Below are 54547 nucleotides of genomic sequence, written 5' to 3'. Positions count from 1 at the left end.
CGGCAGCGGCGGTGCGGTCCCCGGCCCCGCCCCGGTCCACGGGTGGGGGCGGTCCGGCCCGGGCCCCGGGCCGGACCGCGGGCCCCTCAGCTGCCCCGGTCGATCCACTCCTGGAGGTGCGGGGCCTCGGCGCCGATCGTCGTGGACTCCCCGTGCCCGGTGTTGACCACCGTGTCCTCCGGCAGGCTGAACAGCCGGTCGCGGATGGACTCCACGATCGTGGGGAAGTCCGAGTAGGACCGTCCCGTCGCCCCCGGGCCGCCCTGGAACAGGGTGTCTCCGCTGAACAGCACGCCCAGCTCGGGCGCGTACAGGCACACCGCGCCCGGGGCGTGCCCCGGGGTGTGCAGGACGGTCAGCGTGGTCCCGGCGATCCTGATGTCCTGTCCCTGGGACAGTTCGGCGTCGGGCGCACGGTCCGGATGGGTCATGTCCCACAGCACCCGGTCGGCCGGGTGCAGCAGGATGGGCGCACCCGTGGCCCCGGCCAGCGCCGGGGCCGCGTTGACGTGGTCGTTGTGCGCGTGTGTGCACACCACCGCCACCAGCTCGCGGTCGCCCACCGCGCCCAGGATCGCGTCCGCGTCGTGCGCGGCGTCGATGACCAGAGCCTGGTCGCGGTCGCCCACGATCCAGACGTTGTTCTCGACCTCCCACTCCCCGCCGTCCAGGGCGAAGACCCCCGAGGTGGTCAGGTGTTCCACGCGCGCGCCGCTCACAGGACCACCACCGAGCGCAGGACGTCGCCGCGTTCCATCCGGGCGAAGGCCTCCTCGACCTCGCCGAGTCCGATCTCCTCGGTGACGAAGCCGTCCAGGTCCAGGCGTCCCTGGAGGTAGAGGCTGATGAGCACGGGGAAGTCGCGCGAGGGCAGGCAGTCGCCGTACCAGGAGGACTTCAGCGCACCGCCGCGGCCGAACACGTCCAGCAGCGGCAGCTCCAGGCGCATCTCCGGCGTGGGCACGCCCACCAGCACGACCGTGCCCGCCAGATCGCGCGCGTAGAAGGCCTGCTCGTAGGTCCTGGGGGTGCCCACGGCGTCGATCACCACGTCGGCGCCGAAACCGCCGGTCAGGTCGCGGATGGTCTCGACCGGGTCGGCGAAGGAGGCGTTGACGGTGTGGGTGGCGCCGAAGCCGCGCGCCCATTCGAGCTTGCGGTCCTCCAGGTCCACGGCGATGATCCGCCCGGCTCCGGCCAGCCGCGCGCCCGCGACGGCCGCGCTTCCCACGCCGCCGCAGCCGATGACGGCGACCGAGTCCCCGAGGCCCACGCCGCCGGTGTTGATGGCGGCGCCGATCCCGGCCATGATCCCGCAGCCCAGCAGACCGGCCGCGGCGGGCGAGGCCTGCGGGTCCACCTTCGTGCACTGCCCCGCGGCGACCAGGGTCTTCTCCGCGAACGCGCCGATGCCCAGGGCGGGGGAGAGCTCGGTGCCGTCCTCCAGGGTCATCCGCTGCTCGGCGTTGTGCGTGTCGAAGCAGTACTGGTGCCGCCCCCGGCGGCAGGCGCGGCAGTCCCCGCACACCGCACGCCAGTTCAGGATCACGTGGTCACCCGGTGCGACGGTGGTCACGCCCTCGCCCACGGACTCCACCATGCCCGCGGCCTCGTGCCCGAGCAGGAAGGGGAACTCGTCGTTGACGCCGCCCTCGCGGTAGTGCAGGTCGGTGTGGCACACCCCGCACGTCTGCACCCTGACCACGGCCTCGCCGGGGCCCGGATCGGGCACGACGACCGTGGTGATCTCCACCGGGGCCCCCTTGGACCGGGAGACCACCCCTTGTACCCGCTGAGACATCTTTGTTAACCCCCACACGTGGCCGGAGGCGGCGCGGGTACGCGCCGCTTCCGGCACCATTCCCCACCCGCGTCACACCTATCCCGAGCCAGGGGCACCGTCCTGGGCCGGATGGTCTCCGCCGGTTCCCGACGGGCCAGGCCCGGGGGCCGCGCCGGTCAGGTCCCCGAGCCCGGGCGGACGATCATGAGCACGACGACGGACGCCCACACCAGGTTGTAGATCCCGGTGATCATCGACAGCGTGCGCAGCGCGCGGGGGTCGCCGGGCTCGCGGAGCGCCTCGCGCTGGCGGGGGTGGATCAGCGCCGCCAGCATGAGGCCCGCGACGGCGGTGAGCAGCATCGAGACGATGATCCAGATCTCGCCCATCCGGCCCTGGAGCAGGGCCAGGGCGATCCCGACCGCGGGGACGACGACTCCGGCGACGGCGTAGCCGCCGGTGGTGCGGTGCAGCAGGGCGGCCACGGCGGCGTTGCGCTCGCCCGTCTCGCGTCCGCCGGGGGAGCGGTCGCCCGTGGGCGTGCCCGCGGTCCCCGCGTCGGCGGCGCCGACGGTGGCGGGCACGGCGACGGGGGCGAACCGCGGGAAGAGGCTGGCCGCGGCGGTCGATCCGCCGACGAACACGATGGCGGCGAGCACGTGGACCGAGAGCAGCAGGTGTTCCATGGGATCTCCTTCTTCCTTCAGGGTGGCTGAAGCATATCCCTGGCTTCAGGCAGGCTGAAGGAGGGGTCGCTTCGCGCCCCCGGAGACCCCTTGGGAGGCGGGACCGGCGGCGGACCGCCGGTCAGGAGGCGCCCGGGGCGCCGAACGCCGCGCGCACGGCCTCGCCCACCCGCCGCTGCACGGGGTCGGCGTCCGGCCCGAACATCGCGGTGTCCACCGCGGCCACCGCCTGCTTGGCCGCGTCGAGCAGACGGGCGCCCTCGTCGGTGATCTCGATCGCCGAGGCGGCCCCGGCCCGCGACGTGTGGTCGCGCACCAGTCCGGCGGCGACCAGCGCCTTCACCGAGCCGTGCACGCTCTGGACCGTGATCCCCGACATCCGCGCCAGGTCGCTGAACGAGACGCCCGGAACCCCGGAGATGTGGCCGAGCAGCCCGAGCCGGGCGACCGTGAGGTCCAGGGGGGCGAGGGCGGTGTTCAGCTCGGTCTCGATACCGCGCGCCAGGGTCAGCAGGATGATCGAGGGGCTGGTCACGGGCGGGCCGGGGCGGTTGTTCTCGGTGCTCACCCTCACCAGTCTCCCCCACCGCGCGGGGCGGGCCCGACCCGCGCACGGCGGGGAGCGGCACCGGCGGGTCCCGCTCCCGGCACCGACCCGCGCGGGGGACCGGCCGGCACCGCCGTGGCCCCTCCGCCGCGACCGGCCCCGAAGCGACTACAGGGTGGTGCTCAGACCGAGCCCCAGACCACCGTCCACGGGGATCTCCGCCCCCGAGGTGAAGGTGGCCTCGAACCCGAGGAAGAGCACGGCGCGGGCCACCTCCTCGACGGTGCCGTGGCGGCCCATCGGCGTGGCCGCGTCGCCCACGCGCATGAACTCCTCGCGCTTGGCGCCCTCGACGCCCACGATCCCCATCGACGGAGTGTCGGTGAAGCCCGGCGCGACCGAGTTCACCCGGATGCCGCGCGGCAGCAGTTCCGAGGCGAGCACCCGGCTGAAGCCCAGCACCGCCGCCTTGGCGCCCGTGTACACGCTCATCCCCGGCGTACCGGTCATGTTCGTCACCGCGGTGGTGAACACGATCGCCCCGCCGTCGGCGACCAGCGGCGCCAGTCGCTGGACCGTGAAGAAGGCCCCCTTGGTGTTGACCGCGAACATGCGGTCGTAGGACTCCTCCGTCACCTCCTCGAACGGGCCGAGCTCCGCGGTGCCCGCGTTCACGTGCAGGAGGTCGATCCCGCCCAGCACGGCGCGCACGGCCTCCGCCAGCGCGTCGGTGTCGGCCGGGTCCGCCACGTCGGCGCGCACCACGTGCGCCCCCGGCCCCAGACGGCCGCGCGCCTCCTCCAGGTTCCTCCCGCCGCGCCCGGTCAGCAGCACCCGGGCCCCTCCGGCGAGCAGTGCCTCGGCCACCCCCATCCCCATACCGTGCGTCCCGCCGATCACCACGGCCCGCTTGCCCGCGTAGTTCCCCATCGTCCCTCACCCCGTCCTGTCCGGAGGGCGGCGCCTCACCGCCCCTCACAGGACCACGGTGGCGGCGGCCGCCACGGGTGTCCTACGGGATCGCTACGGTTGCGTCATGCGTTTCGGGGTGCTGGGTCCGCTGACGGTGCGGACCGACGACGGTGAGCCCGTCCGGATCCGCGACACCAAGGTGCGCGCCCTGCTGGCCTCCCTCCTGCTGGCCCGGGGGCGCCTGGTACCCGCCGACCGCCTCGTGCGGGACCTGTGGGGCCGCACCCCTCCGGCGCGCCCGGCCGCCGTCCTCCAGGCCCGGGTCTCCCAGCTGCGCGGCGACCTGGAACGCGCCGAACCCGGCTCCCGCGCCCTGGTCCGCCACCGCGCGCCCGGTTACCTGCTGGCGGCTGACGACGTCGACGCCGCCCGGTTCGAGGACCTCCTGCGCCGGGCCGCGCGGGTCGCGGACCCGCGCGGGCGCGCGGACCTGCTCACCCGCGCCCTGGACCTGTGGCGCGGGCCCGTGCTGGCGGAGTTCGCCGACACCGAGCCTGTGCTGTCCGCCGCAGCCCACTGGGAGGAGCTGCGGGCGACCGCCCTGGAGGACCGGGCCGAGACGCGCCTGGACCTCGGAGAGCACGCGGCGCTGGCCGCCGAGCTGGCCGACGCCACGGCCCGCCACCCCTACCGCGAGCGCCTGCACGCCGCTCACGTCCGCGCGCTCTACGGGGCGGGCCGCCAACGGGAGGCCCTGGCCGCCTACGAACGGCTGCGCGCACGGCTGGCCGACGAGATGGGGATCGACCCCGGGCCCGAGCTGACGGCCCTGCACCGGGCGGTCCTGACCCAGGACCCGTCCCTGAACCCCACCCCGCGCCCCGCGCCGCCGCCGGGCGCCGCCGCGGCCCCCGCCGCGCACAGGACGGCCGTCCCCGCCGCCGGGCTGCCCGCACCGGTCGGGGACCTCATCGGCCGGGACGAGCACCTGCGGGCGCTGCGCTCCCTGGTGGGCGCCCAGCGGATGGTCACCCTCACCGGACCCGGCGGGGTCGGCAAGACCCGAGTGGCCCTGGCGGCGGCCCGCGCACTGGCCCCCGGCACGGCCCTGTTCGTGGAACTCTCCGTACTCGCGCCCGGAGGCGACCCCGTCCCCCTCCTGGCCGCGGCCCTGGGAGTCCGCGACGACACCTTCGCGCCCGAGGCCGCCCCGCACGAGCGGATCGCCGAACTCCTGCGCGGCCGCGACGCCCTGCTCGTCCTCGACAACTGCGAACACGTCGTCGGCCCCGCGGCGGACACGGTCGCCCGCCTGCTGGGGGCCGTGCCCGACCTGCGGGTCCTGGCCACCAGCCAGGTCCCCCTGGACGTGACCGGGGAGCACCTGTACGCACTGCCCCCGCTGGACCTGCCCGACCCCGGCACCGACGACCCCGACGCGCTCGCCGCCTCAGGCGCGGTACGGCTCTTCACCGCTCGGGCCCGGGCCGCCGTGGCCTCGTTCGTCCTCGATACCGGCACCGCTCCCGCCGTCGCGGCGGTCTGCCGACGCCTGGACGGCATCCCCCTGGCCCTGGAGCTGGCCGCGACCCGGCTGCGGCACATGGGCGTGGCCGACCTCGCCGCCCGCCTGGACGACCGCTTCGCCCTGCTCGGGGTCGGCCGCCGCGACGCGCCCGCGCGCCAGCGCACCCTGAGGGCCGTGATCGACTGGAGCTGGGAACCCCTCTCCCCGGCCGAACGCGCCGTGCTCGGCCGCCTGGCCGTGCACGCCGACGGCTGCGACCTGGCCGCCGCCGAGGCGGTGTGCTCCGACCCCGGCGCCGTTCCCGCGCACGAGGTCCTGGGTCTGGTGGGGGCGCTCGTGGACCGGTCGCTGGTCGTGGTCGCCGACCACCCCGACGGGACCCGCTACCACCTCAGGGAGTCGGTCTCCGCCTACGCCCTCGAACGGCTGGAGGGGGCCGGGGACGCGCGCCGCACCCGTGTCCGGCACGCCGCCCACTTCGCCGACCTGGCCGAGCGCGCGGACGAAGGGCTGCGCGGCGCGGCCCAGGAGCACTGGCTCCGGCGCCTGGACCGCGAGTCGGCGAACCTGGACGCGGCCCTGGCCTTCGCGGTGGCCGAAGCGGACGCCCGTCTGGCGCTGCGTCTGGCCGAGGCCGCGTGCTGGTACCGGTACCTGCGCGGGCGCGCCGGTGCGGCGCGCGCCGCCCTGGACGACGCCCTGTCCGTGCCCGGCGCACCTTCCGGGGCCCGCGCCCGGGCACGGGTGTGGCGGACCGCCCTGGCGGTGCCCGCCTCGGAGGACGACCTGAGGTGGAGAGCCACCGTCGAGGAGGACCTGGCCCGGGTGGACGACCCGGTCGCGCACGCCCGCCTGTCCTGGTTCACGGAGTTCACGCGCCGGGGGTTGGGCGATCCGGCCCAGGCGGCGGCCCGGCTGGAACGTGCCCGCGACGCCGCACGGCGGGCGGGGGACACGTGGACGGCGGCGGTCGCGCGGACCGTCCTCGCCCAGGCGGCCTTCACCCGGGGGGACCTCGTCGGGGCCCGGCGAGGAGCACGGGAGGCCGAGCACGCCCTGCGCGATCTCGGCGACCGGTGGGGGATCCTTCGGGCCTGCGACGTCCTGGCCCAGGTCGCGGAGGCGCACGGCGACCTGGCGGAGACGGCCCGGCTCCACGAGGAGGGCCTGCGGATCGCGGAGGACCTGAGACTGTGGCACACGGTCTCCCTCAAGCTCTCCGGTCTGGGCAGGGTCGCCCTGCTCGGCGCGGACCTGGACCGTGCCGACGAGCTGCACACCCGGGCGCTGCGGGTGGCCGAGGAGCACGCGGACCCGTTGGGCGAGCAGTTCGCGGACGCCGGGATCGCCCTGACCGCCCGCCGCCGTGGCGACCTCGACCTGGCTGAGCGGTCACTGCTGCGCCGCCTGGACTGGAACCGGCGCGTGGACGGCCGCATCGGGACCGCCTTCATCCTCACCCAGCTGGGGTTCGTCGCCGAACAGCGCGGCCGGGCGGACCGGGCGCTGGAGCTGCACACGCAGGCCCACAGGGAGGCCGAGCGCAGCGGCGACCCGCGGGCGGTCGCCCTGGCACTGGAGGGGCTGGCCGGGGCGCACGCGCTGGCGGGCGGGCACGGCCGGGCGGCGCGGCTGCTGGAGCGGGCCGAGGCCCTGCGCGGGGAGGCGGGTGCGCCGCTGGCGGCGGTCGAGCGCTGGGACGTGGACCGGATCACCGGGCGGATCCGTGCGGGCGGTGCCCGCCGCGAGGCGGCGGGCACCGCGATCGGCGACGCGCCCTGAGCGGTGCCGGGCCCAACGCGCAGCGAGCGGCGCGGAACCCGGAGCGCCCCGGCGGGCGGGTCAGCGGGTGAAGTCGTCGGGGCCCCGGGCGGGACCGTGGTGGAACAGGCGGTCCGGCTCGTCCTCGGGCACGGTCGGGTAGGTCGGGCCGTTCCCGGCGGGCGCACGGCGGGCGGCCAGTTCCAGGACCGGCGCCAGCATGGCGTCGGCGACCGCGTCGCGCAGCTCCGGGAGCAGCGCGTACAGCACGTCGCCGGGGCAGGCGGTGGCGTTGAAGTCGCGGTGGCCCAGGATCGCGCTGTGCGGATCGAGCCGGTAGGCCCCGCACAGCCACGCCAGGGTGGCCACCAGCGCGTCGGTCAGGGCCCCGGTCGGGCTCACGCTCGTGTAGAGGCCCTCGTTCTCGATGCCGATGCAGGTGCTGTTGTTGTTGGCCACGTGCGCGCCCACGACGTGGCTGCCCTCGCGGATGGCGGCGAAGCTGCGGTCGCGGCCCTCCATGACGTGACCGCCGCGGCTGATGGTGAGCTGCTGGCCGGTGTCCAGCCAGCCGTTGGAGTCCATGTGGTAGTTCTGGATCGCCCTGGACAGGGCGTAGGCGTGGCTGAGCGAGTAGTCGGTGCTGTTGGCCGTGGCGGTGTGGTGGACCACGATGTAGCTGGGCGCGGTGGACAGGATCTGGACCCGGCCCGCGGGCGAGCGCGCTCCCCAGTCGGCCCGGGTGTGCAGGGACGGTTCGGCCACCCTCGCGGAGGCGCTCGCGCCGCCCGTGGTGAACGCCCCGCCGAGAACGGCGGCGCCGGAGGCCAACGCGGCCCCGCGCAGGACGGTGCGTCTGTCCGGACCTGACCGGTGGGTTCTGGTCATGGGTGATCCTTCGGCTCGTGTCATGACTTGCCAGTCCATAAGGGAACACGGACCACCCACGGTGCACAAAGGGTGACGCGGTGAATTTTCACTGCCGTGACCGGCCAGAACGCCACCCTTTGACCCCATGGGTAGAAGTAGGTCGTTGGTGTACAAGACGGCGGAGAAACGATAGAGCGGGAATGTGCGTTTTTCCCTGTTCCATCCCCGCCTCTTTGCGCGTCTTTTCCGTTGTCCTCGACAGGTCTTTTCCGAACCGCGGTGCCCGGGCCCGGCGCCGGTCCCCGTCGGGTGCCGGGCGGTGTCCCCAGGAGCGCCGCCGGCGCCCCTGCCTGCGCCGCTGTCCGGCCTCCGGGCGTTTGCTGTACAGTTCCTGACTACTCAGGCGACCCGTGCCCCCGGGATCCTTCTCCCCCCACCCCGAGAACCAGCGGAAGAAAAGAAGAAGAGGACCCATGACGAGTACGACCGCCGAGAGGACCGGGCGCCCTGGGACGGTGGAGGCGGCCTTCCTGCTCCTGCTAGCCCTGATCGCCGTCGACCTCGTGCTGTGGGTGCTGAACGTGTTCGTTGTCGCCCCCACCGGGCTGGACAGTATGCGCGCGGCCGCGGGTGAGGAGGGAGGCCTGCGCCAGGCCGCCGTGTCCGGCGCCGCCACGCTGCTGTTCGCGGCGGTGGGTGTCCTCCTCGCCGTCCTGGTGCGCCGGGGCCGCAACTGGGCGCGCCTCCTGCTCGCCGCCGCCGGTGTCCTCGTCGCGCTCATGGATCTGGCCACCGTCAACATGGACGCCGTGTGGCCGCCGGACGGGATGTCGGCCTACGACGTCCTCGGCGCCGTCGTTCCGGCACTGCTGGGGCTGTCCGCCCTCGTGCTGCTGTTCCTGCCCGCGTCCAACGCCTACTTCTCGCGCGGGGCGCGAGCCGAGTAGGCGCCGCGGCGGACGGCCACGGCGTCAGCCGTTGCCCGGGCCGTGCGGGACGACCATGGACAGCACCCCGGGCAGGCCCGCCCAGTCGCTGGTCACCGTGGTGGCCCCGGCCTGAGCGAGTTCGCGCACGCGGGCGGCGGCCTCCTCCGGGGAGGGGGTGCGCGCGTCGATCGCGGGGGACACCGCGTGGGCGTCGGTCATCACCAGGAGGTAGTCGTTCTCGCCGTACCAGGAGGTGTCGATGCCCCCGGTGTAGGTCGGGGCGCTGCCGTCGAAGACCACGAACCACGGCCGCAGGTCCTCGGCGTAGCGCTCGCGCGGGTCGCCGCCGCGGGCGCCGAGCACCGCCGGGAAGGTGGCCGCCTCGTCCAGGCGGCCCTCGGCGGCCAGGTCGCGCAGGCGCGTCGCCTGCTCTTCGTCGGTCCACAGGTCGTCGAAGGGGTTGCCCTGTTCGAAGGTGCCCGGGGTCAGGTAGACGACGACCCTCCCGGCCAGGGCGCCGCGCGAGGGCCAGCCGTCGGCGCGCACCGCCTCGTCCAGGGTGGCGTGGGCGCCCGCCAGCAGGTCGTCCGGGCGGAACAGGGCGTCGCCGAGGACCTGGTCGGCGAGCGCGTCGAACTCGGCGGGGCCCAGGCCGGCCTCGGCGTGGTAGCCCTTCTTCATCTCCACCTTGAGCAGCAGCGGCGGGTGGCCGGGGTTGGCCTCGTGCCAGGTGCGCACGTCGCGCAGGCAGTCGGCGAGGTCTCCGTCGCCGCCCTGGCGCAGTCCGTCGGGGCTGGCGGCCCCGGCGCAGTTGTTGCGCTGGCCGACCAGTTCGTGGTTGACCCGCCAGGTGCCGAACCACTCGTCGGTCCACACGTCCAGTTCCAGGAGTCCGGCGCCGGAGTCGAGGGCGTCGGCGAAGTGGGGGAAGGTGGCCGTCTCGTAGGCGTTGTGCACGCCCACTGAGGTGCTCCGGGAGAGGGTCTGCCCGGCAGCGGAGGCGGGGGAGGGGGCGCTGGTCAGGGCGAGGGCGAGCGCGGCGCAGGTCAGCGCGGCGGTGCGGGCGGAGGGCATGGGGGTCCTTCGGCGCTGGGGGTCACTGACTGGTGGTCAACCAACCACAGGTCACCGCTCGTGCGCAAAGGGTCATGCTCCGGAAGGTGGCGCGGGGCCCAACGGAGGGTGAAGTTCCGTCGGGCCCCGCGGAGTCCGGGGGTTCAGGCCACGGGCTCGGGCGCGCGGTCCCGCTCCTCGGCGCGGGGGGCCAGGCGCCCGGTGCGGTGCAGCCACCAGTCCGCGACCAGGGTGCCCAGGGGAGGCACGGAGGCGGCCAGGGCCACCAGCGTCGCCCACAGGTTCCAGCGCAGGTGCAGGGCGGCGGCCAGGGTGACCACCACGTAGAGCACGAAGGCGCCCCCGTGCAGGGGGCCGAAGAGGTGCACGCCCGCCTCGCTGCCGCTGCCCAGGTACTTGACGTACATGCCGCCCAGGAGGCCGATCCAGGTCAGGGCCTCGATGACCGCCACCACGCGGAAGACGGTCGCTGTGACACGGGGACTGATGCTCACGCTGTTCCTCGGACTCGCTCGGTTCTGGACAGGAGGGGAGGTTCCCGGTGCCCGCCGGGCCCGGACCGCTCCCAGGCTAGGACACGTTTTCGAGTGGCCGAATCCGGGGCGGGCGGTGCGAAAGCGCACGTTCAAACCCCCCGCGCGCACCGGTGACGGGCCGGCCCCTTCGGCGGGGCCCCTCCAACCGAGCTCTGCCGGCTGAGCCGCTCCGGCCGGGTCGGCCTCCAGCCCGGCGCCGTCAGCCCAGGGCCTGCACCACGACCTCGGCGGCCCCGGCGATCAGCGCGTTGTCGTACTCGGCGTCCTCCTCGTCACGGCTGGACATGACCGCCACCACGATGGGGTCGCCCTCCGGCGGCCAGAGCACGGCGATGTCGTTGCGCGTGCCGTAGCTCCCGTTCCCCGTCTTGTCGCCGACCTCCCAGCCCTCGGGCACCCCGGCGCGGATCAGCTCGTCACCGGTCAGGTTGTCGACGAGCATCCGCGTGAGCACCTCGCGCCGGTCCTCGGACAGGGCGTCGCCGAGGACGAACTCGCGCAGGCTCCCGGCCATGGCGCGCGGCGTGCTCGTGTCCCGGATGTCCCCGGGCGCCCACCGGCTCAGGCCGGGCTCGACGCGGTCGGCCTCGATCACGTCGTCGCCCATCTCCTCCATCGCCTCCTCGAACCCGTCGGGTCCGCCCAGCTCCTCGAACAGCAGGTTGGCGGCGGTGTTGTCGCTGTAGCGGACGGCGGCGTCGGCCACCTCCACCAGGGGCAGCCCGGTGTCGACGTGCTGACCGGTGACCGGTGAGTGGCCGAACACGTCGTCGGCGTCGTAGGTGACGACCTCCTCCATCTCCTCGGGTGTGTTCTGCTGGAGCACCAGCGCCGCGGTGAAGGCCTTGTGGGTGGAGCAGTAGGCGAACCGCTCGTCGGGGCGGTGCGCGACCTCCTCGCCGCTGCCGGTGTCCACCGCGTAGACGCCCAGCCGCGCGTCGAACTCCTCCTCCAGGTCCGCGAACTCGTCGGCGAACCCGGCGGAGAGGTCGGCCGGGGCCGACCGTCCGGCCGAGCCCTCGGCGGAGGGCCCGGCCGAGGGCTCCGTCCCCGGGGCCGGGCCGGAACCGTCCGCCCCGCAGGCGGCGGCGGGAACGAGGGCGACCGCGGCCAGGGCCGCGAGTCCGGTGCGCCGTAGGGGTGAAAGCCACATCTTCCCTGCTCCTTCTGTCCTGGAGACGTGCGGTTCCGCGCCCGGTCGGCACGGAGCGGCGTCAGGCCAGCTCCTCCGCGACGACCTCGGCGGCCCGGGCGATCAGCGCGTCGTCGTACTCGGCGTCCTCCGCCTCGCGGCTGGACATGACGGCGAGGACGATGGGGTCGCCCTCCGTCGGCCAGAGGACGGCGATGTCGTTGCGCGTGCCGTGGCTCCCGGCGCCCGTCTTGTCGCCGACCCTCCAGTCCTCGGGGACCCCGGCGCGGATCAGCTCGTCACCGGTGGTGTTGTTGACGAGCATGTCGTTGAGCACCTCGCGCCGGTCCTCGGGCAGGGCGTCGCCGAGGGTGAACTCGCGCAGGCTCCCGGCCATGGCGCGCGGCGTGCTCGTGTCGCTGGTGTCCCCGGGCGTCCAGGCGTTCAGCTCGGTCTCGATCCGCTCCGGGTCGGTGACGTCGTCGCCGATCTCCCTCAGCGCGTCCTCGAACGCGTCCGGCCCGCCCAGCTCCTCGAACAGCAGGTTGGCGGCGGTGTTGTCGCTGTGGCGGACGGCGGCGTCGGCCACCTCCGTCAGCGTCATGCCCGTGTCCACGTGCTGCTCGGTGATCGGCGAGTAGTCGACCAGGTCGTCCTCGGTGAAGGTGACGACCTCCTCCATCTCCTCGGGCGTGTTCTGCTGGAGCACCAGCGCCGCGGTGAGGGCCTTGTGCGTCGAGGCGTAGGCGAACCGCTCGTCGGGGCGGTGCGCGACCTCCTCGCCGCTGCCGGTGTCCACCGCGTAGACGCCCAGCCGCGCGTCGAACTCCTCCTCCAGCCGCTCGAACTCCCGGGTGAGCTCGGCGGAGGCCGCGGGGGAGGCCGACTGCTCCGCCTCGGGCGCCGAGGCGCCGTTGGCCGCCGCGCAGCCGGTGGCGGGGACGAGGACGATCGCGGCCAGGGCCGCGAGTCCGGTGCGCCGGTGGGATGAGAACACCATGTGTGCCTGCTCTTCCTGTCCTGGGTGTGCACGGGGTCCCCGCCGGGCTCACAAGGCGGCCCGGACCCGGGAGACCCCCGGTCAGCCGTGCGGGAACCCGCACGCGCCGCCCTGCCGGGCGGCCTCGTCCAGTAGTCTGACCGCTGGCAATGATGCTGTCCAAGACAGAAACGACCAGTTCCATGCCAAAACGGCATAGTATGAGGGTCATGGACCTCGTCGGCGCCTGCAAGGCGTTCGTGAACGTGAGCGAGAGGGGCAGCTTCACCCTCGGAGCCGCCGCCGCGCGCATCCCCCAGCCGGTCGCCAGCAGACGCATCGCCGCCCTGGAGAGGCACCTGGGCGCCCGCCTGTTCGACCGTTCCACCCGCCGGGCGACCCTCACCCAGTTCGGCCGCGACATGCTGCCCTCGGCCAGGCGCCTGGTCCGGCTGGCCGAGGAGATGGAGCACGACGCCGAGAGGGCGGCGCTGCGGCCACTGCGCCTGGCCGTGCCCGACACCTGCGCCACGCGCGACCTCGCCCTCCTGGGGGCCGAGGCCCGCGAGGAGGGCATCCACCTGGACTTCCGCTCCGCCGCACCCGCGGCGCGGACCGAGTTGCTGAGCGCACGCGAGGTCCGCGCCGCCCTGGCGGGAGTGCCGCCCGGCGAGGCCGCGTGGACGGTCCCGCTGGGCCTGGCGGGCACCGGGGAGCCGCGCTCCGGTGCCGTCTACCTGGAGACCCTGCGCCTGTCCCGCGACCGCTCGTCCTCGCGCGGGCGCCGCGTCTGGCTCCAGCCCGAGGACGACGTCCCCCACGTGCGCGACCCCCTCAACCGCCTGCGCGACGCCGTGGGCCTGCGGCCCGGCCAGGTCGTCCTCGCCGCCTCCCTGGCCTCCGCCGCCGCCGAGGTCCTGGGTTCGGAGGACCTCCTGCTCTGTTCGCCCCGCCAGGCCGAGGACCTGGGGCTGCACTGGCGCCCCACGGGCGAGGTCCGCCTCGCCCGAGGCTACGAGGTGGCCGCCGAGACCGGGGACGAGGCCGAGCGGCTGCGCGACCTCCTGGGAGGGGCGATCGCCCGCTGCCTGGGCGCCCCGGCGGGGGAGGTCCGGTCCGGCCGGGGAGGGCCGCCCGGGCGCGGGTCGCTCGGCCGTCCCGGCGCGGGGGAGGAGTCCGCGTGAGCGCCACCGCACTGGTCCGCGACCTGCGCCGCGAACTCGACGAGGGGGGACTGCGGGGCTCGTTCCTCGTGCGTGACCTGGGTACGGGCGAGGAACTGGGCATCGAACCCGACCTGGAGTTCTCGACGGCCTCGCTCGTCAAGGTCCCGCTCGCCGTCGCCACGCTCGAACGGATCCGGGCGGGGGAGATCGACGGCGCCGAGCAGATCCTCGTGCAGCCGGGCCGGATCACCACTCCGGGACCCACCGGGATGAGCCGGTTCCGCCACCCGGCCCGTGTCAGCGTCGAGGACCTGCTCTACCTGAGCATGTGCCTGAGCGACAACACCGCCACCGACGCCCTGTTCGAGCTCACCCCTCCCGAGCGGGTCGCCGCGTCGCTGCGCGCGGCCGGGCTGCGCGGCATCACCGTCCGGCACACGATGCGCGGCCTCAGCGACACCCCCGCCGACCGGCTCGGCCCCGAGGGCGCGCACCTGGCGCACTCGCTGGCCATCGGCGAGGGCACCGCCGGACGGGGGCACCGGATCGAGCAGCTCGACGTCACCCGGGCGAGCTCCGGGGCGGCGCGGGCCTTCGCCGACCTGTTGGAGGCGCTGTGGCGGCCCCGGGCGATCGACCCGGACGTGGCCGCCCGGGTGCGGGAGCTGATGGGCGACAACCTGCTGCGCCACCGGCTGGCGCCCGATTTCACCTCCGACCTCTCCCGGTGGTCGTCCAAGACCGGAACCCTGCTCAACCTGCGCCACGAGATCGGTGTGGTCGAGCACGCCGACGGCCAGGCCTTCGCCGTCGCGGTGCTGACCGAGTCGCGCGTGCCCGCCTACCACCAGCCGGGGGCCGAGGCGCTCATGGCGCGCGTGGCGCGGTCCCTGCGCGACCACCTGCGCGCGGGTGCCCGCTGACCGGAAAAGGCACACCACCTTCGCCGTGATCTTGTACTTATAGCGAGATTGGAGCACCGAGACTCGCTATAAGTACAAGATCATCCCAGGTCAGGGGCGCTCAGGTCACGCCAGCAACATTTCCGGTCATGACACAGGGAGCTGACTGGGTCCGCGGTCGCGGAACGGTCGTCTGGACGGCGGTCTCAGCCCCGGGCGGTGAGTCCGAGCGCCGGGGCGAGCCGGGCCAGCACCGGAAGGATGTCGTCGTCCTCGGCCAGCGGCTGCACCGCGACGTGGTCCGCGCCCGCCTCCAGGTGCGCGCGCAGCTCCGCCGCCGCCGACTCCGGTCCGCCCTGCGCGACCGTGGCGTCCACCAGCGCGTCGCTGCCGCCGTCGGCGAAGTCCTCGTCGGAGAAGCCCAGGCGCCGGAAGTTGGCGAGGTAGTTGGTCAGCCGGTTGTCGACGTAGACGCTGAGCCCCCTCCTGGCGGTGCGCCGGGTCCGCTCGCGGTCCTCGCCCAGGGCCACCTTGTGCTCGGGCGCCAGCAGCGGGCGCTCGCCCAGCGCCTCGCGCGCGCCGCGGGTGAACTCCGGGTTGACCAGGTACGGGTGGGTCCCGGCGGCGCGCTCGGCGGACAGGCCGAGCATCCGAGGCCCCAGGGCGGCGACCACGCGCCGGTCGGCGGGGACGCCCCCCTCGTCGAGGACGTCCAGGTAGTCCACCACCGCGCCGAAGGGCCTGACCGCCTCGGGGCCGTTGGCCTCGCGGTGCCCCGCGCCGATGCCGAGCAGGAACCGGCCGGGGTGCTCGGACTCGATCCGGCGGAAGGAGTCGGCCACCGCCTCCGCGCCCGCGCTCCAGATGTTGACGATGCCCGTCGCGACCGCGAGCCGCGACGTCGCGGCCAGCGCCGTGGACACCTCCTCCAGGTCGGCGCCGGGAGAGCCGCCGACCCAGACGGTGCCGTAGCCCAGCCGCTCGATCTCGGCCGCCGCGTCGGCGGTCAGGTCGGTCCTCTTCACCCACACTCCGTAGGTCCCCAGGTCGACGGCGGTGGCGTTCAGGCTCATGTCAGGCCCTCCTTGACGGCGGTGTCGGCGGGCCGCCCCGGCGGCCCGCCGAGCGGACACGGGGGGACCTACCCACCTTCCGTCCCGACCGAGCGCCTTGCGTCACGGGCGGTGGGGGCGTCCTCCGGGCCGGGTCACAGCGGGTGCAGGCGGGCCGCCGCTCCCGCGCGCACGGCCTCCGAGACCCGGTCCAGGGCCGGGGAGCGCAGGTTCCAGCGCTGCCAGTACAGGCGCACGTCCACGGGGCGGTCCGGGGCCAGGGCCACGAGCCGCCCCGAGGCGATGTGCTCCGAGCACTGCGGTTCGGGGACCACGCCCCACCCGAACCCGAGCAGGACGGCCCGGGCGAAGTCCTCCGAGGCCGGGATGTGGTGGCGGGGCCCGGAGGGCTCACCGCCGGACTCGCGCAGAAACCGGTCCTGGAGGTCGTCGTGGCGGTCGAAGTTGACCACCGGTGCCCGGGGGAGCAGTTCCGGGTCCGCCCGGCCGCCGAGGTGCTCCCGGTCGAAACCCGGACTGCACACCGCGTGGTAGCGCATCGCGCCGAGCCCCGCCACGGTGCACCCCTGGACCGCCTCGGGGGTGGAGGTCACGGCGGCCATCACCGTCCCCGAGCGCAGCAGGGAGGTGGTGTGCTCCTCGTCCTCGCGGTGGATCTCGAACACCGCGCCCAGGTCGGCGGGCGGGTCCGCCAGCGCCTCCAGGAACCAGGTGGCCAGGCTGTCGGCGTTGACGGCCAGCGGCACCGCAACCCGGCCCCGCTCGCGCTCGCCCAGCCGCAGCTCCGCGTCGGCGTCCTCGTCCAGCAGCAGCACCTGGCGGGCGTAGCGCAGCACCACGTCCCCGGCCGCGGTGGTCCGCACGGGGTTCGTGCGCTGGACCAGCACCCGGCCCGCGGTCTGCTCCATCGCCCGGACCCGCTGGGACACCGCCGAGGCCGTCACGTGCAGCCGCCGCGCGGCGGCCTCGAAGGTGCCCTCGTCCACCAGGGTCGTCAGGGTGCGCAGATGGTCGAACTGGAACGGCATCCTAAGCCTCTCTCAGGGATCCTAAGAAAGTTTAGCTTTACTGCACACGCGTGTCGGACCTAGCGTTTCGGGGTGAACGAGACACTTCTCCCCGCCCTGCTCGGCCTCGGTACCGGGCTGGCGCTCATCGTGGCCATCGGCGCCCAGAACGCCCACGTCCTGCGGATCGGCATCGAGGGCCGCACCGGCACCGTTCTGCCGGTGGTACTGGTCTGCGCCCTATCCGACGCCCTGCTCATCACGGCCGGGGTCCTCGGCGTCGGCGTCGTCGTCGAGGCCGCGCCCCTCGCCGTCACCGTGGTCCGCCTGCTGGGCGCGGGCTTCCTGGTCGTCTACGGCCTGTCCGCGGCGCGCCGCGTCCTGCGCCCCGGCTCCCTCGTGGTCGGCGGAGGACCCTCCGCCGGCCGCGGGGCCGCGGTGACCACGGCGCTGGTGCTGACCTGGCTCAATCCGCACGTGTACCTGGACACGGTGGTCTTCCTGGGCTCCCTGGCCAACCAGCAGGGCGGCGACGCGCGCTGGTGGTGGACGGCGGGCGCGGTCGCGGGCAGCTTCGTGTGGTTCTTCGGACTCGGCTTCGGCGCCCGCCTGCTGCGCCCGGTCTTCGCCCGCCCGGGCGCCTGGCGGGTCCTGGACGCGCTCATCGCCGCCGTCATGCTCACCCTGGGCGTGCGCATGGCCCTCGGAGCCTGAGCGGTCGTCCCCCGCCGGGGCCGGGCGGGCGGTGCGCCGCCCGGCCCCGGAGGACGTGGGGCCGGGGGCCGGTGGCCCCCGTCCGCGGCGTTTCGGCGCCAGCGGCGGCTTCCTCCGGGCGACCGCCACGGGCGACCGCCACGGGCGCCGCCACGGGCGGCTCGCGGTGTGGCCCGGGTCTCCGTGTGGACGGCCGTACACGCCCTGGTCATAAAACGTTTCAAGAACGGGGGGTCCGCATGGCTAGGGCAAGGGGGCGGAAAACCTTGACACGTGAGAAGAGCTGGAGGTAGTTTCGGCGCAACCTGAGTGAAACGATTCAATGGGTCTTCTCGCCGGTCAGACCGGCAGGTACACCCTCCCCGAACGGAGCCCCACCGTGGCAGCACTCCCCGAACGCGGCGCGGACGCCCTGGCCGTCCTGCGGCGCCAGCACATCGAACTCCCCTCCTGGGCCTTCGGGAACTCCGGTACCCGGTTCAAGGTGTTCGCGCAGCCCGGCGTCCCCCGCGACCCCTGGGAGAAGATCGCCGACTCCGCCGAGGTCCACCGCCTCACCGGGGTCGCCCCCACGGTCGCCCTGCACATCCCCTGGGACCGGGTCGACGACTACGCCGCGCTCGCCGCCCACGCGCGCGACCTGGGCATCGGCGTCGGCACCATCAACGCCAACGTCTTCCAGGACGACGACTACAGGCTCGGCAGCGTCACCAACCCCGATCCGGGCGTGCGACGCAAGGCGATCGACCACCTGCTGGAGTGCGTGGACGTCATGGACGCCACCGGCTCGCGCGACCTCAAGCTGTGGTTCGCCGACGGCACCAACTACCCCGGCCAGGACGACCTGCGCGCCCGCCAGGACCGCCTGGCCGAGGCCCTGTCCGAGGTCTACGACCGGCTCGGCCCCGACCAGCGCCTGCTGCTGGAGTACAAGCTCTTCGAGCCCGCCTTCTACGCCACCGACGTCCCCGACTGGGGCACCGCCTACGCCCACTGCCTGGAGCTGGGGGAGAAGGCCGTGGTCTGCGTGGACACCGGCCACCACGCCGCGCACACCAACATCGAGTTCATCGTCGCGTTCCTGCTGCGCGCCGGGAAGCTCGGCGCCTTCGACTTCAACTCGCGCTTCTACGCCGACGACGACCTCATGGTCGGCGCCGCCGACCCCTTCCAGCTCTTCCGCATCATGTACGAGGTCGTGCGCGGCGGCGGCCTGGCCGCCGACACCGGGGTCGCGTTCATGCTCGACCAGTGCCACAACATCGAGCCCAAGATCGCCGGTCAGATCCGCTCGGTCATGAACGTGCAGGAGGCCACCGCCAAGGCCCTGCTCGTGGACGCCGACGCGCTCGCCGCCGCCCAGCGCGCGGGCGACGTCCTGGCCGCCAACGCCGCCCTGATGGACGCCTACAACACCGACGTGCGGCCCATGCTCGCCGACCTGCGCGAGAACCAGGGCCTGGACCCCGACCCCATGGCCGCGCACGCCCGCTCCGGCTACGTCGAGCGCGTCGCCGAGGAGCGCAGGGGCGGCGCCCAGGCCGGGTGGGGCGCGTGAGCCGGCCACCGACCCAGCACAGCAGCACCGAACAGGGAGACCCCGTGTCCGACGTCGTCGAACAGCTCCTCGCACGCAGCAACACCCTCGGCGCGGACCCGCGCAACACCAACTTCGCCGGGGGCAACACCTCCGCCGCGGGCACCCGCACCGACCCCGTCACCGGGCAGGACGTCGACCTGCTGTGGGTCAAGGGCTCCGGCGGCGACCTGGGCACCCTCACCGAGGACGGCCTGGCCGTGCTGCGCCTGGACCGCCTGCGCGCCCTCGTGGACGTCTACCCCGGCGAGGACCGCGAGGACGAGATGGTCGCCGCCTTCGACCACTGCCTGTTCGGGAAGGGCGGCGCCGCGCCCTCCATCGACACCGCCATGCACGGCCTGCTGCGCGCCGCGCACGTGGACCACCTGCACCCCGACTCCGGTATCGCCCTGGCCACCGCCGCGGACGGCGAGCGCCTGACCCGTGAGTGCTTCGGCGACCGCGTGGTGTGGGTGCCCTGGCGCCGCCCCGGGTTCCAGCTCGGCCTGGACATCGCCCGTATCGCGGAGGAGAACCCGAACGCCATCGGCGCGATCCTGGGCGGCCACGGCATCACCGCCTGGGCCGGGACCAGCGAGCAGTGCCAGGCCAACTCCCTGGAGATCATCCGCACCGCCGAGAGGTTCCTGGAGGAGAACGGCCGCCCCGAGCCCTTCGGCCCCGCCCTGGACGGCTACGGCGCCCTGCCCGAGGCGGAGCGCCGCGAGCGCGCCGCCGCCCTGGCCCCGGTCATCCGCGGACTGGCCTCCACCGACCACCCCCAGGTGGGCCGCTTCACCGACAGCGACGTGGTCCTGGACTTCCTGGCCGGGGCCGAGCACCCCCGCCTGGCCGCGCTGGGCACCTCCTGCCCCGACCACTTCCTGCGCACCAAGGTCCGCCCCCTGGTGCTCGACCTGCCCGCCGACGCCCCGCTGGAGCGGGCCGTGGAGCGCCTGCGCGAGCTGCACGAGGAGTACCGGGCCGAGTACCGCGCCTACTACGAGCGCCACGCCGACGCCGACAGCCCCGCCATGCGCGGCGCCGACCCGGCGATCGTGCTGGTCCCCGGCGTGGGCATGTTCTCCTTCGGCAAGGACGCCAAGACCGCGCGCGTGGCGGGCGAGTTCTACGTCAACGCGATCAACGTGATGCGCGGCGCCGAGTCCGTCTCCACCTACCGGCCCATCGAGGAGTCGGAGAAGTTCCGCATCGAGTACTGGGCGCTGGAGGAGGCCAAGCTCGCCCGCCTGCCCAAGCCCAAGCCGCTCGCCACCCGGGTCGCCCTGGTCACGGGTGCGGCCAGCGGCATCGGCAAGGCCATCGCCGCACGCCTGGCGGGCGAGGGCGCCTGCGTGGTCGTGGCCGACCTGGACGCGGACAAGGCGGCCGCCGCCGCGGCCGAACTGGGCGGCGCCGACACGGCCGTGGGCGTGGCCTGCGACGTCAGCGACGCGGACGCGGTGGCCCGCGCCTTCGCCGCGGCGGCCCTGGCCTTCGGCGGCGTGGACCTGGTGGTCAACAACGCCGGGCTGTCCATCTCCAAGCCGCTGCTGGAGACCACCGAGCGCGACTGGGACCTCCAGCACGACGTCATGGCCAAGGGGTCCTTCCTGGTCTCACGGGAGGCGGCCCGGACGATGACCGCCCAGGGCATGGGCGGCGACATCGTCTACATCGCCTCCAAGAACGCCGTGTTCGCCGGGCCCAACAACGTCGCCTACTCCGCGGTCAAGGCCGACCAGGCCCACCAGGTGCGGCTGCTGGCCGCCGAGCTGGGCGGCGAGGGAATCCGGGTCAACGGCGTCAACCCCGACGGGGTGGTGCGCGGCTCGGGGATCTTCGCCGGGGGCTGGGGCGCCCAGCGGGCCAAGGTGTACGGGGTCAAGGAGGAGGACCTGGGCGCGTTCTACGCCCAGCGCACCATCCTGGGCCGCGAGGTGCTGCCCGAGCACGTGGCCAACGCGGTGTTCGCGCTGACGGCGGGGGAGCTCTCGCACACCACCGGCCTGCACATCCCCGTGGACAGCGGCGTCGCCGCAGCGTTCCTGCGATGAGCGCAGCCGGAGGGGGCGCAGCCGGAGGGGGCGCAGCCGGAGAGGGCGCCGTCCACGCCGCCGTCGACCTGGGCGCCTCCAGCGGCCGGGTCATCGCCGGGCGGGTCGAGGACGGACGGCTGCGCACCGAGGAGGTGGCCCGTTTCCCCAACGGGCCGGTCGCCGTGCCCGCGGGCGACCGCGCCAGCCTGCACTGGGACGTGCTGTCCCTGTACGCGGGTGTGGTCGGGGGGCTGCGCCGGGCCGCCGAACCCCGCGGCCTGGCCTCGGTCGGCGTGGACTCCTGGGCGGTGGACTACGGGCTGCTGGACGCCGACGGCGCCCTGCTCGGCAACCCCGTGCACTACCGCGACGGCCGCACCGAGGGGGTGCCCGAGCGGGTGTTCGCGCACCTGCCCGCCGAGCTGATGTACGCGGTCAACGGGTTGCAGGTACAGCCGTTCAACACGGTGTTCCAGCTCGCCGCCGCCTCCGGCGGAGCCCAGCTGGCCGCGGCCCGCGGACTGCTGCTCGTGCCCGACCTGCTCGGGTACTGGCTGACGGGGGAGCGGGTCGCGGAGCTGACCAACGCCTCCACCACCGGCCTGGTCGACGTGCGCGAACGCCGTTGGGCCGACGCCTGCCTGGACCTGCTGGAGGACGGCTTCGGCGTCGCGGCGCGGGACCTGCTGCCCGGCCTGGTCGAACCCGGAACCGTCGTCGGCGCGCTCCGGGACGGTGCGGGCCTCGGTGCGGCGTCGGGCGCGCCGCTGGTGGCGGTGGGCTCGCACGACACCGCCTCCGCCGTGGTGGCCGTGCCCGCGGCCGCGCGCCGCTTCGCCTACGTCTCCTCGGGGACGTGGTCGCTGGTGGGCGTGGAGCTGGACGCCCCGGTGCGCACCGAGGCGAGCCGGGCGGCGAACTTCACCAACGAGCTGGGTGTGGACGGCACGGTGCGCTACCTGCGCAACGTCGCCGGGCTGTGGCTGCTCCAGGAGTCGCTGCGCACCTGGCGCGAGCGGGGGCGGGAGGTGGAGCTGGCAGACCTGCTGGCGCGGACCGCCCGCGTGCCCGCGCTCTCGTGCGTGGTGGACGTGGACGACCCCCGGTTCCTGCCTCCGGGGGACATGCCCGCGCGGATCGCCGCGTTCGCCGCCGAGACCGGGCAGCGCCCGCCGGAGGGCGAGGCCGAGGTGGCGCGGTGCGTGGTGGACTCGCTGGCGCTGGCCTACCGCCGGGCGGTGCGCCAGGCCGCCGAGCTGAGCGGGACGGACGTGGAGGTGGTCCACGTGGTCGGCGGGGGCTCGCGCAACGCGCTGCTGTGCCAGCTCACGGCGGACGCGGTCGGGCTGGAGGTGGTCGCCGGTCCCGCCGAGGGGGCGGCGATCGGCAACCTGCTGGTGCAGGCCCGCGCGGTCGGGGCGGTGGAGGGCGGCCTGGCCGACCTGCGCCGGGTCGTGGCCGACTCCACCGAGGTCAGCCGGTACCGGCCGAGCGGGCCGCAGGCCCCGTGGGAGGCCGCCGAGCGCCTGCTCCACGGCTGAGGCCGGTCGGTACATGACGACGGGGCCGGTGCTCGCGCAGGAGCACCGGCCCCGTTCGTCCGGTCGTCAGGCGGCTGTCAGGTGAGGGACGCCTTCGCGGCGGCGCGGCGCGGTCGGCCCGCTCGCGCGGGGCTCCCGTTCCAGGCGCGGCGGGCGGGGGACGGCGTGGCGGCGATGCCCAGCCCCGCCGGTTCGATCTCCCGCCTCGGCTCCGGCACCCGGTTTCCGGGGGTGTCCTCCACGGTCACGGCCTGTGCGGGCGCGTGCGTGGGACGGGGGCCTCGCCGCAGGGCCGTGAGCGCCCTGCGCGCCGCACCCCTGCGGACTCCCAGTCCGCTCCTGGACCCCATCGGGGCCAGGGTGTCCACGACCACCGCTACCGTGACCGCAACCGCTACGAGAATCGCCAGCGTCATGTTCCCCCGCTCCCCTTTTCCCCGGACGGCCGTGGCCGTTACTTGCTTACTCCCGGCCGCTGCGCCCTCCGCACCGACGACCCGATGTCTCTGCAAGGTGCCCGTGTGGTCACCTCTGAAACCCCAGGGAAGACAGTGCATCGTGTGCTGTGCGGTCAAGAACGACTCTAGGTCCGGCCTACGACGCTTTCGGGGGCCGTCGTCCGGCCAGGGCTCGCCGGTCCGAGAGCCACCGGAGCCTCCCTCTGCGGCTTCTCGGCCTTCCTGGACCTGCACGGGAGCTGGGACCGCCTTCGCGACACCCATCGAATGCTTATGCAATTTCTGAGGATCGCCGGAAGCCTTTGGTGGCCCGACCCCGTCCTGTCCTGGATGAAGTTCAGCCTGCCCACATGGTGTGAATTTTCCTCTTAAATCAGCGCAGCCCTGGCAAAGCTCTTCAAAGCGGATGGCCTTGAGAAATTTCAAAGAGAGGGTTTCATGGTCAGGTTTGTAGTCGTACTCTGAAGCCAGGGCGAAAGGAACTCAGACATGGCGAGTCCAACGGTCGGTCGCAGGAGGCTCGGTATAGAGCTGCGCAAGCTCCGTGAGCAGAAGAAGCTCACGATGGAGCGCGTCGCGGAGGATTCCGGACTGTCCGAACCCACGCTCAGTCGCGTCGAGAACGGCAAGCGAGTCCTCAAACAGGTGGAGCTTCGAGGGCTGTTGGACCTGTACGGCGTGAGCGATCCCGTGCAGCAGCAGCGGCTTCGGGACATGGCCAAGGTGGCAGCTGAGGACGCCTGGTGGGACCAGTACAACGACGTCCTTCCCTCAGGGCTGGGCAGCTATGTAGGGCTGGAGGCCGAGGCCATCGCGCTGAGGTCCTACTCCGACCATCTCGTTCATGGACTTTTGCAGACGGCGGACTACTGTCGTGCGGTCATCGACGCGGGCGATCACCGGGCAGGCGAGGAAACGGTGGAAAGCCGGATCCGGTTGCGGATGCAGCGGCAGGACCTGCTCCGCAAGCGGCGTCCCCCGCTGCTACGAGCAATCATGGACGAGGCGGCGATCCGTCGGCCGATCGGTGGCCGCAGCACGATGGCGGCCCAACTCCGGCACTTGGTGGAGGCGGCCGAGTCACCGGACGTCTCGGTGCAGATCATCCCCTTCGCTCTCGGCGCGCACTCTGGAATTGACGGCCGCTTCACCCTCCTGGAGTTCGATGACTCCGAGGTACACCAGCATGTCTACGTCGAATCCGTGGCCGGAAACATCTTCATTCAGAAGCGGCAGGCGGTGGCAGAATTCCGGGAGCGCTTCGATCGCCTCCAGATGGAGGCGCTGTCTCCCCAGGAGTCGCTGACTCTCATCACGAAGGCCGCAGAGGAGTACGAGAGATGAGCCCCAACCCCGACCTGAACGGCGCGATCTGGTTCAAGGCCCAGGCGAGCGAGGGTTCCAAAGGCTGTGTCGAGATCGCGCACCTGGACGAGGGCACCGCCGTGCGCAACTCCAGGGACCCGGAGGGCGGCACGCTGTTCTTCACCCCGCACGAGTGGGAGTGCTTCCTGGACGGAGCGCACAAGGGCGAGTTCGCCCGGCCCACCCGGTAACCGAGAAAGCCACTGCCCGGGGCGCTTGTGAGTTGGAGCCCATGACGTCCCGGGCAGTGCCAACCGAAGGGAGACCCCCGTGGAAGAGGACCACACCGACGGCACGACTCCTGTCTACCACGACGACCCCGGCGCGGAGTTCTTCGAGCTGCGTCTGACCCGGGGCGAGCACAAGGGCCGGGCGTTCGCCTGGGGAATGGACCTCCCCGACGGCAGCACCGTCATCTACAACATCCTGGACCGCTCCATCACCAGGGGGAGCGTGCCCGAGGCCACCGCCCGGCGGCTGCGCGCCGAACTCGTGTGGCTCTAGCGGCTCTGGTGGTTTCAGCGAACAGTGGGGCCGGTGCTCACGGAGAGCACCGGCCCCACTCGTTTTGGGTCAGGCGGAGACGGGTTCCGTTGCGGCTCGGTGCAGCCAGCGCGGCCCGGAGGGGGCGCCGAGCCAGGCCGTGTGCTCACCTGACGCCGTCACGGTGAGCCCGTACTCCGTCAGCTCCGGGCACCCCCGCGCCGTCCAGTACTCGTGCGCCGCGATGACCTCCTCACCGACCGGCCGCGGGCCACCCTGCTCCACCCGGCCGTCCGCGTACAGCCGGGCCCAGGACGGTGAGTCCAGCGCCGAGAGCCACACGCACGTCTCGGCTTCGCCCCGGAGCACGCGCATGCCGATCCGGACACCGGGCATCATGAGCGACAGCTGTGGACCGGCCCCTCCCATGACCACCTCGCGTGCGTCCCCGCCGTGGTTCCACGTGTGCTCGGCGGTGCCGTGCAGGTCGTGCGGAGCGTCGTACCGGGCGCGCTGGTCGCGCAACGGCATGAAGCTGGCGTCACCCGCGAAGCGGCCCCGCGCCGAGCCCTCCTCCGACACCACGAGCCGGGCCATGGTGCCGCCGGGCAGGTTCGCCACCGGTTCCCACGGTGTGACGACCACGCCCCCGGGCCGGGTCTGCTCGATCCACGCCCGGGGAACCTCGACCACGGCGCACGTGGCGACGACCGCGTCGTAGGGCGCTCCCTCCGCGTACCCGGCGGCGCCGTCGGCCACGACGGTGCGTGGCGCGTAACCGGTCGTCTGGAGGCGATCGGCGGCATGCCCGGCGACACCGGCGTCCACCTCCACCGTGGTCACCTCACCGGCCGGACCCACGAGTTCGCACAGGATCGCGGCGTTGTAGCCCGTCCCGGTGCCCACCTCCAACACGTGCTGTCCGGATTCCACCCCGGCGGCCTCGATCATCGCCGCCATGACCGAGGGCGCCGAGGAGGAGGACGTCGGGATGTTCATGGGCCCGCTGCCGCCGTCGTTGACCTGTGTGATGACCGGTGCGTCGGCGTAGGCGAGATCCGCCCACCGCTGCGGCGCGTCCTGCCGGTCCAGGGGATCGCCCACCGTCTGGGGCCACACGCGGTCGGGGATGAACAGGTGCCGGGGAACCATGGCGAAGGCCTCCCGGACGGGACCGGTCGTCTCCAGCGCGTCGGCAAGCCGGTTTCGCAGCTCCAGCAGCGAGAAGTGGTCGGGGGTCATACTCCACCGGTCCCGTTGCACAGCGGGCAGTCGATGAGTTCCTTGTCTGCCCAGGGACCGCTGCCGTCGCCTCCGGCGATGACCTTGCCTGTTCCGTTGCAGGGGGAGCAGTCTGCCATTCTCAACCTCTTTCGAGAACACGCTAGGGGTGTGAAGGTTCGGGCGGAAACGGTCTTGCGAAGCGCTGTCCCGGAGCTTCCAGCGCGGCCACGAACGCCTCCAGGTCCGGCTCGATGATCGTGGGCGTCGTCAGACCGGAGGGCGATCTGTCGGTGGCCACCCACAGGTCGCCGTTGTGGTGGATGGCGTAGCGGTCGCCGTAGTGCCTGCGCAGGGCGAGGAGCACGACTTCGGCGCGGTCAACCTGGGATTCGCCGGGCGGGGGAGGACTCTGCACGGGAGCGTCCGATCTGTGTCGGGGACTGATCAGAACGCTACAGAGCGTGGTCTACGAACACCCAGTGAGTTGCACGAAGTTGCACGGAAACTAGTCGAGCGCCTCGATCGCCGAGGTGATCAGTGCTCGCGCCTTGGGGCCGTAGACGGCGAGCTTCTGGAGTCGGCTGAACGCCTTCGCATACGTCGCCACCTCGGTTGGAGCCTCGATGGTGAGTTCCGCGGTGGTGAGTTCGACACGGACGAGGTTGTCGTCGTAGACGGTGAAGCCTTCGAGCGGCAGCACGAGACGCCGTGTGGAGAAGGGAATGACTCCCACGGAGACGTTGGGCAGGGACATGACGGACAGAACATGCCCGAGTTGCCCGGCCATCACTTCGGGAGTGCCCATGCGATAGCGCAGGACGGACTCTTCGAGCAGCATCGAGAACCGGTGGCCGCTCCGTCTGAGGATGCGTGAGCGGTCCATCCGGGCGTCCACGGCCGCGTCGATGTCCTCGTCGTCACCGTCGAGGTCGGTGATGGCGGTGAAGAGCGCGGCGATGTAGCCGGGGGTCTGGAGGAACCCGGGGATCACGTTCGGGGTGTAGACCCGAAAGAGTCCGGTCTGCTCGTACAGCGGAACGTAGGACTCCTGGAGGTGCCGGAGACCAGCGCGCTGCTTGCGCCTCCACTCCACGTACAGCGACTCGGCGTTCCGCGATGCGGAGACCAGGTTCTCCGCCTGGTCGTCCGCTCCACAGGCCCGGCACCAAGCCCTGATGTCGGCGTCGGAGGGAGGTGTCTTCGCGTTCTCGATGCGTGAGGACTTCGACTTGTTCCACTGACAGAGGGATGCCAGTTCGGCCCCCGTCAGCCCGGCGTCCAGGCGGATTTCTCTCAGCCGCGAAGCGACGGCCTCGCGGGCCGCTCGGGCACTGGATCTGGAAGACGAGGGCACGAACTGGTATCCGGTGTTCTAGTGGTCAGAGGCGGAAGTCGGCGTGGGGGATGGCGCGTTCCCAGACGGCCTCGAAGGCCGAGGAGCAGAGCTTGGCCAACTCCGGATCCTCGGTGACTTCCTCCTCAAGCCATCGCCCGTCTCCCGTGAAGTGGTTGACGTGGACGACGCGGCCGTCGAAGAGCCAGAAGTCGTTGCCGGGGAACGCGATGTCGGTCGCCTGGCGGCGTGGGAGCCAGCGTACGTGTTCTCCCGCGATGATGTTTCCCTGGGTGCCCGCGTGCTCGAAACGGATGTAGTCCGTCACCGGCATCGAGACCACCCGTGCCCGACGCACCGTGACGCCTCGGGCCGTGGCGTCGGCGACCGCCTGGTAGAAGGGGGCCCACCAGGACTCACGATCGTTCCAGTCACCGCGGTGCCCGACGCGCTTCCATTCCTCGAAGCCCGCGACCTCGTCGGCCACACCGTAGACATCACGCAGTTCCAGGTGGATCGCGGACTCCCGGCAGGAGTTGAGCAGGTCATCGAAGGTGGGTGCGCTCTGCGTCATCGCAGGCCTCCCTCAGAATCTTGACCATACGGGCGGGAACGCGCACGACCGCTTCGTGGTCAGGAATGGTGCCGACCTCCCGGCATGCGGTCAGGGTGTCTTCGCCGGCTTTCCAGCCCTGGATGACCATGTCGGCTGTGTCCTCGTCGACGAAGACCGTCGGCGAGCCCTTCGTGTCTGATTCCGGGTCCTTGCCGATGAACTTCAGTGACACCATGGATGCTTTCCTCTCGGGTCAGTTGCATCCGGTTGCACGAACATCCCGCGTCATCACCATACGTGTCAAGCCCGTGACCGGTTACGGACAGTGCGAAGTCCGAAGGGGTACCGGAAGAAGGCAATGGCGCCGCGGCCCCTGAACGTGTTCAATCCAGGACGGACCGGACCCGCGGCCGGGGGCATGACCCCCCCTGCGGGGACAGGCGGCGGCGAAAAGGGGCGCATGGATACGGTGCAGGCGTACGCGCGAAACCACGCCGAGGCGTGGAGACACCTTCTGGCGGGTCGGATCGAGGAGACCCACACCCACGACGGGTTCGACGTCCTGCGCACGGCGGACCCCATGGAGACGAGGGCGCACCTCACACGTGCCTCGGCGCACGTTCCGGACCGGCTGTCGTCCGTCCTGTCCGTACCGGGCCGCGTCAGTCTGGACGATCCCTTCGGGAAGCTCCAGCCCCCGGAAGGGTTCGCGCCGACCCCGCGGCCCGTCATGGTGCGCCGGGGATCCGCGGGGCCCGCGCCCGCAGCCCGCCCCCGGCCGGAGATCGAGACCGACACCGTGGGCGAGGAGAAGGCGCTGCTCACGGTGGAGCGGCTCATCGTGGACGGCTTTCCCCTGCCGTCCCGCCAGCCCCACAGACCTCAGTGCTTCCTTCCCGTCAGCCTTCTGGACGCGCCGGGCTGGCGGGCCTGGCTCGCCACGTACCGGGGCTCGCCCGCCTCGGCCTGCCTGACCTTCGACCACGGCGGCGTGGTCGCCCTCTACTGGCTGGTGACCACGTCCGAGCACCGGTCGCGCGGAATCGCGCGTGCGGTGCTGACCCGGGTCCTGCGCCACCACCGGGGGCGTGACGTGGTCCTCGTCCCGACCGAGGACGGTCGCCCCCTCTACGACTCTCTCGGCTTCGTCGAGGCGGGCAGGGGCGGCTTCCACACGAGGACGAACGCCGAGACCCCGTAGACGCCGCTGGCGGTCACCGGGGCCGCCGCCCGACCCCCTGCGGCGCTCCCGGGGAGGGTGGTCGGTGCGGCCCCGACCGGTGACCCCGCCCAGCGCCTCGCGCGTCCAGCCGCTCCGAACCCGTCGGAGCCCCCTCGCTCCCTCCCGGACGGGCCCGCGGAGCCCTGCCTCAGGCCTTGCGGGCCAGACCGCAGTACTGGGGGATGTCGCGCACCCTCCCGACCTCGACCGGCTCGGGCCGCCACCGGGTGACGCAGACGACCCCGGGATCGACCAGCGCGAACCCGTCGAAGAAGCGGGTGAAGTCCTCCACCGAGCGCATGTGGTACGGCTGGGCGACGCTCTCCTCCCAGCGCTGGAGCGCCTCCACCGCGCGCTCGTCGGTGACGGCCTCCACGTGGGCGAGGACGCCGTCGCACACGGCCAGGAAACTGCCCGGCGCCAGGGCGTCCATGTAGGCGCGCACGATGCCCAGGGCCTCGTCCAGGTCGCCGAAGTGGCCCATCGTCCCCAGCAGGGTCAGCGCGACCGGGCGGTCCAGGTCGAGGGTCCCGCGGGCGCTCTCCAGCACCCGGTCGGTGTCGCGCAGGTCCGCCTCCACGTACCGGGTCCGCTTCTCGTTGGTGCCCACCAGCAGGGCGCGCGCGTGGGCCAGGACCATGGGGTCGTTGTCCACGTAGACCACGCGCGCGTCCGGGGCGTGGGCCTGCGCCACCTCGTGGGTGTTGTCGGCGGCGGGCAGTCCGGCGCCGATGTCGAGGAACTGGCGGATCCCCTCCTCCAGAGCCAGGTGGCCGACCGCGCGGCGCAGGAAGAGCCGGTCTCCCCGGGCGGCCTCGACGACCTGGGGCATCAGTACTCCGACGGTGTCTCCCATCTCGCGGTCCACGGGGTAGTGGTCCCTGCCGCCGAGCCAGTAGTTCCGCACCCGTGCGGTGTGCGCGACGCTGGTGTCGATGGGGATGTCCGTCATGGTGGCCTCTCGGGTGGGGGCGGACCGTAACAAGCGGTACGCGCAGTCTCATGTGTCCCATGACCCGCTCGCAACCCGAAAAATCCTGTCATGAGGGGCGTTGCGCTCCACCCGGCCCCTCCGCGGCTCCGCGGGCGGTGACGTCGGTGTCGATCTCGGCACCGGCCACGGCGCGGCGCAGGCGGTTGAGGCGCTGGTGGGCCGCGACCGATCCGGTGCGGTCGCGGGCGGCCAGCTCCATGGTGAGGGCGTGGGCCACCAACCAGCTCGCGAGGTTCTCGCTCGCGGCGCCCGAGGTGGACGGCGGGGTGGTCAGGACCGCCTCGACCCGGTCGCGTACGGACCCGCCCACGGCCTCGGTGACCACGACGACGGGTGCCCCGACCTCGGCCGCGTAGTCCAGGAGGGCGTCGATCTCCCGGAAGAGCCGCAGCGGGGCGAAGACCACCACGGCGTCGTCGCCGCCGATGCCCAGCAGGTCGTCGGCGAGCCGGAAGCCGGTCGCCTCCAGGACGGTGCACCGGCGCCCCATCCGGCCCAGTTCGACCGCGAAGTAGCGGGCGGTCGCCGAGGCCGGTCCGATGCCGTAGGCGACGGTGCGCCCGGCCGCCTCGACCAGGCGGACCGCGGTGTCGAAGGCACCGGCGTCGAGGACGTCGGGCAGCCCCCGCAGCAGGTCGACGCTGTCGGCGAGGACCTGGTCGAACACACGCGTGCCGCTGAGGCGCTCCAGACGCTGGTCCAGGACCAGGGCCGGGTCGCGCCGGGTGGTGAGCATGTCCATGATCGCGCGCTTGAGTTCGCGCAGGCCGCCGTAGCCCAGCGAGCGGGCCGTGCGCACCACGGTGGCGTCGCTGGTGCCGGTGCGGGCCGCCAGTTCGGCGGCCGACGCGGTCACGGCCTCGGAGGGGCGGTCGAGCAGGAAGTCGGTGACCGCGCGCTCGCGGGGGGAGAGCGAGTCGAGACGGGCTCCCACCCGCTCACGGAACCCGCCGCCCTCCTCTGGTGAAGTTTTCATTTCGTCATTGACCTAATCATGTAGTTAAAACTACTCTGCCGTGAGACCGACCACACAGTGAGGGACCGGCCGATGACCTACCAGTTTGTGATTATCGGGGGCGGAGTGCACGGCTGCGCCACCGCGTGGCAGCTCGCCGAGACCGGAGCGGACGTCCTGCTCCTGGAAGCCGACGAGGTGGCCTCGGGCGCCTCCGGCGGCTTCGGCCGCCGCGGCGTGCGCGCCAACCGGCGCGACCTGCGCGAACTGCCGCTGATGCGGGCCGCCTACCGTATCTGGCCCACGCTCGACCAGCGCCTGGGAGCGGCCACGGGCTACCAGCGCACGGGTGGGATGTTCCTCATCGAGCAGGAGACCACCGGAACCAGGGGCGGGCTGGTCGCCGCGCACACCCACGCGGCCGTGCAGCGGCGCCTGGGCGTACCCACCGAGGTCCTCGACCGCGACGGCGTCCTGGCACGGGAACCCGGTGTCTCCCCGTCCGTGCGGGCGGCGCTGTACTGCCCGCTCGACGGCACCGCCGACCACACCGCCACGACCAGGGCGTTCGCCGCCGCGGCACGGGAACGCGGCGCCGTGATCGCCGAACACAGCCCGGTCACCGCCGTCGAGCGCTCCGGGGACCGGGTCACCGCCGTGCGCACCGCGCGGGGGGAGCGCCACGAGGTGGGGGAGGCGCTGCTGGTGCTCAACAACGCCGGGGCCGCCGACCTGCTGCGCACGCAGTTCGACGTGGAGCTGCCGGTGTGGCGGATCCTGCCGCAGGCGCTGCGGCTGACCCCCCGTTCCACTCCGCCCATGACCCACCTCGTCGGCCACGACCACCGCTCGCTGTCGCTGAAGCCGCTGCCCGACGGCGGCGTCATGGTGAGCGGGGGATGGCGCGGCCGCTGGGACGCCGAGGAAGCACGGGGACGGACCGTGGAGGAGAACGTGCGCGGCAACATGCGGGCCGCCGCTGAGGTCTACGCCGACCTCGCCGACGCCGAACTCGACCTCGCCGACGCCTCCCGGCCGGAGTCGTGCAGCGCCGACGAGATTCCCGTCATCGACCGGATCCCCGGAACCGCCAACGCTCTGGTCGGGACCGGCTGGACCGGTCACGGCTTCGCCATCGCACCGGCGGTGGCCGAGTCGCTCGCGTTCTGGGCGCGCACCGGCGCGCGCCCCGACAACCTCGCCCCCTTCTCGTTCGCCAGGTTCTAGCCCCGGCGCGTGACCGGGGTCCGCGCGGGACCGCCGGTCCGGGCCGCCCGGCGCGGCCGCCGAACCCACTCCCCGATCCGCGCGTACGAAGGAGCAGCATGTTCCCCACAGACGAAGTCGGCGGCGACGCCGTCACCACCCTGCTGTTCGCCGTCACCGTCCTCGGCCTGCTCGTGCTCGCCGGGGTCCTGCTGCGGCTGCTGATCGCTCCGCTGCGCCGCCTGTTCGTCCCGGCCGCGCTCATCGGCGGAGTCCTGGGGGCCGCGCTGGGGCCCTACGGCGCGGGGCTGTTCCCCGAGAGCATGATCGGCACCTGGGCCGGACTGCCCGGGGTGCTGATCACCGTGGTCTTCGCCCCGATGCTCATCGGCGTGCGCATCCCCAACCCGCGCAGGAGCTACCACCTCATCGCGCCGCAGCTCCTCTTCGGCTACATGGGTGACTTCCTGGTGATCGGCGTCCCCGTGCTGGTGTGCGCCGCGCTGCTCATGCCCTTCTGGGACGTGAGCGCGATGTTCGGCACCGTCATCGAGGTCGGCTGGCCGGGCGGGCACGGCACCGCCGCCGGGATGGGGCCGGTCTACGCCGAACTGGGCTGGGCCGACGGGGGCGCGCTCGCGCTGGCGGCGGCCACCGCCGGGCTGGTGTTCGGGATCGTGATGGGTATGGTGCTCATCAACATCGGTGCCCGCCGCGGCCACCTGCGCCACGTCAGCGCGGAACGCGGCGAGGAGGCGCCCGAGGTCCTGCCCGAGGAGGCGCGGACCCCGATGGGGCGCGTCACCCTCAACAAGGACCTCGTCGACGGACTGGCCTTCCACGGGGCCCTGATCGCCGCGGCGGTGCTGGTCGGCTGGGTGCTCCAGTACCTCCTCGGACTCGTGATCCCCGGCATGCCGCTGTTCCCGCTGGCGATGATCGGCGGCGGCGTCGTGCAGGCGGTCATCTCGCGCACCCGGCTGGGCGACGCGGTGGACCCCGGCAGCCTGCGCGCCATCCAGGGGGTCGCGCTCGACCTGCTGGTGGTCTCGGCCGTCGCGTCCATCGCGGTGCCCGTCGTGCTCGGCAACATCGTGCCGCTGCTGGTGCTGGTCGCGGTCGCCGCACTGGTCACGGTGGGCTTCTTCTACTGGGCGGGTCCGCGGATGTTCCGCGAGTCCTGGTTCGAGCACTCCATCGTCAACTTCGGCACGCTGACGGCGGTGGCCTCGGTCGGCCTGATGCTGCTGCGCACGGCCGACCCGGAACTGAGGACCGACGCCGCGCGGGCCTACGCGCTGCGCGCGCCCTTCTTCAGCCCGATCGCCGGGGGAGGCATGCTGACGGCGCTGCTGCCGCTGATCGCGGTGAACTACGGCCCCTGGGTGCTGGGCATCGGAGCGCTCGTCGCCGCGGCGGCGGTGTACGTGCTCGCACGGCTGCTGAGGATCTGGCGGCGGCCCGGGGCCGGGGTCCGCGCCGCGGCCGGAGGCTGAGCCGCCGGTTCCGGACCGGAACGCGGGAGGCCCTCCCCGGGGGCGATTCCGGGGAGGGCCTCTCCTGTGCGGGGTCGGTCAGTCGGTGGACGGCTCCCGGCCGGTCCGCGCCGCGTCCGCGGCGCCCGTGGGCTCGGTCGGGGCCCCGGCCCGCGGGGTCCGCGTGTCCTGTGCGACCCCCGCGAGCTCCTCGGAGTCCTCGCCCCCCGTGGTCTCGGCGGCCTCGGCGGCCGGATCGGGCAGGTCGAGGCTGTCCCGCAGCTGGACCCGGGGCAGGAACACCGCCAGCACCAGGCCGACGAGGGCGATGCCCGTGGCGAGCAGGAACAGGTCGCCGGTGGACGTACCGTAGGCGCCCTCGACGATCTCGCGCAGGAGCGGCGGCATGGCGTCCAGGTTCAGGGTGCCGGCGTCCCCGCCTCCGGCGGTGGGGCTCACCCCGGCCTCGGACAGGCCGTCGGAGATGTTCGTGGAGACGCGGTTGGCCAGGAAGGCGCCCAGCACGGACACGCCCATGGTGCCGCCCAGGGTGCGGAAGAAGGCGACCGTGCCGCTGGCCGCGCCGATCTCGCGCAGCGGTACGGAGTTCTGCACCACCAGGACCAGGTTCTGCATGGACATGCCGACCCCCAGACCCATCAGCACCATGCCCCCGCACACGATGAGCAGGGGTGTGGTCGCGTCGATGGTGGCCAGCGCGAGGAAGCCCAGGGTCAGCGTGACCATGCCGGTGACCACGTAGGACTTGACCCGGCCCGAACGCGAGACCATGCGCCCGGACACGGTCGAGGAGATCATGGTCCCCAGCATGAGCGGGGCGGTCAGCAGACCGGCCTCGGTCGGGGAGTAGCCGCGTGCCAGCTGGAAGTACTGGCCCAGGAAGACCGCGCCGCCGAACATCGCCATGCCGACCGCGGAGCTGGCCAGGATGGCGATGGCCGTCTCGCGCCGCATGACCAGGTGCAGGGGCACGACCGGCTCCGACACGCGCGCCTCCACCCACACGGCCAGGCCGAGCAGCAGGAGGCTTCCGGCGACCATGGCCCCCGACTGCCAGGAGACCCACGCGAAGTCGTTGCCCACGAAGGTCACCCACAGCAGCAGGAGGCTGACGCCCGCGGCGATGAGCGTGGCGCCCGCGTAGTCCACCTTGGTGTCGGGACGGCGCACGTCCACCAGCTTGAGCGTGCGGCTCAGCGCCACCAGGGCCACCAGCATGAACGGCACGCCGATGAAGAAGCACCAGCGCCAGCCCAGGCCGGGCAGGTCGGCCAGCAGTCCGCCGATCAGCGGTCCGCCGACGGTGGCCACGGCCATCACCGCGCCGATGTAGCCGTTGAGGGTGCCGCGCTGCTTGGGGCTGACCATCGCGGCGATGATCACCTGGACCAGGACCTGGGAGGCTCCCATGCCCAGGCCCTGCACGGCCCGGAACGCGATGAGCTGGCCGGTGGTCTGCGCGAACCCGCACAGCAGCGACGAGGCGATGAACAGCACGATCGACAGCTGGAGCAGCTTCTTCTTGTCGAAGAGGTCGGCCAGCTTGCCCCAGACCGGAGTGGAGGCGGTGGAGGCCAGCAGGGTCGCGGTCACCACCCACGTGTACTGCGACTGGCTGCCGTCCAGCGCCCCGACGATCTGGGGGAGGGCGACCGACACGATCGTGCTGCTGAGCATCGTCACGCCCAGCACTATGAGCAGTCCGCTCATGGGACGCAGGATCGAGGATGGCCCGGTGTCGGATAAGGGACGGGAAGTGCGCACGGATGGACCTCTGAGGAAGGGAAACGGGGCGGCGCGGGAGGCCGCTGGACTGCTGGGTTGCCGTGGGTGGCCAAAAATGTGCAGAAGAGGAATTTTTGCACCCACTGTAGAATATCACCGGGGTCACGACGCGGTGGCTGGCCAAACGTGGGAAAGCCGACACCCGCTCCCGGGAATGCCCGCGTCGCCCGCCGGGGAGGCGTTCCCGGTCCGCGCCCCTCCGCGGACCCCGTCCGCAGCCCGGTCCGCGCCCTCTCGCGCCCTCGGTCCGGGCCCGTCCCGCCCTGGTCGACGATCCGCCACACCCCCGCCCGGACGCCGCCGTGCCCGTGTGCGGTGTTCTCCGGCCCGTCCTCCACGAGGCGCCGGTCGCGCGGCCGTATGCCCCGCGTCGCGCGAGAAAGCCGTCAGGACGGGCGGTCGGCGTGCATGGTGCTCCTCCGATGGGGCAGGCTTCCGAGAGGATCCTCGAAAAGCTCTCTTCTCGGAAAACGAGACGGAAGGGCGAACATGACCTCCCTCCTCTTCGCCGCGTTCGCGCTGGCCCACCTGTGCCTGACCGTCTGGCTGGTCCGGCTGGCGCTCTCCCGGCGTTCCCCGCACACCTGGCCGGTGGCCGCCGTGGCCGCCGGGCTCGTCTACGACAACGGGATCGTGGCGCTGGGCTCCACCATCGGCGAGGGGGACCTCCTTCTCGCGCTGAACCTCCCGCGCTTCGTCGTGCACGCTCTGGTCACGCCCCTGCTGATCGTCTTCGCCGCCGGGGCGGCCCGCGACGCCGGTCTCGCCTGGGCCCGCCCGCGCGCGGTGCGCGCCGGGTTCTGGCTGCTGGCGGTCGCGCTGGTCGTCTACGGCGTCGTGACCGAACTCGTGGGGCTCACCCTGGTGCCCGGCCGCGAGGGCGACGCGCTGCGCTACTCGGCGGCCGAGTCGGCCCTGCCGGTCCCGGCCGTGACGACCGTCGTCGTGCTGCTCCTGGTCGGGACGGTGCTGCTGGCGCGGGCGCGCAGCGGGTGGATGCTGCTGGGCGCCGCGGCCATGTTCGCGGTCTCGGCCGCGCCCACGGCGCCGCTGGCGGTGGGGAACCTGGGCGAGGTGGCGCTCATCGCCGGGCTCGCCCTCACCGCGCGAAGGGCGGACCACACCCCGTCCCATGCCCTGGCGTGACCGCGTAGTGCGAGGCAGTCCGTCGAGGGAGCCTCGCGGTCGTTGGGAGCCGTTGGGAGACGGGAGCCTTGCACCATGTTGGGCCGGGAGCCCTGCCCTTCGACCCGGCTCCTCCAACACCGGGATGAGTGGGTCGGAGGACAGTCTCCTTCTTGATCACGGAAAGTGACGAAGAAGGCTGCGCCGCTCTGCGGACACCAGCACAGCGGCGTCCTGCCCGTGTGGGCTTGGTTCTGCGTTGCACTGTCCGGTCGCCGTGGTGCCAGGAAAGAGGAGGACCGGCCTTCTCGGTGGGCGAACGCGCGGTGGCCTTTCCTCTTGGGCAATCGTCGGCTTGACCTCACTCGAGCGGGGCGAGCCGCAGTCGCGTGGGCCATGCCTATGCGGTGGTGACCGAATACGGGGAGAGTGGGATCACGGCGATGATGATTCCCTTGACGATTGACGGTCTGGTGTACGCCGCGTCCATGGTGATTTTGCACTCTGCCCGGGCCAGAACCGAAACTCCCTGGTTGGCCTGGCTCCTGTTGTGGGTGGGGATCACGGTCACCTTGGCGGCGAATCGCCCATGGGTGGCGAAACGGCTTGGTGGGTTCCATCGTCGCGGCCTGACCAGCCGTGGCTCTGGTGGGGTGCTACGAGATGCTGATGTGGCTGGTCCGCTCGGACAACCGAGATGCCCGGGTGCGCCGCTGGGACGCCACCGGCGAGGTGCCCGGGCCGGTCATGGCCTGGGCCCCGGCGCAGAGCGGGGCGTTCCTGGACCATGTGCGCGACATGTCCGCCCTCTTCGGTACGGCCGCGGTGTTCCGGGGACGGCGAACACCGTGCCCCGGGACAGGGTCAAGCCGTTCCTGAGACGGGGTCGAGCCGGTCGCTCCGGCCCTCGCGCGGCTCCGGCGGCGTCGTGGCCGGGCCGGTCTTGCGGGTTCGGAACCACACGACCACTGCGGTGCCGATGAGGGCGAGGGACCCGGTGATCAGCAGAGCGGTGTCCAACCCTCCGGCCGAGCCCACAGCACCGTGATCCGCGCCACAGAGCCGCCGTCGCCGACCCCGAGGACCACTGACCGGGGTCGGTGGAGGCGGGGGGTCGGCGACACGGTGTCCGCGCCACCGGCCGGCGGGGGCGAGGCCGTCCGCGCCCCCACCGACCGGTGGCGGAGTCCGTTCCGCTGCCGTGCCGCCCCCTCTCAGGCGCGGCCGGCCAGCAGCTGCATCTCCCAGGCGAAGGCGACACCGCTGGCGCCGCCGTGCTGCACCAGGATCTCGGCCTGCCCCGCCGCGGTCTTCTCACGAGCCCAGTCGCGCTGCCACTCCGCGACCACGGCCAGCCAGTTGAGCGGCGTCACGTCGGCGTCGATCATGCGCCGCACGGCCATCTCGTGGGCTTCCACCGACACACCCCCCGACGCGTCGGTGACGGCGTAGACGTCGTAGTCCTCGCCCGCCGCCTGGATCGCCGGCATGGCCACACAGACCTCCGTCCAGAGTCCGGCCATGACCACCTTCTTGCGGCCGGTCGCCCTGACGGCTTCGACGACCCGCTCGTCCTCCCAGGTGTTGATGAGCGTGCGGTCGATCGGCTTCTGCTCCGGGAACACGTCCTGGATCCCCTGGATGAGGTGGCCGCCACGGTCCGCGAGCACGGTCGTCAGGATGGTCGGGACGTCGAACAGCTTGGCGGCCTTGGCCAGGCCGACCGCGTTGTTGAGGACGACGGACGGCTCATGGCTGTGCAGGTTGGCGACCTGGAACGGCTGGTGGTCGATCAGGAGGAGGACGCTCTCCTCCGGGGTGAGCAGGGCGTCGAGTCCGTTCTTGGCCTTGGCGCTCATGGCGGTACCTCCGGGGGTTCGTGTTCTGGGGGCTCGGGCCGCGGGTCACCGCCCAAGTAGATGACACATCATCAACATTAGCATTTTTCGATGACGCGTCAACAAAATGCGGGCACACATCCCGAACCTCCGGGGCGGGTGCGGGCCTCGCCATGAAGTTGACTCATCATCTACTATCCGGATAGCGCATCAATCACCTTCGGACCCCGTGCCGAACCAGGGCACCGCGGACACAGGGCCCCGTCGGCAGGACACGACCCCGCGCTCCCGGATGGCACCGCGAAGGAAGCGAGAACCAGATGACCGACTCATCGACCGTGAACTGGCCGAGCCTGCGGGTCTCGGACTGGACGGACACCCGTGAGACCCTGCACATGTGGACCCAGATCGTGGGCAAGATCCGCATGGCCCACGCTCCGCTGGTCAACCACTGGTGGCAAGTGCCCCTGTACGTCAGCCCGCGCGGACTGACCACCTCGACCGTCCCCTACCGTTCGGGGGCCTTCGAGATCGAGTTCGACCTCCTCGACCACCGGCTCGAGGTCCGCAGCAGCGACACCGGCACGCGCGGCTTCCCGCTGCGGCCCATGACGGTCGCCGAGTTCTACTCCCAGGTGATGGACCTGCTCGACCAGCTCGGGATCAAGGCGCCGATCCGACCGGTCCCCAACGAGGTCGACCCGGCCATCCCCTTCGCCGAGGACCACGAACACGCCTCCTACGACGCCGAGGCGGTCACCCTGTTCTGGCGCCAGCTCCTACAGGCCAACCGGGTGGTCGGCGAGTTCCGGTCGCACTTCGTGGGCAAGGTCAGTCCGGTGCACTTCTTCTGGGGCGGGATGGACCTGGCCTGCACCCGCTTCTCCGGACGACCGGCCCCCGAGCACCCGGGCGGAGTGCCCAACTGCGGGGACTGGGTCATGGTCGAGGGCTACTCCCGGGAGCTGTCCAGCTGCGGGTTCTGGCCCGGCGGCGGCGAGGAGGGCGCCTTCTACTCCTACGCCTACCCCGCACCCGACGGGTTCGCCGAGCGGCCGCCCGGCCCCGAGGGCGCGTACTACAGCACCGAGTTCCAGCAGTTCCTGCTGCCCTACGAGGTCGCCCGCGCCGCACCCGACCCCGACCGCACGGTCGCCGAGTTCCTGCACAGCACCTACGAGGCCGCCGCGGACCTCGGCCACTGGGACCGCCCGGCACTGGAGGACGACCCCCTGCGCTGGCACGGAACACCCGCGACCGCGGGGAGCGACGGAAGCTGACCGGGTGTCCACCGGAGGCAACCGGCGGCCACGATCAGCAAGCAAGCACAAATATTGTTGTTAGGTCAACAAAAAATCCGAAGCTTGCAGTTGCCTGACCCACCGGACGGTGACGACTCCGGGACAGGCGCGACCAAGCCCGGCACCTCGTTCACCACACCAGTCGAAGCAGTAACCACAGGGAGGCGGGTGCGGTGCAGTTCGGGATCTTCACCGTCGGTGACGTGACACAGGACCCCACCACCGGTCGAACGCCGACCGAGCACGAGCGGATCAAGGCGATGGTGACCATCGCGCTCAAGGCCGAGGAGATCGGGCTGGACGTGTTCGCCACCGGCGAGCACCACAACCGGCCGTTCGTGCCCTCGTCCCCGACCACCATGCTCGGCTGGATCGCGGCGCGCACCGAGCGGATCATCCTGTCCACGTCCACCACGCTGATCACCACCAACGACCCGGTGAAGATCGCGGAGGACTACGCGATGCTCCAGCACCTGGCCGACGGCCGGGTGGATCTGATGACGGGCCGCGGCAACACCGGCCCGGTCTACCCCTGGTTCGGCCAGGACATCCGGCAGGGCATCCCGCTGGCGCTGGAGAACTACGCCCTCCTGCACAAACTCTGGCGAGAGGACGTGGTCGACTGGGAGGGCAGGTTCCGCATCCCCTTGCAGGGCTTCACCTCCACCCCCCGCCCGCTCGACGGCGTCCCCCCGTTCGTCTGGCACGGCTCGATCCGCTCCCCGGAGATCGCCGAGCAGGCGGCCTACTACGGAGACGGCTTCTTCGCCAACAACATCTTCTGGCCCAAACGGCACTTCCAGAAACTGATCAACCTCTACCGCAGGCGTTTCGCCCACTACGGCCACGGCACCCCGGAGGAGGCCGTTGTCGGCGTCGGCGGCCACATCTTCATGCGCTCCAGGTCCCAGGACGCCGTCAAGGAGTTCCGGCCCTACTTCGACCACCACCCCCTGATGGGCGGCGGACCGTCGCTGGAGCAGTACATGGAGGAGACCCCGCTGACCGTCGGCAGCCCGCAGCAGGTCGTCGACAAGACCCTCACCTTCCGCGAGAACTTCGGCGACTACCAGCGCCAGCTGTTCAACGTCGACGGCGCCGGGGTCCCCCTGAAGACCGTGCTGGAGCAGCTCGACATCCTCGGTGAGGAGGTCCTGCCGGAGCTGAGGAGGGAATTCGCCAGAAACCGGCCGACCGGCGTGCCCGACGCCCCCACCCACGCCTCGCTGCTCGCCGCCCGCGCCGCCGGGGACGCCTCGGCGACGGTGACGGGCTGAGGCACGACGGCGAACCCGCGGGACGGACACCCGTTCCGATCCGCGCCGGCCCGCCGGGGCGCGCCCGCGCCCGTATCCGCGTCCGTGCACCAGGAAGGGCACCGCAATGACCAATACAGAGACCCACCCGGACGCCTTCGTATGTAGCGAGGGCGGCCTCCCCGGCCCCTTGGCCGCGTGCGAGGGCGGCGCTCCGGTCGAGATCATCACCGCCCGCGACGTGCCCCTGGGCGGGCCGCGCGCGATCAACGTGCGCCGCACCCTGCCGCAGCGGCAGCGCTCGCTGATCGGCGCGTGGTGCTTCGTCGACCACTTCGGCCCGCACGAGGTGGCGGACACCGGCGGAATGGACGTGGCCCCGCATCCGCACACGGGGCTGCAGACGGTCAGCTGGCTGTTCGACGGCGTCATCGAGCACAACGACTCCGGCGGGAACGCGGGCACCATCCTGCCCGGCCAGATGAACCTGATGACGGCGGGATCGGGCATCTGCCACTCCGAGACCTCCACCCCGGAGGCGGTCCGGATCCACGGCGTGCAGCTCTGGGTCGCCCTGCCCGACGAGGTCCGGCACAGCCCGGAACGCGGGTTCGAGCACTACGTGCCCGAGCCGGTCGAGTTCGACGCGGGCACGGCGCTCGTGTTCCTCGGCTCCCTGCTCGGTTCGCGGTCGCCGGTGCGCATGTACACGCCTCTGGTGGGAGCCGAGCTCAGGCTGGAACCCGGCGGTGTCCTCGCCCTGCCGGTCGACCCCGGGTTCGAACACGGCCTGCTGGTGGACACCGGCGATCAGGTCAGACTCGAAGGAGTGCACGTGCCCAAGGACGCCGTGGGCTACACCGGGGTGGGTACGCAGACCCTGCGGGTGGCCAACGAGGGCGACCAACAGGCCAGGCTCGTGCTCCTGGGCGGTACCCCCTTCGGCGAGGAGGTCCTCATGTGGTGGAACTTCCTGGGCCGTACGACGGATGAGATCACGCGCTACCGGGAGGAATGGCAGAACCACGGCGAGCGGTTCGGGGAGGTGGAGGGCTACGTGGGGCACGGCGGCCCGGGCCGCAACCGCGAGGGGATGGCGAGGATTCCGGCCCCGGAGCTGCCGCCGGTGCAGATGCGCCCCAGGAAGAACCCGCCGCCGCACGCACAGTTCAACGGCTGACCGGCACCGCGCACACGAGCCCCGCCAGGAACCGGGGACAACCGCGTCCAACGCACCCACCAGAGACCGGGCCGAACACCGTGCCCGCAAGCAAACAGGAAGAGGCGTCCGACATGACCGAACAGCGAACGGACAAGACGGGTGCGCCCGTGTCCATCGCGCTCGACCAGGAGCGCGCCGTCAGCGCCTACACCGTGAGCGTGGACGGGGGGACCCTCGCCGGACGCGCGGACTTCGTCGACCCGCCGCAGGCAGCCGACGAGCGCGTCTTCTTCCACACCGAGGTCGCTGAGGAATTCGGCGGGCGGGGCCTGGCCGGGCTGCTCGTCCGCGAGGCACTGGCCGACAGCGTCCGCAGGAACCTCACCGTCGTGCCCGTGTGCCCGCTGTTCGCCAGGCACCTGAAGGAGCACGGCGACGAGTACGAGGCCGGGGGAGGGAAGTTCCGCCGGCCCAGACCGGCCGACCTCGTGCTGGTCAAGGAGACGGTAGAGAACGCGGGTGACGCGTGAACGCCGAACGCCCCTTCATCGACAAGGAGCACCCCAAGGTCTACGAGGCGATGCTCAAGGCGGCCAAGGCCTCCCGGACCGCGTCGCACGAGGCCGGTCTGGGCGACGACCTCATAGAGATGGTCAACATCCGGGTGTCCCAGATCAACGGTTGCTCGACCTGCCTGAGCATCCACTTCCCCAAGGCCCGCAGGGCCGGGGTGGAGCAGAGCACCCTGGACGTGCTGCCCGCGTGGCGCGAGACGAAGCTGTTCACGGACCAGCAGCGGGCCGCGCTGGAACTGGCGGAGTCCCTGACCGTGATCGACCCGGCCCTCGACCGGCAGGCCGTCAACGCCCGTGCGGCCGCCCACCTGACCACCGCCCAGATCTCCGCGGTGGAGTGGACGACCACCCTGATCAACGCGTTCAACCGCATCTCGATCGCCAGCGGACATCCGGTGATCGGGTAGGAGCAGGTGGGGGCCTCGCCCACCGAGCCCATCGAGCGCACTGGTGCCTCGGAGGTCCTCGTGAACGTCAGCACCTACGACCCCGACGAGGCCCGGAGGACGGACGAGTCCCTCGCGTCGCTCCAGGCCCCTGAGCGGATCGAGGCCGGGCCGTACGTGCGCCCCGACACCGGCGGGGCGCACGTACGGCAGTAACCCCTCATCAGGGGACCGGGCCGTCGAACTCCATCCAGAAGTCGACTGCCTCCGGACGCGGGCGGGGCTCCACCGCGCTACCACCGTCGAACTCCATGACCTGTGCGGGCTCCTGGGCCACCGTGGGCCAGGCGGGCAGGCCGGGCCCGTTGGGGTCACCGGTGCGCGCGAAGTTGACCCAGTAGGCGCTCATCTGGTCGCGGAGCCGGTAGTCGGTCCCGGTGTAGGCGGCGTCGCTGTCGGCGCCGAGGTTGTCGAAGGCGTAGGGCACCTCCGCTCCGTGGTAGGCGCCGTACTTCTCCAGGTCCTCTTCCGGCGGGACGTGGGAGAAGAAGTAGAGGAAGGCGTCCGACGCGCCGGACTGTGTCTGTAGCCGAGCCCAGCGGTGCATCGCCCGGGTCATGACCTTGTCCGTCTGGGCCTGCAGGAGCGAGTCGAGGACCTGGTCCCCGGTCTCTCCGGGGTAGAGCTCCAGGAACCGTTCCGCGTCCTCGCCGTGCTCCTCCTGAACCGAGGCACGGTACTCGTCGACGTCGGTGTCGGGTGGCAGGGCCCGGGCCAGGGAGGCCTCGTCCGCGTTGCTGCCGACCAGGATCGGTAGGTCCAGCTGGTCTCCTGAGGCGTAGAGGTCCGCGGGTGCGGTGGGGAGCACGTGGCCGTCGATGAAGGGCCGCCAGTGGTCGGCCAGTGGTTCCGCGGCGTCCAGGACCCGGTTCAGGGGCATCGCCCGCATCTCCTCCAGGGCGGCGATCTGGTCCTGGATCCCGTAGTTGCCCGAGGCCTCACCCCCGGACTCCTCGGCCAGATCGGGGTGAGCGAGGAAGCCCAGGACGCCCAGCCGGTAGTTGAGGGTCACGGTGATGACCTCGCCCCGGGAGGCCAGAGCGGCGCCGTCGTAGAGCGGCAGCGCTCCCGATCCCGTCACGAAGCCGCCGCCGGGGATGTAGACGAGGACGGGCAGCGGCTCCGAGCCGCGGGCCGTCCCCCGCCAGATGTTGAGGGTGAGGCTGTCCTCGTTGACCGGATACGGGTTGAGGAGGGTGCCCTCCAAGGGGACGTCGACGACCTGGGAGAGCGCTCGGGTGGTGAAGGTGGACTCGCTCTGGACGGGGACGTCGGAGAAGCGGTCGGCTTCGAACACCTCGGTACGCGGCAGAGGCGGTCGGGGCGCCCGCCAGCGCAGTTCTCCCTCCGGCGGCTGGGCGTAGGGGATGCCCGCGAAGATCTCGACCGTGCCCGGGTCGTCGAGGACCCCTCGGACCGGCCCCTCCCGCGTGTCGACGAGTTCGGTCGGGGTGCGGTCCTGGCCTCCGGCGAGACGGTTCTGCGGTGCCGGGTGGGCGGCCACCGCCGTGGCGCTCACGAGTACGCCCGCGAGCAGCCGCGCCGCGGTGCGCAGCAGCCAGTGGCCACGCAGCCACCAGCGGGCCGTCACGACCAGGGCCGCGAGCAGCACGACGATCAGCGCCCACCCCCACCAGGGGCTCTGGTTGAGCCACAGGAGCACACCGGCGACCGCCGCGACCGACAGGAGCGGCAGCCGGCGCCGCATGGGCCGGAGCCCGCACAGGACACCGGCCGGTCGTGGCTTCAGCTCGTCGGTTCCCATCTCTCTTTCCGTTTCCTGAGCCGGGACCCGGCCGGAACAGCCGCACGTCAGGCCTCGACCGTGGAAGGGCCGGGGTCCGCTTCCTCCTGCTCGGAGCCGATGTCGTCGATCCGGCGGAACGCCGGGGCTGCGAGGGCGGCCAGCACCGTTACCCCGACGAGGACCGCGATCACGGCCCCCGCCGCGGGCAGCCCGGCCACCGAGGCCACCGCCGCGAGCGGGGCGCTGGTCAGGGCGGGCGCGGACAGCATCACGGTGTTCTGCGCGCCCAGCACACGGCCGCGCATGGCGTCCGGGGTGGCCTCGATCGTCAGCACACCGAGCACGCCTCCGGCCGGGGCGAAGAGGAACCCGGCCAGTGCCGCACCGCCCAGCACCAACCAGGGGGAGGCCATACTGCCCACCGCGGCGAACCCGACCAGCGCGCCCAGCATCCCGATCACGAACCACACCCGTCGGCGCACCCGGAGCGCGAAGGCGGCGTAGAGCACCGAGCCGCCGATACTGCCCGCGGCGATCGCGCTCAGGGTCAGACCCGTCAGCGCGGGAAGGCCCTGCTCGGTGAAGTAAGCGGGCATGAGGGTGGTCTGCAGGATGCTCAGCACCGCGATGAACACCCCGGTGACCAGGGTCGATCCGAGGACCAGCCGGTTGCGGAACAGGAACCTCCACCCGTCGGCCAGATCGGCCGCAGCCCGGCGCAGCGAGCCCCCGGCGGCGCCCGCCGGGACGGGGTCCCGGGGTGGGACCCGCCCGGCCCTCGGGTCGAGCACGAGCGTGCTCAGAGCGGCGAACAGACTGGTCGCGGCGGCGGCGAGCAGGATCGCCGGGGACAGGCCGAACAGCGCTACCAGCAGCCCGCCCAGGCCGGGCCCGGCCAGCAGGAGCACGTTGCCCACGGTCTCGCGGACCGCGACCAGGCGGTCCAGCCGGACCGGGCGCCCGTCCCGGCCCTGCTCCGTTTCACCGAGGCGGGCCAGGGCGGGCAGCAGGGTCTCCTGGGCGGTCATACCCGGAACCCGGATCAACGCCCCGACCACGGCCACGGCCAGGAACCAGGCCAGGTTCAGGCCCCAGGCCAGGTCGATGACCAGCAGCGCCGCCATCGACAGGGCAGTGAGCAGATTGGCGATGACCGACACCGCGCGCCGGTCGACCCGGTCGACGAGGAGTCCGGAGAAGAGCCCCGTCAGCGCGGAGACGGCCATGCCCGCGGTCGCCATGATCCCCGCCGCGAGGACGTCGCCGGTGCGGTCGAGCACCAGGAGCGGGATCACCACGCTCGCGATCCCGGATCCCAGCAGGGACAGCGCGTAGGAGGTGAAGTAGATCGTCGGGCTGCGGCGCACGGTGGCCGGCCTCCTCAGGGAGTCGGTCGCGTGTGACCGGGAGGGCGGGCACGCGCGAGCTGGTGGGGCGGCTCCGTGAAGCACGGGCCCGCGGGGAGGGACGGGTCAGCCGCGCGGACCGGTCGCGGAGCCGTCCGGCCCGACCAGCCGCCTGGTGGTGCGGCGGAACGCCCAGACGATGACGAGCACCGCCACCACCGTGAGCGGGAAGCCGGTCACCGTGTCGGCGACGGCCAGCCCGGTGGTGGAGTCAGCCACGTACATCCACTGCCGAACGACGAACCGGGCGGCGAGCACGGCCGTCACCGCCAGTGTCGCCAGGTCGTGTACCCGCAGCGAGGGCGGGTCCTGACGCCAGGCGTGGGAGTTGCCGTGGAGGAGGTTCCAGACGAGACCGGTCACCGGGCGGCGGACGAGGACCGTGCCCAGAGTGAGCAGGGCCAGGACCAGGGAACTCCAGATCCCGAACAGGAAGAAGTCGTTGGCCGAACCGGTGGAGGCCGCGATGCCGCCGGCGGCCGCGACGGCGATCACCCCGCCCAGCGCGGGCATGATCCGCTCTCCGCGCCACAGCCGGTACGCACCCAGGATCAGGGCCAGCGCGATGGCGGCACTGATCGCCACGGTCAGGGCGGTGAAGGGGACGGTCGCCGCGAAGACCACCACCGGCAGGGCGGAGTACACCATCCCCGACGGACCGCCCAGACCCTTGAGCACCTCCTGCTTCAGGTCTGCGGGCGGTGCGGAGCGGTCGGTGTTCGCGGTCTCGGTCTGTTCGGTGGCATCGCGTGTGGGTCCGTTGAGGTTCATGTCAGGGGTTCCTGCCTGTGGGCTCGCCGGGGCGGGACGGGGTGGTGCGGTACGCGGCGGTCAGCTCTGTCGGGGACGTCCGCCCAGGTGCTGGGCGAGGAAGCGGTCGGCGGCCTCGAACACGGCCATCTGGTTCTCGGGGTTCACGAACCCGTGTCCCTCGCCCTCGACGACCATGTACTCGACCTCCACGCCGCGCGAGCGCAGGGATTCGACGATGTTGTCGGACTCGGCCTTGACCACCAGCGGGTCGTTGGCCCCCTGCACGACCATCAGCGGGGCGCGGACCCGGTCGATCCGGGTGATCGGCGAGCGGTCGAGCATGTCCTGCTCCTGCTCGGGGATCTCGGGGTCGCCGATGTACCGGTACCAGTTGTTGATCAGGCCGGGCCTGACGAACTGGGGCTGGGTCCGCATGAAGTTGGCCAGGTCGGAGATCCCGACGACGTCCACGGCCGCCGCGAAGCGGTCCGGGGTGAAGGTGACCCCCACCAGCGCCGCGTACCCGCCGTAGGAGCCGCCGACGATCGCCACCCGGTCCGGGTCCGCGTAGCCCTGGGCCACCGCCCAGTCCACGCCGTCGATCAGGTCGTCGTGCATCCTGCCCGCGAACTCGCCGATCGCGGCCTGGGTGTGCGCCTTGCCGAACCCGGTCGAACCGCGGAAGTTGACCTGGAGCACCGCGTAGCCGCGGTTGGCCATCAGCTGGGCCGGAGGGAAGTACCCCCAGGAGTCCCGAGCCCACGGACCGCCGTGGATCAGCAGCACCAGCGGCAGGTTCTTCGGCTCCACCCCGACGGGCAGGGTGAGGTAGGAGGGCAGGGTCAGCCCGTCGCGGGCGGTGATGGAGACCGGGCGCATCGGCGCCAGCGTCTCCGGGGCCAGGTGGGGGAAGGGCCGGAACAGCAGTCGGGACTCCCCGGTGGCGTGGTCGTAGAACCAGGTGGAGCCGGGGTCGCGGTCGTGTTCGAAGGAGACGACCCATCGGCGGCCGTCCCGGTCGGAGGACATGTGGGACAGGTCGCCGTCGGAGAGCTTCTCCAGGTCGGCCAGCACCTCGGCGAAGTGCGGGTCCAGGGCGTGGATCACCTGGCGCTCGCCGAGGTAGCGCACGCCCAGCAGTTCCCCCCGGTGGTCGCGGATCAGCGGTTCGGGCACGGCGGGGTTGACCATCATGCGCGCGTCGACGTCGAAGGTCGGGTGGCTGTCGACCTCGGTCTCCTCACCGGTGGCCAGGTCGACCCGGACCACGCGGGTGCGGTCGGTACCCCGGTTGGAGACGATCCACATGCCGGTCCCGTCCGGCGTGATCTGCCACGGCGACCCCACCGGGTAGTCGGCGCCCTTCCACTCCAGGACCCTGTGCGGCTCCCCGGTGGCGGGGTCGCGGCGGGAGAACTCCACGTCGCCCTCGGCGGTCAGCTCGGACAGGAACATCGCCCCGTCGCCGCCCTGGACCCAGATCTTGCCGGGGCCGGGGCTCTCGGCCAGCAGGCTGAGTTCGCCCGTGGCGATGTCGAGCTCGTGGGAGTCGAACATCCCGGCGGCTCGGGTGTCGAGCAGCAGGGTCACCTTCCCCGGTCGGACCGGGGAGGGGCCGAATCCCATGACCGTGGCTCCGGGAAAGGGTGTCAGGTCGACCGCCTCCGACCCCGGGGTGTCGAGGTCGACCCGGTGCAGATGCCACCTCTGGTCCCCGCCGTCGTCCTGGAGGTAGAGCAGCCAGCGCGGGTCGTCGGCCCACTCGAAGCTCTGCACGCTGCGGGTCTCGTCGGCGGTGACGGCCCGCGGTTCGGACCCGTCATCGAGGTCCTGGACCCAGATGTTGAGCCGGTTCTTCCAGGGCGCGAGGAAGGCCATCCGGGTGCCGTCCGGAGAGATCGACGCGCTGGTGCGGCTCGGGGAGTCGAAGAGGTCCTTGATGGTGTGGAGCTTGGGAAGTGCCATGGTGTCCAGTCCTTGCTTCCGCGGTGTCGCTCGTGGTCAGGTGCTCTGCGATTCAATCCGCCGGGCCGTTCACCGGGTAGTGCCGCCGCGTCAACACCTCCGCATGACGTTCGTGGGGGTGAGGGCATGACACGGCGTCACTACCGCGGCTGTCGTCCTCGGTGAGACCGTTTCCTCGGCCCCTTTCCCGGGCCCCGGGTGGACCTCCTCGTCAGCGCGAAGGCCCCCGTGCCGCCCTGGTCGTCCTCCGGGCGGGGTCCGATCAGTCGCTGACCTTGCTGCGGGACCGGTACAGCAGGTCCTGGTACTCCGGGTGGCGGGACATCCAGCCCGCGAAGAAGGGGCAGGTCGGGAGGACCCCCAGACCAGCGGAGCGGGCCTCGTCCAGAGCCGTGCGCACCAGTGCCGATCCGACCCCCCGGCCCTCGTGCTCCGGCGACACCTCGGTGTGCACGAACGCGATGAGCTCGTCCGTGCGGATGTACTGCGCCAGACCGGCCACGCCGGTCGCTCCGTCGACTCGGGCCTCGTAGCGCTTCGCCTCGGGCGCGTCACTCACTTCTACGGACATGTCTTCTCCTTCTGGCGTCTTCGGATGCAGACGTACACTCACTCAATTTAGATGATGAGTCAACTACTCTGCCGGTGTGGTCCACCACGGCCCCGGGCCGGTGGCGTCAGTGCGCCTCACCAGTACGCGGCGCTTCCATGCATGGTTTTCCTGCCTCTCGCTGCCGGAGAATCCGGCGGTTGAGTTGAAAGTTCACGTCAGAGGGGCGTTCCGGCCGCTCATGCCTGCCCCCGTCACCGCGGTGCCCGTCTTCGGTCGGCCTGGGCCGGTCCCGGCCTGTTTGATTTGACCTGGCCATCACGCTAGCAATATATAGTTGACGCATCAACTCACTCTCCAGAAATTGACCGGCCAGTTCTCGACTTTCGCGATGCCGAAATCCCACTTCAGGGCAGGTTTTCGTTACTCCCCAGCAACCCCAAAATTTGATGACTAGTCAACCAATGAGGTTTAATCATGCGCATCGCCGCCGGAGCACCGGCGGCCCGGCCACCGGGAGACCGTTGGGGGGAGGGTGTTCCTACAGACGAGGTCAGCCGGAGCCCGGCCCGCCCAGGGCCGCGACCGCCTGAGCACCGAGCCAGGATTCGGCCCGACCGTAGTTCCAGCCGCAGTCCTTGAGCAGGGTGCGTCAGGCGGCGATTCCGAAGCAGAACCAGAGGCGGTCCGAGACCTCCTCGACGTCCAGGCGCTCGGACACGAACCCCTTCGCGACGAGGACGGTCGCGGCTTCGCGCAGCGCTCCGCGGTAGCTCCCCATGACCTGCTTCCAGATCCGGTCGGCGCCCTCGCCGCCCAGCGAGGCGTACAGCAGGTCGATCGAGTCGCTGAAGCGCTCATGGTCGGAACGGGTTCCCCGGGCGAGGCAGGCGGCGGCCGCCGCGAGGTCGGGAGCGGAACGGAGTTCCTCGATGGTCGCGGAGGCCGCGGATTCGGCCACCCGGATGAGCGCGGCCGGGCTGGTCGACCGGGTGGGCGCGGTCGGCGGCGACTTCTTCGCCGGGGTGCCCTCGGCCGACGTCTACCTGCTCTCCGCTGTCCTGCACGACTGGTCCGACGAGGACTGCGCGCGGCTGCTCGCGCGCATCACCGAGGCGGCCCGACCGGGCGCCCGGCTCGTGGTGATCGAGTCGCTGCTGCCCCCGGGCGGCGAGCCGCACCCGGGCAAGCTGAGCGATCTGATCATGTTGACGATGACGGGCGGGCGGGAACGTACCGAGTCCGAGTACACGGCTCTTCTGGGCGCTGCCGGGTTCGTCGTCGACAGGACGGTCGTGGCCCCGGCTGGTGGTTACTGCGCCATCGAGGCGACCCTCAAGTCCGGTTGAAGACCGCACGCCGGGCCCTCACCAAGCCGTTAGCCCGCCCTGTTCCGCCTCCTCTTCGACGCCGGCCAGCGGACCGAAGGGACAACGGCACCGAGTCGCCGGTCAGCACTACCGAACTTCCGAAAGGACATCCGATGACCGTACCCGTGAGCGAGAAGCCCGACTTCAGCGGGCTGCGCGCGCTCTACATCAACTGCACTCTCAACCGGTCCCCGCAGCGCAGCCACACCCAGGGGGTGATCGACCGCAGTGCGGCGATCATGGAGGCGAACGGGGTCGGCGTGGACCAGTTCCGCGCCGTCGACCACGACATCGCCACCGGAGTCCGCCCGGACATGACCGAGCACGGGTGGGAGACCGACGAGTGGCCCGCGCTGCTGGAGCGGGTTCTGGCCGCCGACATCCTGGTCATCGGCGGACCGATCTGGCTGGGCGACAACAGCTCGGTGACCCGCCGGGTGATCGAGCGGCTCTACGGCTACTCCGGCGTACTCAACGAGCAGGGGCAGTACGCCTACTACGGGCGCGTGGGCGGCACCCTGCTCACCGGCAACGAGGACGGCCTCAAGCACTGCGCGATGAGCATCCTCTTCAGCCTGCAGCACATCGGTTACACGATCCCGCCCCAGGCCGATGCCGGTTGGATCGGTGAGGTCGGCCCCGGCCCGTCCTACCTGGACGAGGACTCCGGCGGCCCGGACAACGATTTCGCCAACCGCAACATCAGCTTCATGACCCATAACCTGATGCACACGGCCGCGATGCTCCGCCGCGCCGGCGGCTTCCCGGCCTACGGCAACCAGCGCGCGGCCTGGGACGCCGGCTGCAGTCCCGACAACGCCAACCCCGAGCACCGCTGACCATCAGGGAGGGCTGACACGGATCCGCGCGCAGGCCGTGCCGCCGAATCAGTCCGCCTGCTTCTCCATATGTTCCAGGACGCGATGGGAGAGTCGGGCGAAGGTGGTGAGCTGGTTCGGGGTCAGGGCATCGATGAACAGACGGCGGACGTGCTCGACGTGCACGGGCGCGGCCTCCTGGATCGCCTGGTAGCCGAGCGGGGTGGCGACCACGAACGCTCCGCGCGCGTCGTCGGGGCATTCCCTCTTGGTCACGAGTCCGCGCTTCGCCATCCGTGTGACCTGGTGGGACATGCGGCTCTTCTCCCATTCGGCGAGTTTGGCCAGTTCCAGGAAGCGCATCTCCCCGTCCTTCGCCTCGGTGAGCCGGACGAGCACCATGTAGTCCGCGGCGGACAGTCCGGAGTCGGAGCGGACGAGGCGGGACAGCCTTCCGATGAGTGCTTCCTGCATACGAATGAAGTTTTCCCAGGCCCTCTGTTCGTCCGGGCTGAGCCAGCGTGGTTCCTCATTCATAGGAGTAGTCTACAGAATTTGTTGACACTTCATCAAAATCAGCCCACATGACGACGGCGGCGAACCCCGGCGGCCGGGACATCCCGCCTCGGGTTTCGTTCGTTCAGGGTAGACAGGGGAGAGGGAGCCGCCCGATGCTCAGCAGTGAACTCGCCGAACTGGCCGGTGTCACCGTCCGCACACTGCGCCACTACCACCAGATCGGCCTGCTGCCCGAGCCCCCGCGTTCGACCGGCGGTTACCGGCGCTACAACGTGGGCGACCTCGTGCGGCTCCTGCGGATCACGAGGTTGACCGCGCTGGGCGTACCCCTGTCCGCGCTCCCGTCGGTGCTGGATGATCCGAAGGCCGCGGAGGCGCTGCTGGACGAGCTCGACCGCCAGGCGTCCGCCGAGATCGAACGGCTCAACGCCCGGCGGGCCAACATCGCCGCCCTGCGCAGCAGCGGCTCCCCGCCCGACCTGCCCCCGGAGTTGTCGGTACTGCGCTCCGGTCCCGGGGCCGGGCTGCCCGAGGACATGGTCCGGCACGAACACGAACAGCTGGTCCTGCTCGGACACCTGCTCGGTGAGGACGGCCCGGCGGGACTCGCCGCACTGCTCGGCGGGGTGGACGGGGAGATGCTCGCGGGGCTGGAACCGCTGACGGCGCGGTTCTACGCCCTCGGACCCGACACCCCCGACGACGAGGTCGCGTCCCTGATCGACGCCTGGGTCACCGGACTGGAACCGCTGTCAGAGCAGTTGGCCGGTACGCCTGCGCCCGACCCGAAGGTCTCCGCCCTGCTGGACGAACTGAACGAGCAGGCCCTCAAACCCGTCCAGCACCGGGTACTGCGCAGGATCCTGCAGCGGTTGGAGCACAGGCAGCGCACGACCGGGCCCGAGCAGGGCTGACCAGTCCCTCACCCCGTCATGCCCTGAATCCTCCGGGCTCCGAAACCGCTGTGCTCCGGCTCCACCGAGCTCTGTGGCCCAGGCCATGCGAAGCGGCCTTGACTCCGACGCGACGTCGGAGTCTGGACTGGACGGTGTCCGCATCCACCGACCAGGAGGAACCGCCATGACAGCCCCGTCGAACCTGATCGCCGTCGAGGAGTTCTTCAACCCGCCCGCCCGCAGCCGGGCCGTGCTGTCCCCGGACGGCACCAAGGTCGCCTACCTCGCCCCCTGGCGGGACCGGCTCAACGTGTTCGTCCGCGACCTGGACTCGGACTGGTCCGCCCCCGACGACATCGAGGGCTCAGGGGCGCGACGCGTCACCGCCAACGACCAGCGCAACATCGAGGCCGTCTTCTGGACCGCCGACGGCCGCTACCTGCTCTACCAGCAGGACAAGAACGGCGACGAGAACATGCACCTGTACCGGGTCGACGTGACCCGACCCGAGGAGCCCGAGGTCGACCTCACCCCCTACGAGGGTGTGCGGCTGATGGGCACCGGCCAGTCCCCGAACCGCCCCGGGACGATCTACGTGCAGCTCAACAAGCGCCGCCCCGACCTGATCGACCTGTTCGAGCTCGACCTGGACACCGGCCGGCTGACCACCGCCGCCGAGAACCCGGGCGACGTCTTCACCTGGATGGCCACCGGCAGTCGGGTGGTGGCCCACACCATCGAGGAGAACGGCGACCACGTCTTCTCTCGGTGGAACCAGGGCGAGCCGCACCCGATCGCGCGTTTCCTGGGTACCGACGCGCCCTTCGGGATCACACCGATCGTGCCCACCCCGGACGGCACGGGGCTGTGGATCGGCTCGGCCGCCGGCTCGGACCTGACCCGTCTGGTCCACCTGGACCTGGACACCGGCGAGCAGACCGAGGTGGACTCCCATCCCGCCTTCGACCTGGACACCCCCCGCCCC

The 54547-nt window shown here is 72.1% G+C and carries 57 protein-coding genes and 1 pseudogene (1 of these 58 only partly in view); 26 read left to right on the top strand and 32 right to left on the bottom strand.

Going from position 1 to position 54547, the window contains the following annotated elements; genetic code table 11:
- Positions 1-86: 86 nt before the first annotated feature.
- The 5 genes from HGB44_RS17950 to HGB44_RS17930 all read right to left on the bottom strand — a co-directional run bounded on the left by HGB44_RS17950 (position 87) and on the right by HGB44_RS17930 (position 3946).
- Positions 87-719, bottom strand: a complete 633-nt coding sequence (locus HGB44_RS17950) for an MBL fold metallo-hydrolase (protein ID WP_061081072.1) — start codon at positions 717-719, stop codon at positions 87-89.
- Positions 716-1801: an S-(hydroxymethyl)mycothiol dehydrogenase gene (locus HGB44_RS17945; RefSeq protein WP_061081071.1), complete on the bottom strand. Its 1086-nt coding sequence runs from the start codon at positions 1799-1801 to the stop codon at positions 716-718. The genes HGB44_RS17950 and HGB44_RS17945 overlap by 4 nt, the downstream gene beginning before the upstream one ends.
- Positions 1802-1959: 158 nt before the next feature.
- Positions 1960-2469, bottom strand: coding sequence for a hypothetical protein (locus HGB44_RS17940; protein ID WP_061081070.1), 510 nt, complete (start codon positions 2467-2469; stop codon positions 1960-1962).
- A 121-nt stretch (positions 2470-2590) separates the two neighbouring features.
- A complete protein-coding gene (locus tag HGB44_RS17935) occupies positions 2591-3037 on the bottom strand; it encodes a MarR family winged helix-turn-helix transcriptional regulator (protein WP_061081123.1) in 447 nt (148 codons plus the stop codon).
- Between the two features lie 147 nt (positions 3038-3184).
- Positions 3185-3946, bottom strand: coding sequence for an SDR family oxidoreductase (locus HGB44_RS17930; protein WP_061083599.1), 762 nt, complete (start codon positions 3944-3946; stop codon positions 3185-3187).
- A gap of 106 nt (positions 3947-4052) precedes the next feature.
- Here HGB44_RS17930 and HGB44_RS32485 point away from each other — a divergent pair, with 106 nt between their 5' ends.
- Positions 4053-7238, top strand: a complete 3186-nt coding sequence (locus tag HGB44_RS32485; protein WP_061083598.1) for an ATP-binding protein — start codon at positions 4053-4055, stop codon at positions 7236-7238.
- 60 nt (positions 7239-7298) lie between these two features.
- On the opposite strand, the gene HGB44_RS17920 is transcribed toward HGB44_RS32485, so the two are convergent.
- Complete coding sequence (locus HGB44_RS17920; protein ID WP_061083597.1) at positions 7299-8105, bottom strand: peptidoglycan recognition protein family protein; 807 nt, start codon at positions 8103-8105, stop codon at positions 7299-7301.
- A 455-nt stretch (positions 8106-8560) separates the two neighbouring features.
- On the opposite strand from HGB44_RS17920, the gene HGB44_RS17915 reads away from it, so the two are divergent.
- Positions 8561-9034, top strand: coding sequence for a hypothetical protein (locus HGB44_RS17915; RefSeq protein ID WP_061083596.1), 474 nt, complete (start codon positions 8561-8563; stop codon positions 9032-9034).
- 24 nt (positions 9035-9058) lie between these two features.
- On the opposite strand, the gene HGB44_RS17910 is transcribed toward HGB44_RS17915, so the two are convergent.
- The 4 genes from HGB44_RS17910 to bla (HGB44_RS17895) form a co-directional block, all read right to left on the bottom strand.
- A complete protein-coding gene (locus HGB44_RS17910) occupies positions 9059-10090 on the bottom strand; it encodes a phosphatidylinositol-specific phospholipase C domain-containing protein (protein WP_061083595.1) in 1032 nt (343 codons plus the stop codon).
- Positions 10091-10233: 143 nt separating this feature from the next.
- A complete protein-coding gene (locus HGB44_RS17905) occupies positions 10234-10584 on the bottom strand; it encodes a DUF3817 domain-containing protein (RefSeq protein WP_061083594.1) in 351 nt (116 codons plus the stop codon).
- Between the two features lie 241 nt (positions 10585-10825).
- Complete coding sequence (gene bla / locus HGB44_RS17900) at positions 10826-11779, bottom strand: class A beta-lactamase (RefSeq protein ID WP_061083593.1); 954 nt, start codon at positions 11777-11779, stop codon at positions 10826-10828.
- 61 nt (positions 11780-11840) lie between these two features.
- Positions 11841-12758 carry a class A beta-lactamase gene (bla, locus tag HGB44_RS17895; protein WP_061083592.1) on the bottom strand — a complete coding sequence of 306 codons (918 nt, stop codon included), beginning with the start codon at positions 12756-12758 and terminating at the stop codon, positions 11841-11843.
- A gap of 209 nt (positions 12759-12967) precedes the next feature.
- Between bla (HGB44_RS17895) and HGB44_RS17890 the strand changes: the two genes are divergently transcribed.
- Both HGB44_RS17890 and HGB44_RS17885 read left to right on the top strand, forming a co-directional pair.
- Positions 12968-13921 carry a LysR family transcriptional regulator gene (locus tag HGB44_RS17890; RefSeq protein WP_061083600.1) on the top strand — a complete coding sequence of 318 codons (954 nt, stop codon included), beginning with the start codon at positions 12968-12970 and terminating at the stop codon, positions 13919-13921.
- Positions 13918-14826 (top strand): serine hydrolase, encoded by a 909-nt coding sequence (locus tag HGB44_RS17885; RefSeq protein WP_061083591.1) that lies wholly within the window; start codon positions 13918-13920, stop codon positions 14824-14826. The genes HGB44_RS17890 and HGB44_RS17885 overlap by 4 nt, the downstream gene beginning before the upstream one ends.
- Before the next feature lie 185 nt (positions 14827-15011).
- Here the strand turns inward: HGB44_RS17885 and HGB44_RS17880 are convergent, their stop codons facing one another.
- Positions 15012-15878 carry a TIGR03620 family F420-dependent LLM class oxidoreductase gene (locus HGB44_RS17880; RefSeq protein ID WP_061083590.1) on the bottom strand — a complete coding sequence of 289 codons (867 nt, stop codon included), beginning with the start codon at positions 15876-15878 and terminating at the stop codon, positions 15012-15014.
- A gap of 134 nt (positions 15879-16012) precedes the next feature.
- Positions 16013-16906, bottom strand: coding sequence for a LysR family transcriptional regulator ArgP (locus tag HGB44_RS17875; RefSeq protein ID WP_061081294.1), 894 nt, complete (start codon positions 16904-16906; stop codon positions 16013-16015).
- Between the two features lie 72 nt (positions 16907-16978).
- On the opposite strand from HGB44_RS17875, the gene HGB44_RS17870 reads away from it, so the two are divergent.
- The 4 genes from HGB44_RS17870 to HGB44_RS17855 all read left to right on the top strand — a co-directional run bounded on the left by HGB44_RS17870 (position 16979) and on the right by HGB44_RS17855 (position 22758).
- Positions 16979-17599 carry a LysE/ArgO family amino acid transporter gene (locus tag HGB44_RS17870; RefSeq protein ID WP_231972482.1) on the top strand — a complete coding sequence of 207 codons (621 nt, stop codon included), beginning with the start codon at positions 16979-16981 and terminating at the stop codon, positions 17597-17599.
- A gap of 379 nt (positions 17600-17978) precedes the next feature.
- The gene (gene rhaI / locus HGB44_RS17865; protein ID WP_061081356.1) at positions 17979-19157 is read left to right on the top strand and encodes an L-rhamnose isomerase; all 1179 of its coding nucleotides are present in this window, start codon (positions 17979-17981) and stop codon (positions 19155-19157) included.
- Positions 19145-21235 (top strand): bifunctional aldolase/short-chain dehydrogenase, encoded by a 2091-nt coding sequence (locus tag HGB44_RS17860; protein WP_231972483.1) that lies wholly within the window; start codon positions 19145-19147, stop codon positions 21233-21235. The genes rhaI and HGB44_RS17860 overlap by 13 nt, the downstream gene beginning before the upstream one ends.
- The gene (locus tag HGB44_RS17855; protein WP_061081295.1) at positions 21232-22758 is read left to right on the top strand and encodes a rhamnulokinase; all 1527 of its coding nucleotides are present in this window, start codon (positions 21232-21234) and stop codon (positions 22756-22758) included. Before HGB44_RS17860 ends, HGB44_RS17855 begins: the two co-directional genes overlap by 4 nt.
- Positions 22759-22835: 77 nt before the next feature.
- Here HGB44_RS17855 and HGB44_RS17850 read toward each other — a convergent pair whose 3' ends face one another.
- A complete protein-coding gene (locus HGB44_RS17850; RefSeq protein ID WP_061081296.1) occupies positions 22836-23174 on the bottom strand; it encodes a hypothetical protein in 339 nt (112 codons plus the stop codon).
- Between the two features lie 531 nt (positions 23175-23705).
- Between HGB44_RS17850 and HGB44_RS17845 the strand changes: the two genes are divergently transcribed.
- The 3 genes from HGB44_RS17845 to HGB44_RS17835 all read left to right on the top strand — a co-directional run bounded on the left by HGB44_RS17845 (position 23706) and on the right by HGB44_RS17835 (position 25085).
- On the top strand, positions 23706-24560 hold the full coding sequence (locus HGB44_RS17845) for a helix-turn-helix domain-containing protein (RefSeq protein WP_061081297.1): 855 nt from the start codon (positions 23706-23708) through the stop codon (positions 24558-24560).
- A complete protein-coding gene (locus HGB44_RS17840; protein ID WP_061081298.1) occupies positions 24557-24772 on the top strand; it encodes a DUF397 domain-containing protein in 216 nt (71 codons plus the stop codon). The genes HGB44_RS17845 and HGB44_RS17840 overlap by 4 nt, the downstream gene beginning before the upstream one ends.
- 79 nt (positions 24773-24851) lie before the next feature.
- The gene (locus HGB44_RS17835; RefSeq protein WP_061081299.1) at positions 24852-25085 is read left to right on the top strand and encodes a hypothetical protein; all 234 of its coding nucleotides are present in this window, start codon (positions 24852-24854) and stop codon (positions 25083-25085) included.
- Between the two features lie 69 nt (positions 25086-25154).
- On the opposite strand, the gene HGB44_RS17830 is transcribed toward HGB44_RS17835, so the two are convergent.
- The 6 genes from HGB44_RS17830 to HGB44_RS17810 form a co-directional block, all read right to left on the bottom strand.
- Entirely contained in the window at positions 25155-26306 is a 1152-nt protein-coding gene (locus HGB44_RS17830; protein ID WP_061081300.1) for a methyltransferase domain-containing protein, read from the bottom strand.
- Entirely contained in the window at positions 26303-26425 is a 123-nt protein-coding gene (locus HGB44_RS32480; RefSeq protein ID WP_267909101.1) for a hypothetical protein, read from the bottom strand. Before HGB44_RS32480 ends, HGB44_RS17830 begins: the two co-directional genes overlap by 4 nt.
- A 23-nt stretch (positions 26426-26448) precedes the next feature.
- Positions 26449-26703 carry a hypothetical protein gene (locus HGB44_RS17825; RefSeq protein ID WP_168444050.1) on the bottom strand — a complete coding sequence of 85 codons (255 nt, stop codon included), beginning with the start codon at positions 26701-26703 and terminating at the stop codon, positions 26449-26451.
- A 90-nt stretch (positions 26704-26793) separates the two neighbouring features.
- Positions 26794-27642 carry a helix-turn-helix domain-containing protein gene (locus HGB44_RS17820; protein ID WP_061081302.1) on the bottom strand — a complete coding sequence of 283 codons (849 nt, stop codon included), beginning with the start codon at positions 27640-27642 and terminating at the stop codon, positions 26794-26796.
- Between the two features lie 25 nt (positions 27643-27667).
- Complete coding sequence (locus HGB44_RS17815) at positions 27668-28195, bottom strand: DUF6879 family protein (protein WP_061081303.1); 528 nt, start codon at positions 28193-28195, stop codon at positions 27668-27670.
- Positions 28167-28412 (bottom strand): hypothetical protein, encoded by a 246-nt coding sequence (locus HGB44_RS17810; RefSeq protein ID WP_082768421.1) that lies wholly within the window; start codon positions 28410-28412, stop codon positions 28167-28169. The genes HGB44_RS17815 and HGB44_RS17810 overlap by 29 nt, the downstream gene beginning before the upstream one ends.
- 225 nt (positions 28413-28637) lie before the next feature.
- Between HGB44_RS17810 and HGB44_RS17805 the strand changes: the two genes are divergently transcribed.
- Positions 28638-29378 carry a GNAT family N-acetyltransferase gene (locus HGB44_RS17805; RefSeq protein WP_061081304.1) on the top strand — a complete coding sequence of 247 codons (741 nt, stop codon included), beginning with the start codon at positions 28638-28640 and terminating at the stop codon, positions 29376-29378.
- Positions 29379-29547: 169 nt separating this feature from the next.
- Here HGB44_RS17805 and HGB44_RS17800 read toward each other — a convergent pair whose 3' ends face one another.
- Complete coding sequence (locus HGB44_RS17800; RefSeq protein WP_061081305.1) at positions 29548-30351, bottom strand: SAM-dependent methyltransferase; 804 nt, start codon at positions 30349-30351, stop codon at positions 29548-29550.
- 88 nt (positions 30352-30439) lie between these two features.
- On the bottom strand, positions 30440-31369 hold the full coding sequence (locus HGB44_RS17795) for a MurR/RpiR family transcriptional regulator (RefSeq protein WP_061081306.1): 930 nt from the start codon (positions 31367-31369) through the stop codon (positions 30440-30442).
- Between the two features lie 72 nt (positions 31370-31441).
- Between HGB44_RS17795 and HGB44_RS17790 the strand changes: the two genes are divergently transcribed.
- Together HGB44_RS17790 and HGB44_RS17785 are read left to right on the top strand one after the other, a co-directional pair.
- Positions 31442-32575 carry an NAD(P)/FAD-dependent oxidoreductase gene (locus HGB44_RS17790; RefSeq protein ID WP_061081307.1) on the top strand — a complete coding sequence of 378 codons (1134 nt, stop codon included), beginning with the start codon at positions 31442-31444 and terminating at the stop codon, positions 32573-32575.
- Between the two features lie 98 nt (positions 32576-32673).
- Positions 32674-34050, top strand: a complete 1377-nt coding sequence (locus tag HGB44_RS17785; protein WP_061081308.1) for a sodium/glutamate symporter family protein — start codon at positions 32674-32676, stop codon at positions 34048-34050.
- Between the two features lie 78 nt (positions 34051-34128).
- Here the strand turns inward: HGB44_RS17785 and HGB44_RS17780 are convergent, their stop codons facing one another.
- Positions 34129-35760 (bottom strand): MDR family MFS transporter, encoded by a 1632-nt coding sequence (locus HGB44_RS17780; RefSeq protein WP_210751813.1) that lies wholly within the window; start codon positions 35758-35760, stop codon positions 34129-34131.
- Between the two features lie 564 nt (positions 35761-36324).
- Here HGB44_RS17780 and HGB44_RS17775 point away from each other — a divergent pair.
- Complete coding sequence (locus HGB44_RS17775) at positions 36325-36981, top strand: hypothetical protein (protein ID WP_061081310.1); 657 nt, start codon at positions 36325-36327, stop codon at positions 36979-36981.
- A 422-nt stretch (positions 36982-37403) separates the two neighbouring features.
- A pseudogene (locus tag HGB44_RS32015) lies at positions 37404-37484 on the top strand (hypothetical protein); the annotation flags it as partial.
- Between the two features lie 132 nt (positions 37485-37616).
- Here HGB44_RS32015 and HGB44_RS17765 read toward each other — a convergent pair.
- The 3 genes from HGB44_RS17765 to HGB44_RS17755 form a co-directional block, all read right to left on the bottom strand.
- Entirely contained in the window at positions 37617-37760 is a 144-nt protein-coding gene (locus tag HGB44_RS17765) for a hypothetical protein (protein WP_168444049.1), read from the bottom strand.
- 64 nt (positions 37761-37824) lie between these two features.
- Positions 37825-37998 (bottom strand): hypothetical protein, encoded by a 174-nt coding sequence (locus HGB44_RS17760; RefSeq protein WP_168444045.1) that lies wholly within the window; start codon positions 37996-37998, stop codon positions 37825-37827.
- A gap of 176 nt (positions 37999-38174) precedes the next feature.
- Complete coding sequence (locus HGB44_RS17755) at positions 38175-38819, bottom strand: hydrolase (RefSeq protein WP_061081312.1); 645 nt, start codon at positions 38817-38819, stop codon at positions 38175-38177.
- 299 nt (positions 38820-39118) lie between these two features.
- Here HGB44_RS17755 and HGB44_RS17750 point away from each other — a divergent pair, with 299 nt between their 5' ends.
- The 6 genes from HGB44_RS17750 (at position 39119) to HGB44_RS31605 (ending at position 43694) form a co-directional block, all read left to right on the top strand.
- Positions 39119-40078 (top strand): DUF5996 family protein, encoded by a 960-nt coding sequence (locus tag HGB44_RS17750; RefSeq protein ID WP_061081313.1) that lies wholly within the window; start codon positions 39119-39121, stop codon positions 40076-40078.
- Between the two features lie 194 nt (positions 40079-40272).
- On the top strand, positions 40273-41376 hold the full coding sequence (locus HGB44_RS17745; protein WP_061081314.1) for an LLM class flavin-dependent oxidoreductase: 1104 nt from the start codon (positions 40273-40275) through the stop codon (positions 41374-41376).
- Between the two features lie 106 nt (positions 41377-41482).
- Complete coding sequence (locus tag HGB44_RS17740) at positions 41483-42535, top strand: pirin family protein (RefSeq protein WP_061081315.1); 1053 nt, start codon at positions 41483-41485, stop codon at positions 42533-42535.
- 113 nt (positions 42536-42648) lie between these two features.
- On the top strand, positions 42649-43047 hold the full coding sequence (locus HGB44_RS17735; RefSeq protein ID WP_061081316.1) for a GNAT family N-acetyltransferase: 399 nt from the start codon (positions 42649-42651) through the stop codon (positions 43045-43047).
- Positions 43044-43499 (top strand): carboxymuconolactone decarboxylase family protein, encoded by a 456-nt coding sequence (locus HGB44_RS17730; RefSeq protein WP_061081317.1) that lies wholly within the window; start codon positions 43044-43046, stop codon positions 43497-43499. Before HGB44_RS17735 ends, HGB44_RS17730 begins: the two co-directional genes overlap by 4 nt.
- A 6-nt stretch (positions 43500-43505) precedes the next feature.
- Positions 43506-43694 (top strand): hypothetical protein, encoded by a 189-nt coding sequence (locus HGB44_RS31605; protein ID WP_061081318.1) that lies wholly within the window; start codon positions 43506-43508, stop codon positions 43692-43694.
- Positions 43695-43701: 7 nt separating this feature from the next.
- Here HGB44_RS31605 and HGB44_RS17720 read toward each other — a convergent pair whose 3' ends face one another.
- The 6 genes from HGB44_RS17720 to HGB44_RS17695 form a co-directional block, all read right to left on the bottom strand.
- Complete coding sequence (locus HGB44_RS17720) at positions 43702-45303, bottom strand: carboxylesterase family protein (protein WP_061081319.1); 1602 nt, start codon at positions 45301-45303, stop codon at positions 43702-43704.
- Between the two features lie 47 nt (positions 45304-45350).
- The gene (locus tag HGB44_RS17715; protein WP_061081320.1) at positions 45351-46652 is read right to left on the bottom strand and encodes an MFS transporter; all 1302 of its coding nucleotides are present in this window, start codon (positions 46650-46652) and stop codon (positions 45351-45353) included.
- 105 nt (positions 46653-46757) lie between these two features.
- On the bottom strand, positions 46758-47462 hold the full coding sequence (locus HGB44_RS17710) for a DUF3159 domain-containing protein (RefSeq protein WP_061081321.1): 705 nt from the start codon (positions 47460-47462) through the stop codon (positions 46758-46760).
- A gap of 60 nt (positions 47463-47522) precedes the next feature.
- Positions 47523-49409 carry a S9 family peptidase gene (locus HGB44_RS17705; RefSeq protein WP_061081322.1) on the bottom strand — a complete coding sequence of 629 codons (1887 nt, stop codon included), beginning with the start codon at positions 49407-49409 and terminating at the stop codon, positions 47523-47525.
- Positions 49410-49671: 262 nt separating this feature from the next.
- A complete protein-coding gene (locus tag HGB44_RS17700) occupies positions 49672-49980 on the bottom strand; it encodes a GNAT family N-acetyltransferase (RefSeq protein WP_061081323.1) in 309 nt (102 codons plus the stop codon).
- 631 nt (positions 49981-50611) lie between these two features.
- The gene (locus tag HGB44_RS17695) at positions 50612-50920 is read right to left on the bottom strand and encodes a hypothetical protein (protein WP_061081324.1); all 309 of its coding nucleotides are present in this window, start codon (positions 50918-50920) and stop codon (positions 50612-50614) included.
- On the opposite strand from HGB44_RS17695, the gene HGB44_RS17690 reads away from it, so the two are divergent.
- Together HGB44_RS17690 and HGB44_RS17685 are read left to right on the top strand one after the other, a co-directional pair.
- Complete coding sequence (locus HGB44_RS17690) at positions 50892-51308, top strand: methyltransferase (protein WP_061081325.1); 417 nt, start codon at positions 50892-50894, stop codon at positions 51306-51308. The two genes, HGB44_RS17695 and HGB44_RS17690, sit on opposite strands and share 29 nt — an antisense overlap.
- A gap of 134 nt (positions 51309-51442) precedes the next feature.
- Complete coding sequence (locus HGB44_RS17685) at positions 51443-52168, top strand: flavodoxin family protein (RefSeq protein ID WP_061081326.1); 726 nt, start codon at positions 51443-51445, stop codon at positions 52166-52168.
- 48 nt (positions 52169-52216) lie between these two features.
- Here the strand turns inward: HGB44_RS17685 and HGB44_RS17680 are convergent, their stop codons facing one another.
- Positions 52217-52684 (bottom strand): MarR family winged helix-turn-helix transcriptional regulator, encoded by a 468-nt coding sequence (locus HGB44_RS17680; protein ID WP_061081327.1) that lies wholly within the window; start codon positions 52682-52684, stop codon positions 52217-52219.
- A gap of 134 nt (positions 52685-52818) precedes the next feature.
- On the opposite strand from HGB44_RS17680, the gene HGB44_RS17675 reads away from it, so the two are divergent.
- Together HGB44_RS17675 and HGB44_RS17670 are read left to right on the top strand one after the other, a co-directional pair.
- On the top strand, positions 52819-53580 hold the full coding sequence (locus tag HGB44_RS17675; protein WP_061081328.1) for a MerR family transcriptional regulator: 762 nt from the start codon (positions 52819-52821) through the stop codon (positions 53578-53580).
- 166 nt (positions 53581-53746) lie between these two features.
- Positions 53747-54547, top strand: partial view of a S9 family peptidase gene (locus tag HGB44_RS17670; protein WP_061081329.1) — the beginning only. The gene runs 1119 nt beyond the window's last position; 801 of the gene's 1920 nt are visible here — the first part of the coding sequence; the start codon lies at positions 53747-53749; the stop codon falls past the right edge of the window.

Source organism: Nocardiopsis alborubida (genome assembly GCF_012396365.1).
GTDB classification, from domain to species: domain Bacteria; phylum Actinomycetota; class Actinomycetes; order Streptosporangiales; family Streptosporangiaceae; genus Nocardiopsis; species Nocardiopsis alborubida.
The sequence above is the reverse complement of the archived record's forward strand: the minus strand, read 5'-3'. Positions and strand labels throughout refer to the sequence as shown.

What these genes read in the sequence shown, in the direction of transcription:
- HGB44_RS17855 (WP_061081295.1), top strand. Translation starts at nt 21,232, where the DNA reads ATGAGCGCAGCCGGAGGGGGCGCAGCCGGAGGGGGCGCAGCCGGAGAG.
- HGB44_RS17735 (WP_061081316.1), top strand. Translation starts at nt 42,649, where the DNA reads ATGACCGAACAGCGAACGGACAAGACGGGTGCGCCCGTGTCCATCGCG.
- HGB44_RS17765 (WP_168444049.1), bottom strand. Translation starts at nt 37,760, where the DNA reads ATGTCGCGCACATGGTCCAGGAACGCCCCGCTCTGCGCCGGGGCCCAG.
- HGB44_RS17805 (WP_061081304.1), top strand. Translation starts at nt 28,638, where the DNA reads ATGGATACGGTGCAGGCGTACGCGCGAAACCACGCCGAGGCGTGGAGA.
- HGB44_RS17880 (WP_061083590.1), bottom strand. Translation starts at nt 15,878, where the DNA reads ATGAGCCTGAACGCCACCGCCGTCGACCTGGGGACCTACGGAGTGTGG.
- HGB44_RS17830 (WP_061081300.1), bottom strand. Translation starts at nt 26,306, where the DNA reads ATGACCCCCGACCACTTCTCGCTGCTGGAGCTGCGAAACCGGCTTGCC.
- HGB44_RS17680 (WP_061081327.1), bottom strand. Translation starts at nt 52,684, where the DNA reads ATGAATGAGGAACCACGCTGGCTCAGCCCGGACGAACAGAGGGCCTGG.
- HGB44_RS17705 (WP_061081322.1), bottom strand. Translation starts at nt 49,409, where the DNA reads ATGGCACTTCCCAAGCTCCACACCATCAAGGACCTCTTCGACTCCCCG.
- HGB44_RS17890 (WP_061083600.1), top strand. Translation starts at nt 12,968, where the DNA reads ATGGACCTCGTCGGCGCCTGCAAGGCGTTCGTGAACGTGAGCGAGAGG.
- HGB44_RS17755 (WP_061081312.1), bottom strand. Translation starts at nt 38,819, where the DNA reads ATGAGCGCCAAGGCCAAGAACGGACTCGACGCCCTGCTCACCCCGGAG.
- HGB44_RS17915 (WP_061083596.1), top strand. Translation starts at nt 8,561, where the DNA reads ATGACGAGTACGACCGCCGAGAGGACCGGGCGCCCTGGGACGGTGGAG.
- HGB44_RS32485 (WP_061083598.1), top strand. Translation starts at nt 4,053, where the DNA reads ATGCGTTTCGGGGTGCTGGGTCCGCTGACGGTGCGGACCGACGACGGT.
- HGB44_RS17815 (WP_061081303.1), bottom strand. Translation starts at nt 28,195, where the DNA reads ATGACGCAGAGCGCACCCACCTTCGATGACCTGCTCAACTCCTGCCGG.
- HGB44_RS17945 (WP_061081071.1), bottom strand. Translation starts at nt 1,801, where the DNA reads ATGTCTCAGCGGGTACAAGGGGTGGTCTCCCGGTCCAAGGGGGCCCCG.
- HGB44_RS17780 (WP_210751813.1), bottom strand. Translation starts at nt 35,760, where the DNA reads ATGAGCGGACTGCTCATAGTGCTGGGCGTGACGATGCTCAGCAGCACG.
- HGB44_RS17720 (WP_061081319.1), bottom strand. Translation starts at nt 45,303, where the DNA reads ATGGGAACCGACGAGCTGAAGCCACGACCGGCCGGTGTCCTGTGCGGG.
- HGB44_RS17840 (WP_061081298.1), top strand. Translation starts at nt 24,557, where the DNA reads ATGAGCCCCAACCCCGACCTGAACGGCGCGATCTGGTTCAAGGCCCAG.
- HGB44_RS17675 (WP_061081328.1), top strand. Translation starts at nt 52,819, where the DNA reads ATGCTCAGCAGTGAACTCGCCGAACTGGCCGGTGTCACCGTCCGCACA.
- HGB44_RS32480 (WP_267909101.1), bottom strand. Translation starts at nt 26,425, where the DNA reads ATGGCAGACTGCTCCCCCTGCAACGGAACAGGCAAGGTCATCGCCGGA.
- bla (WP_061083592.1), bottom strand. Translation starts at nt 12,758, where the DNA reads ATGGTGTTCTCATCCCACCGGCGCACCGGACTCGCGGCCCTGGCCGCG.
- HGB44_RS17750 (WP_061081313.1), top strand. Translation starts at nt 39,119, where the DNA reads ATGACCGACTCATCGACCGTGAACTGGCCGAGCCTGCGGGTCTCGGAC.
- HGB44_RS17775 (WP_061081310.1), top strand. Translation starts at nt 36,325, where the DNA reads ATGACCTCCCTCCTCTTCGCCGCGTTCGCGCTGGCCCACCTGTGCCTG.
- HGB44_RS17875 (WP_061081294.1), bottom strand. Translation starts at nt 16,906, where the DNA reads ATGCCGTTCCAGTTCGACCATCTGCGCACCCTGACGACCCTGGTGGAC.
- HGB44_RS17810 (WP_082768421.1), bottom strand. Translation starts at nt 28,412, where the DNA reads ATGGTGTCACTGAAGTTCATCGGCAAGGACCCGGAATCAGACACGAAG.
- HGB44_RS17940 (WP_061081070.1), bottom strand. Translation starts at nt 2,469, where the DNA reads ATGGAACACCTGCTGCTCTCGGTCCACGTGCTCGCCGCCATCGTGTTC.
- HGB44_RS17685 (WP_061081326.1), top strand. Translation starts at nt 51,443, where the DNA reads ATGACCGTACCCGTGAGCGAGAAGCCCGACTTCAGCGGGCTGCGCGCG.
- HGB44_RS17790 (WP_061081307.1), top strand. Translation starts at nt 31,442, where the DNA reads ATGACCTACCAGTTTGTGATTATCGGGGGCGGAGTGCACGGCTGCGCC.
- HGB44_RS17795 (WP_061081306.1), bottom strand. Translation starts at nt 31,369, where the DNA reads ATGAAAACTTCACCAGAGGAGGGCGGCGGGTTCCGTGAGCGGGTGGGA.
- HGB44_RS17800 (WP_061081305.1), bottom strand. Translation starts at nt 30,351, where the DNA reads ATGACGGACATCCCCATCGACACCAGCGTCGCGCACACCGCACGGGTG.
- bla (WP_061083593.1), bottom strand. Translation starts at nt 11,779, where the DNA reads ATGTGGCTTTCACCCCTACGGCGCACCGGACTCGCGGCCCTGGCCGCG.
- HGB44_RS17740 (WP_061081315.1), top strand. Translation starts at nt 41,483, where the DNA reads ATGACCAATACAGAGACCCACCCGGACGCCTTCGTATGTAGCGAGGGC.
- HGB44_RS17690 (WP_061081325.1), top strand. Translation starts at nt 50,892, where the DNA reads ATGGTCGCGGAGGCCGCGGATTCGGCCACCCGGATGAGCGCGGCCGGG.
- HGB44_RS17910 (WP_061083595.1), bottom strand. Translation starts at nt 10,090, where the DNA reads ATGCCCTCCGCCCGCACCGCCGCGCTGACCTGCGCCGCGCTCGCCCTC.
- HGB44_RS17845 (WP_061081297.1), top strand. Translation starts at nt 23,706, where the DNA reads ATGGCGAGTCCAACGGTCGGTCGCAGGAGGCTCGGTATAGAGCTGCGC.
- HGB44_RS17930 (WP_061083599.1), bottom strand. Translation starts at nt 3,946, where the DNA reads ATGGGGAACTACGCGGGCAAGCGGGCCGTGGTGATCGGCGGGACGCAC.
- HGB44_RS17920 (WP_061083597.1), bottom strand. Translation starts at nt 8,105, where the DNA reads ATGACCAGAACCCACCGGTCAGGTCCGGACAGACGCACCGTCCTGCGC.
- HGB44_RS17785 (WP_061081308.1), top strand. Translation starts at nt 32,674, where the DNA reads ATGTTCCCCACAGACGAAGTCGGCGGCGACGCCGTCACCACCCTGCTG.
- HGB44_RS17710 (WP_061081321.1), bottom strand. Translation starts at nt 47,462, where the DNA reads ATGAACCTCAACGGACCCACACGCGATGCCACCGAACAGACCGAGACC.
- HGB44_RS17850 (WP_061081296.1), bottom strand. Translation starts at nt 23,174, where the DNA reads ATGACGCTGGCGATTCTCGTAGCGGTTGCGGTCACGGTAGCGGTGGTC.
- HGB44_RS17700 (WP_061081323.1), bottom strand. Translation starts at nt 49,980, where the DNA reads ATGTCCGTAGAAGTGAGTGACGCGCCCGAGGCGAAGCGCTACGAGGCC.